Annotated in this window: 58 protein-coding genes (1 of these 58 cut by a window edge); 40 read left to right on the top strand and 18 right to left on the bottom strand. The window is 60.0% G+C overall.

Annotated features, from left to right (window positions below):
* The 6 genes from rplI to F568_RS0101335 form a co-directional block, all read left to right on the top strand.
* Positions 1 to 261 carry the 3' portion of a 50S ribosomal protein L9 gene (gene rplI, locus F568_RS0101360; RefSeq protein WP_019016907.1) on the top strand. The gene continues 186 nt to the left of window position 1, outside the view, so only the last 261 of its 447 coding nucleotides appear in the window; the start codon falls outside the window, past its left edge; its stop codon occupies positions 259 to 261.
* A 152-nt stretch (positions 262 to 413) separates the two neighbouring features.
* Positions 414 to 1910, top strand: a complete 1497-nt coding sequence (locus tag F568_RS0101355) for a carbohydrate porin (RefSeq protein ID WP_019016906.1) — start codon at positions 414 to 416, stop codon at positions 1908 to 1910.
* 95 nt (positions 1911 to 2005) lie between these two features.
* A complete protein-coding gene (dnaB, locus tag F568_RS0101350) occupies positions 2006 to 3394 on the top strand; it encodes a replicative DNA helicase (protein WP_019016905.1) in 1389 nt (462 codons plus the stop codon).
* A 72-nt stretch (positions 3395 to 3466) separates the two neighbouring features.
* Positions 3467 to 3763 (top strand): hypothetical protein, encoded by a 297-nt coding sequence (locus F568_RS0101345; RefSeq protein ID WP_019016904.1) that lies wholly within the window; start codon positions 3467 to 3469, stop codon positions 3761 to 3763.
* A 45-nt stretch (positions 3764 to 3808) separates the two neighbouring features.
* Positions 3809 to 5566, top strand: a complete 1758-nt coding sequence (locus F568_RS0101340; protein ID WP_019016903.1) for a bifunctional diguanylate cyclase/phosphodiesterase — start codon at positions 3809 to 3811, stop codon at positions 5564 to 5566.
* Between the two features lie 107 nt (positions 5567 to 5673).
* On the top strand, positions 5674 to 5976 hold the full coding sequence (locus tag F568_RS0101335; RefSeq protein WP_019016902.1) for a DUF6482 family protein: 303 nt from the start codon (positions 5674 to 5676) through the stop codon (positions 5974 to 5976).
* Between the two features lie 9 nt (positions 5977 to 5985).
* On the opposite strand, the gene F568_RS0101330 is transcribed toward F568_RS0101335, so the two are convergent.
* A complete protein-coding gene (locus F568_RS0101330) occupies positions 5986 to 6366 on the bottom strand; it encodes a thiol-disulfide oxidoreductase DCC family protein (protein WP_019016901.1) in 381 nt (126 codons plus the stop codon).
* Positions 6367 to 6533: 167 nt separating this feature from the next.
* Between F568_RS0101330 and hemH the strand changes: the two genes are divergently transcribed.
* Positions 6534 to 7523, top strand: coding sequence for a ferrochelatase (hemH, locus tag F568_RS0101325; protein ID WP_019016900.1), 990 nt, complete (start codon positions 6534 to 6536; stop codon positions 7521 to 7523).
* A gap of 16 nt (positions 7524 to 7539) precedes the next feature.
* On the opposite strand, the gene F568_RS21945 is transcribed toward hemH, so the two are convergent.
* The 7 genes from F568_RS21945 to F568_RS24785 all read right to left on the bottom strand — a co-directional run bounded on the left by F568_RS21945 (position 7540) and on the right by F568_RS24785 (position 13625).
* Positions 7540 to 7938 (bottom strand): Na+/H+ antiporter subunit G, encoded by a 399-nt coding sequence (locus F568_RS21945; RefSeq protein WP_019016899.1) that lies wholly within the window; start codon positions 7936 to 7938, stop codon positions 7540 to 7542.
* Positions 7939 to 7948: 10 nt separating this feature from the next.
* On the bottom strand, positions 7949 to 8218 hold the full coding sequence (locus F568_RS0101315; RefSeq protein ID WP_019016898.1) for a K+/H+ antiporter subunit F: 270 nt from the start codon (positions 8216 to 8218) through the stop codon (positions 7949 to 7951).
* A complete protein-coding gene (locus tag F568_RS0101310; protein ID WP_019016897.1) occupies positions 8212 to 8709 on the bottom strand; it encodes a Na+/H+ antiporter subunit E in 498 nt (165 codons plus the stop codon). Before F568_RS0101310 ends, F568_RS0101315 begins: the two co-directional genes overlap by 7 nt.
* Positions 8706 to 10226 carry a monovalent cation/H+ antiporter subunit D gene (locus tag F568_RS0101305; protein WP_019016896.1) on the bottom strand — a complete coding sequence of 507 codons (1521 nt, stop codon included), beginning with the start codon at positions 10224 to 10226 and terminating at the stop codon, positions 8706 to 8708. The genes F568_RS0101310 and F568_RS0101305 overlap by 4 nt, the downstream gene beginning before the upstream one ends.
* Positions 10223 to 10573: a Na+/H+ antiporter subunit C gene (locus F568_RS0101300; protein WP_019016895.1), complete on the bottom strand. Its 351-nt coding sequence runs from the start codon at positions 10571 to 10573 to the stop codon at positions 10223 to 10225. The genes F568_RS0101305 and F568_RS0101300 overlap by 4 nt, the downstream gene beginning before the upstream one ends.
* Positions 10573 to 13371, bottom strand: coding sequence for a monovalent cation/H+ antiporter subunit A (locus F568_RS0101295; RefSeq protein WP_019016894.1), 2799 nt, complete (start codon positions 13369 to 13371; stop codon positions 10573 to 10575). The genes F568_RS0101300 and F568_RS0101295 overlap by 1 nt, the downstream gene beginning before the upstream one ends.
* Before the next feature lie 95 nt (positions 13372 to 13466).
* Positions 13467 to 13625, bottom strand: a complete 159-nt coding sequence (locus F568_RS24785; protein WP_156817311.1) for a hypothetical protein — start codon at positions 13623 to 13625, stop codon at positions 13467 to 13469.
* Positions 13626 to 13881: 256 nt separating this feature from the next.
* On the opposite strand from F568_RS24785, the gene F568_RS0101290 reads away from it, so the two are divergent.
* The 3 genes from F568_RS0101290 (at position 13882) to F568_RS0101280 (ending at position 16831) form a co-directional block, all read left to right on the top strand.
* The gene (locus F568_RS0101290; RefSeq protein ID WP_019016893.1) at positions 13882 to 14346 is read left to right on the top strand and encodes a DUF3429 domain-containing protein; all 465 of its coding nucleotides are present in this window, start codon (positions 13882 to 13884) and stop codon (positions 14344 to 14346) included.
* 83 nt (positions 14347 to 14429) lie between these two features.
* Complete coding sequence (locus F568_RS0101285) at positions 14430 to 15722, top strand: lytic murein transglycosylase (protein ID WP_019016892.1); 1293 nt, start codon at positions 14430 to 14432, stop codon at positions 15720 to 15722.
* Between the two features lie 65 nt (positions 15723 to 15787).
* On the top strand, positions 15788 to 16831 hold the full coding sequence (locus tag F568_RS0101280) for a DUF748 domain-containing protein (RefSeq protein WP_019016891.1): 1044 nt from the start codon (positions 15788 to 15790) through the stop codon (positions 16829 to 16831).
* Positions 16832 to 16842: 11 nt separating this feature from the next.
* Here F568_RS0101280 and F568_RS0101275 read toward each other — a convergent pair whose 3' ends face one another.
* The gene (locus tag F568_RS0101275) at positions 16843 to 17556 is read right to left on the bottom strand and encodes a 16S rRNA (uracil(1498)-N(3))-methyltransferase (protein WP_019016890.1); all 714 of its coding nucleotides are present in this window, start codon (positions 17554 to 17556) and stop codon (positions 16843 to 16845) included.
* 117 nt (positions 17557 to 17673) lie between these two features.
* On the opposite strand from F568_RS0101275, the gene phaR reads away from it, so the two are divergent.
* The 7 genes from phaR (at position 17674) to F568_RS0101240 (ending at position 22795) form a co-directional block, all read left to right on the top strand.
* On the top strand, positions 17674 to 18129 hold the full coding sequence (gene phaR / locus F568_RS0101270) for a polyhydroxyalkanoate synthesis repressor PhaR (RefSeq protein ID WP_019016889.1): 456 nt from the start codon (positions 17674 to 17676) through the stop codon (positions 18127 to 18129).
* Positions 18130 to 18225: 96 nt separating this feature from the next.
* Positions 18226 to 19512: a phosphoribosylamine--glycine ligase gene (purD, locus tag F568_RS0101265; RefSeq protein ID WP_019016888.1), complete on the top strand. Its 1287-nt coding sequence runs from the start codon at positions 18226 to 18228 to the stop codon at positions 19510 to 19512.
* A gap of 36 nt (positions 19513 to 19548) precedes the next feature.
* Positions 19549 to 19998: an acyl-CoA thioesterase gene (locus F568_RS0101260; protein ID WP_019016887.1), complete on the top strand. Its 450-nt coding sequence runs from the start codon at positions 19549 to 19551 to the stop codon at positions 19996 to 19998.
* Positions 19998 to 20870 carry a phosphoribulokinase gene (locus tag F568_RS0101255; RefSeq protein WP_019016886.1) on the top strand — a complete coding sequence of 291 codons (873 nt, stop codon included), beginning with the start codon at positions 19998 to 20000 and terminating at the stop codon, positions 20868 to 20870. Before F568_RS0101260 ends, F568_RS0101255 begins: the two co-directional genes overlap by 1 nt.
* Positions 20871 to 21021: 151 nt before the next feature.
* On the top strand, positions 21022 to 21363 hold the full coding sequence (locus F568_RS0101250) for a histidine triad nucleotide-binding protein (RefSeq protein WP_019016885.1): 342 nt from the start codon (positions 21022 to 21024) through the stop codon (positions 21361 to 21363).
* Between the two features lie 173 nt (positions 21364 to 21536).
* Entirely contained in the window at positions 21537 to 22178 is a 642-nt protein-coding gene (gene coq7, locus F568_RS0101245) for a 2-polyprenyl-3-methyl-6-methoxy-1,4-benzoquinone monooxygenase (RefSeq protein ID WP_019016884.1), read from the top strand.
* Between the two features lie 11 nt (positions 22179 to 22189).
* A complete protein-coding gene (locus F568_RS0101240; RefSeq protein ID WP_019016883.1) occupies positions 22190 to 22795 on the top strand; it encodes a DNA-3-methyladenine glycosylase family protein in 606 nt (201 codons plus the stop codon).
* Between the two features lie 68 nt (positions 22796 to 22863).
* Here F568_RS0101240 and F568_RS0101235 read toward each other — a convergent pair whose 3' ends face one another.
* The 3 genes from F568_RS0101235 to F568_RS0101225 form a co-directional block, all read right to left on the bottom strand.
* Positions 22864 to 23283 (bottom strand): OsmC family protein, encoded by a 420-nt coding sequence (locus tag F568_RS0101235; protein WP_019016882.1) that lies wholly within the window; start codon positions 23281 to 23283, stop codon positions 22864 to 22866.
* A gap of 85 nt (positions 23284 to 23368) precedes the next feature.
* The gene (gene murU, locus F568_RS0101230; protein WP_019016881.1) at positions 23369 to 24037 is read right to left on the bottom strand and encodes an N-acetylmuramate alpha-1-phosphate uridylyltransferase MurU; all 669 of its coding nucleotides are present in this window, start codon (positions 24035 to 24037) and stop codon (positions 23369 to 23371) included.
* Positions 24034 to 25068 carry an aminoglycoside phosphotransferase family protein gene (locus F568_RS0101225; protein ID WP_019016880.1) on the bottom strand — a complete coding sequence of 345 codons (1035 nt, stop codon included), beginning with the start codon at positions 25066 to 25068 and terminating at the stop codon, positions 24034 to 24036. Before F568_RS0101225 ends, murU begins: the two co-directional genes overlap by 4 nt.
* Before the next feature lie 149 nt (positions 25069 to 25217).
* Between F568_RS0101225 and F568_RS0101220 the strand changes: the two genes are divergently transcribed.
* From F568_RS0101220 to F568_RS0101185, 8 genes are all read left to right on the top strand, one after another.
* Positions 25218 to 27638 carry an LPS-assembly protein LptD gene (locus tag F568_RS0101220; protein WP_019016879.1) on the top strand — a complete coding sequence of 807 codons (2421 nt, stop codon included), beginning with the start codon at positions 25218 to 25220 and terminating at the stop codon, positions 27636 to 27638.
* 16 nt (positions 27639 to 27654) lie between these two features.
* On the top strand, positions 27655 to 28638 hold the full coding sequence (locus tag F568_RS0101215; protein WP_019016878.1) for a peptidylprolyl isomerase: 984 nt from the start codon (positions 27655 to 27657) through the stop codon (positions 28636 to 28638).
* The gene (gene pdxA / locus F568_RS0101210) at positions 28635 to 29663 is read left to right on the top strand and encodes a 4-hydroxythreonine-4-phosphate dehydrogenase PdxA (protein WP_019016877.1); all 1029 of its coding nucleotides are present in this window, start codon (positions 28635 to 28637) and stop codon (positions 29661 to 29663) included. Before F568_RS0101215 ends, pdxA begins: the two co-directional genes overlap by 4 nt.
* Before the next feature lie 106 nt (positions 29664 to 29769).
* Entirely contained in the window at positions 29770 to 30573 is an 804-nt protein-coding gene (rsmA, locus tag F568_RS0101205) for a 16S rRNA (adenine(1518)-N(6)/adenine(1519)-N(6))-dimethyltransferase RsmA (RefSeq protein WP_019016876.1), read from the top strand.
* The gene (gene apaG, locus F568_RS0101200) at positions 30570 to 30953 is read left to right on the top strand and encodes a Co2+/Mg2+ efflux facilitator ApaG/CorD (protein WP_019016875.1); all 384 of its coding nucleotides are present in this window, start codon (positions 30570 to 30572) and stop codon (positions 30951 to 30953) included. The genes rsmA and apaG overlap by 4 nt, the downstream gene beginning before the upstream one ends.
* A 50-nt stretch (positions 30954 to 31003) precedes the next feature.
* On the top strand, positions 31004 to 31831 hold the full coding sequence (locus tag F568_RS0101195; protein ID WP_019016874.1) for a symmetrical bis(5'-nucleosyl)-tetraphosphatase: 828 nt from the start codon (positions 31004 to 31006) through the stop codon (positions 31829 to 31831).
* Between the two features lie 30 nt (positions 31832 to 31861).
* A complete protein-coding gene (glpE, locus tag F568_RS0101190) occupies positions 31862 to 32194 on the top strand; it encodes a thiosulfate sulfurtransferase GlpE (protein ID WP_019016873.1) in 333 nt (110 codons plus the stop codon).
* Positions 32191 to 33324, top strand: coding sequence for a tRNA nucleotidyltransferase/poly(A) polymerase-related protein (locus F568_RS0101185; RefSeq protein WP_019016872.1), 1134 nt, complete (start codon positions 32191 to 32193; stop codon positions 33322 to 33324). The genes glpE and F568_RS0101185 overlap by 4 nt, the downstream gene beginning before the upstream one ends.
* Before the next feature lie 14 nt (positions 33325 to 33338).
* Here F568_RS0101185 and folK read toward each other — a convergent pair whose 3' ends face one another.
* Both folK and folB read right to left on the bottom strand, forming a co-directional pair.
* Entirely contained in the window at positions 33339 to 33857 is a 519-nt protein-coding gene (folK, locus tag F568_RS0101180; protein ID WP_019016871.1) for a 2-amino-4-hydroxy-6-hydroxymethyldihydropteridine diphosphokinase, read from the bottom strand.
* Positions 33857 to 34210 carry a dihydroneopterin aldolase gene (gene folB, locus F568_RS0101175; RefSeq protein WP_019016870.1) on the bottom strand — a complete coding sequence of 118 codons (354 nt, stop codon included), beginning with the start codon at positions 34208 to 34210 and terminating at the stop codon, positions 33857 to 33859. The genes folK and folB overlap by 1 nt, the downstream gene beginning before the upstream one ends.
* Before the next feature lie 86 nt (positions 34211 to 34296).
* On the opposite strand from folB, the gene F568_RS0101170 reads away from it, so the two are divergent.
* Positions 34297 to 34920 carry a glycerol-3-phosphate acyltransferase gene (locus F568_RS0101170; protein WP_019016869.1) on the top strand — a complete coding sequence of 208 codons (624 nt, stop codon included), beginning with the start codon at positions 34297 to 34299 and terminating at the stop codon, positions 34918 to 34920.
* Here the strand turns inward: F568_RS0101170 and tsaD are convergent.
* The gene (gene tsaD / locus F568_RS0101165; protein WP_019016868.1) at positions 34901 to 35932 is read right to left on the bottom strand and encodes a tRNA (adenosine(37)-N6)-threonylcarbamoyltransferase complex transferase subunit TsaD; all 1032 of its coding nucleotides are present in this window, start codon (positions 35930 to 35932) and stop codon (positions 34901 to 34903) included. The two genes, F568_RS0101170 and tsaD, sit on opposite strands and share 20 nt — an antisense overlap.
* A 270-nt stretch (positions 35933 to 36202) precedes the next feature.
* Here tsaD and rpsU point away from each other — a divergent pair, with 270 nt between their 5' ends.
* The 3 genes from rpsU to rpoD all read left to right on the top strand — a co-directional run bounded on the left by rpsU (position 36203) and on the right by rpoD (position 40455).
* Complete coding sequence (gene rpsU / locus F568_RS0101160) at positions 36203 to 36418, top strand: 30S ribosomal protein S21 (protein WP_019016867.1); 216 nt, start codon at positions 36203 to 36205, stop codon at positions 36416 to 36418.
* A 127-nt stretch (positions 36419 to 36545) separates the two neighbouring features.
* The gene (gene dnaG / locus F568_RS0101155; RefSeq protein WP_019016866.1) at positions 36546 to 38378 is read left to right on the top strand and encodes a DNA primase; all 1833 of its coding nucleotides are present in this window, start codon (positions 36546 to 36548) and stop codon (positions 38376 to 38378) included.
* A gap of 208 nt (positions 38379 to 38586) precedes the next feature.
* Positions 38587 to 40455, top strand: a complete 1869-nt coding sequence (gene rpoD, locus F568_RS0101150; RefSeq protein WP_019016865.1) for an RNA polymerase sigma factor RpoD — start codon at positions 38587 to 38589, stop codon at positions 40453 to 40455.
* Positions 40456 to 40516: 61 nt separating this feature from the next.
* Here the strand turns inward: rpoD and F568_RS0101145 are convergent, their stop codons facing one another.
* The gene (locus tag F568_RS0101145) at positions 40517 to 41449 is read right to left on the bottom strand and encodes a LysR substrate-binding domain-containing protein (protein ID WP_019016864.1); all 933 of its coding nucleotides are present in this window, start codon (positions 41447 to 41449) and stop codon (positions 40517 to 40519) included.
* Positions 41450 to 41603: 154 nt separating this feature from the next.
* On the opposite strand from F568_RS0101145, the gene F568_RS0101140 reads away from it, so the two are divergent.
* Together F568_RS0101140 and F568_RS0101135 are read left to right on the top strand one after the other, a co-directional pair.
* Positions 41604 to 42983, top strand: a complete 1380-nt coding sequence (locus F568_RS0101140) for an L-serine ammonia-lyase (RefSeq protein ID WP_019016863.1) — start codon at positions 41604 to 41606, stop codon at positions 42981 to 42983.
* Positions 42984 to 43263: 280 nt separating this feature from the next.
* Positions 43264 to 44088 (top strand): Crp/Fnr family transcriptional regulator, encoded by an 825-nt coding sequence (locus F568_RS0101135; protein ID WP_019016862.1) that lies wholly within the window; start codon positions 43264 to 43266, stop codon positions 44086 to 44088.
* A gap of 5 nt (positions 44089 to 44093) precedes the next feature.
* Here F568_RS0101135 and F568_RS0101130 read toward each other — a convergent pair whose 3' ends face one another.
* Complete coding sequence (locus F568_RS0101130) at positions 44094 to 44966, bottom strand: LysR family transcriptional regulator (RefSeq protein WP_019016861.1); 873 nt, start codon at positions 44964 to 44966, stop codon at positions 44094 to 44096.
* Between the two features lie 139 nt (positions 44967 to 45105).
* Between F568_RS0101130 and F568_RS0101125 the strand changes: the two genes are divergently transcribed.
* From F568_RS0101125 to F568_RS0101110, 4 genes are all read left to right on the top strand, one after another.
* Positions 45106 to 46215, top strand: a complete 1110-nt coding sequence (locus tag F568_RS0101125) for an S-(hydroxymethyl)glutathione dehydrogenase/class III alcohol dehydrogenase (RefSeq protein WP_019016860.1) — start codon at positions 45106 to 45108, stop codon at positions 46213 to 46215.
* Between the two features lie 56 nt (positions 46216 to 46271).
* Positions 46272 to 47123 carry an S-formylglutathione hydrolase gene (gene fghA, locus F568_RS0101120; protein WP_019016859.1) on the top strand — a complete coding sequence of 284 codons (852 nt, stop codon included), beginning with the start codon at positions 46272 to 46274 and terminating at the stop codon, positions 47121 to 47123.
* A 111-nt stretch (positions 47124 to 47234) separates the two neighbouring features.
* A complete protein-coding gene (gene mtgA, locus F568_RS0101115) occupies positions 47235 to 47945 on the top strand; it encodes a monofunctional biosynthetic peptidoglycan transglycosylase (protein ID WP_019016858.1) in 711 nt (236 codons plus the stop codon).
* 117 nt (positions 47946 to 48062) lie between these two features.
* On the top strand, positions 48063 to 48995 hold the full coding sequence (locus tag F568_RS0101110; RefSeq protein ID WP_019016857.1) for a Gfo/Idh/MocA family protein: 933 nt from the start codon (positions 48063 to 48065) through the stop codon (positions 48993 to 48995).
* Here the strand turns inward: F568_RS0101110 and F568_RS0101105 are convergent.
* Complete coding sequence (locus F568_RS0101105) at positions 48992 to 49951, bottom strand: LysR family transcriptional regulator (protein WP_019016856.1); 960 nt, start codon at positions 49949 to 49951, stop codon at positions 48992 to 48994. The genes F568_RS0101110 and F568_RS0101105 overlap by 4 nt on opposite strands.
* Before the next feature lie 108 nt (positions 49952 to 50059).
* On the opposite strand from F568_RS0101105, the gene F568_RS0101100 reads away from it, so the two are divergent.
* The 5 genes from F568_RS0101100 to F568_RS21940 form a co-directional block, all read left to right on the top strand.
* Positions 50060 to 51313 (top strand): aldose epimerase family protein, encoded by a 1254-nt coding sequence (locus F568_RS0101100; RefSeq protein ID WP_229804231.1) that lies wholly within the window; start codon positions 50060 to 50062, stop codon positions 51311 to 51313.
* Between the two features lie 291 nt (positions 51314 to 51604).
* Positions 51605 to 52600, top strand: coding sequence for an arabinose ABC transporter substrate-binding protein (locus tag F568_RS0101095; protein ID WP_019016854.1), 996 nt, complete (start codon positions 51605 to 51607; stop codon positions 52598 to 52600).
* A 67-nt stretch (positions 52601 to 52667) separates the two neighbouring features.
* Positions 52668 to 54161, top strand: a complete 1494-nt coding sequence (gene araG / locus F568_RS0101090) for an L-arabinose ABC transporter ATP-binding protein AraG (protein WP_019016853.1) — start codon at positions 52668 to 52670, stop codon at positions 54159 to 54161.
* A 23-nt stretch (positions 54162 to 54184) separates the two neighbouring features.
* Positions 54185 to 55198: an L-arabinose ABC transporter permease AraH gene (gene araH / locus F568_RS0101085; protein WP_019016852.1), complete on the top strand. Its 1014-nt coding sequence runs from the start codon at positions 54185 to 54187 to the stop codon at positions 55196 to 55198.
* A gap of 11 nt (positions 55199 to 55209) precedes the next feature.
* On the top strand, positions 55210 to 55415 hold a 206-nt coding region (locus F568_RS21940), incomplete at its 3' end, for a dihydroxy-acid dehydratase domain-containing protein (protein ID WP_040475721.1).

Here is a 55415-nt window from a genome sequence, read left to right as displayed (position 1 = left end):
CGTGAAGCTGAAGCTCGCGCCGAAGAGCTCAACGACATCGAGCTATCGCTGGTGGCTAAAGCCGGTGACGAAGGTAAACTATTCGGCTCCATCGGTCCGCGCGATCTGGCCGACGCCCTTGCCCAGGCCGGTATCGACGTGGCCAAGAGCGAAGTGCGTATGCCGGAAGGCCCGATTCGCGCTACAGGCGAATACGACATCCAGCTGCACTTGCATGCGGAAGTCGATGCCACCATCCGTATCGTGGTCGTGGCCGAATAAGCTCAACGATCTCGTATACGAACGCGGCAGCCGAAAGGCTGCCGCGTTTTTTTATTGCCCAAAGATAGTCGGAAGGCGGTTCGTGCTGCCGGTCTGGCCTCAGTCGAGCTACGTTGTAGCAACGACAACGCGAACAAAGCCAGGAAAGTTTTATGCCCAACTATCTACTTAATGCAACCATTGCCGCAGTTTCTATGGGAACGATGAGCTTGTCCCAAGCTCAGGAGGCCAGTATCGAGGAACGCCTGGCGGCGCTGGAAGAGCGAGTTGCCGCTGCAGAAGCACGGGCCGAGCAGGCGGAGAGGCGCGCTGAAGAAGCTGAGCGGCAGGTGGCCGAGCTTCAGGGGAGTGAGGATAAAGACGAAGCCACGGTTGAGGAGCGGCTAGCCAAGGTCGAGCGCCAGGTGAGTGGGGAGGAAGGGTTCTCCTATGAAGCCTATGCTCGCTCGGGAGTGTTGGTGGATGGCGATGGCAATGGCACTCAAGGCGGCCCGTATGTGACGCCGGCAGGGTCGGTGGGTGGCGCGGTCGGTCGTCTGGGCAACGAAGACGACAACTACTTGGAAGCCATCCTCAACTACCGACAGAATTATGAAAATGGCGCCAAGGCGCTCTACCGCGTAATGATTGCCGATGGTGTCGAGACCAGCAATACCTGGACTGCCGAGGAGTCGGACCTCAATGTTCGGCAAGTGTACGCGGAGTTCAGTAACTTGCCCACGTTCACCGGGGCATTCGAAGGTACATCGATCTGGGCCGGCAAGCGGTTCGATCGGGAGAGCTTCGACATTCATTGGCTCGATAGCGATGTTGTCTTTCTCGCCGGGACCGGTGCGGGTGTTTATGATATCCAGCTTACCGACGCATGGTCATCCAACTTTTCCCTTTATGGTCGTGATTATGGTCATGTCGGCGCCGAGGGGCTCTCCGAAGAAGTGGAAAGTTATATATTCACGGCAAACAACTTTATCGATAACTGGCAGTGGATGGTTAGCGGGTTATCGGCAAACGACAATGAGGTGCGTACCTCGGGGGCTGCTGACAGCGGCTTACACACGATGCTGGCATATCATGGCAATACCTTTTTCGGCCTGCGCGAAGGCGAGTTCAAGGCTGCCGTGCTCCATGGGCAAGGTCTTGGCGCCGAAGTGAAGGAGTTAGGTGCCGATGGGGAACTGAACGAAAATGCCGAGGCGACACGCGTTGCTCTTTATGGCACGACCTACCTGGCACCCAGGTGGAGGTTCGCGCCCGCATTGCTCGCTGAAACCAGCCGGGACCGTTATGTCGAAAAAGACAGCTACGACTGGCTGACACTCAATGCGCGGATAGCCAACGAGCTGACCCAAAACTTCGAGATGCAGTACGAGATCAGCTGGCAGACCATGGACCTTGATCCTCAAGGCTACCTTGGACGCAATGCTGTGAGTGGAGATTACACAAAGCTGACCGTTGCACCCACTTTCAAGCCCATGGTGGATGGCTTTCTACAGCGGCCCGAGCTGCGCCTGTTTGCGACCTATGCTGATTGGGACGATGAGCTGAACAGTTATGTCGTTCCCGGTTCGGAGGAGGCGGATGGTTTTGGTGCGTCTGGCTACTCTGGTAGCGAGTGGAGTTTCGGAGTACAGATGGAAACGTGGTTCTGATGCGGTTGGTCATAGGGCGAGGCAGCACTATGAGGTAGAATGGCACCGCTATCTACCGATAGCCCTGCGTGACATCCAACCCTGCGGAATACTCCATGAGTGAAACTCTCGAACTCGACCAGGAAACTGCGGCGCTGAAGGTGCCGCCTCACTCCTTGGAGGCCGAGCAGTCAGTACTTGGCGGGCTGATGCTCGACAACGAGGCTTGGGATACGGTATCCGAGCGGTTGGTGGCGGATGATTTTTACCGCTACGAGCACCGTCTCGTATTCAATGCAATGATTCAGCTCGCCGAGGCGGCGCATCCGTTGGACGTGGTTACGCTATCGGAAGCGCTGGAGTCGCGTGATCAGCTAGAGACAGTGGGTGGGCTAGCCTACCTGGCGGAACTGGCGCGCAACACGCCATCGGCCGGGAACATTCGTGCCTATGCCGACATCGTTCGTGAACGTGCCACGCTGCGTAAGCTCATCCAGGCTGCCAACCAGATCGCCGAGAGTGCCTTCAGCCCCCAGGGGCGGCCAGCCGATGAGCTGGTCAACGAGGCCGAGCGGCTGGTCTTCCAGATCAGCGAATCCCGGCCCAAGTCAGGCGGCCCTATCGGTATGAGCCAGCTGCTCTCCAGGGCCGTTGATCGTATCGACGAATTGTTCAACATGCAGGGCCAGATGACCGGTCTGTCGTCGGGGTTTCGCGATCTCGATGATATGACCTCGGGCCTGCAACCATCCGACCTGGTGATCATTGCCGGTCGTCCCTCCATGGGGAAGACCACTTTCGCCATGAACCTGGTCGAGCATGCGGTAATTTCCAGTGACAAGCCGGTCGTGGTGTTCTCCATGGAGATGCCGGCCGAAGCCCTGATGCTGCGTATGCTGTCGTCATTGGGACGTATCGACCAGACGCGGGTACGTACCGGGCAACTCGAAGACGAGGATTGGCCACGCCTGACCTCGGCGGTCAATCTGCTCAAGGACAAGCAGCTTTTCATCGACGATACGGCAGCCCTGTCGCCCAACGAGATGCGCTCGCGCATCCGCCGCATCGTCCGCGAGCATGACAATATCGGCCTGATCATGATCGACTATCTGCAGTTGATGCAGATTCCCGGGTTCTCCGAGAACCGGACCGGCGAGATCTCGGAGATCTCACGTTCGTTGAAAGGGTTGGCCAAGGAATTCGGCTGCCCGGTGATTGCTTTGTCGCAGCTCAACCGCTCGCTGGAGCAGCGCCCCAACAAGCGACCGGTCATGTCAGATCTGCGCGAGTCCGGCGCTATCGAACAGGATGCCGACCTGATTGCCTTTGTCTACCGTGATGAGGTCTATAATCCGGACAATCCCGACAACAAGGGGCTGGCCGAGCTGATCATCGGCAAACAGCGTAACGGGCCGATCGGCACCGTGCATATGGCCTTCATCGGCAAGTACACGCGTTTCGAGGATCTCGCGCCGGATAGCTATGGCCAGCACTTTGGGGAGTGATTCACTTGAGACTGTCGCGGGGCGCCGTATAATGCCGCCCCTCCGACAGGCATGATTACGAGAGGAGGCAGCATGGCGGGCGGTTTTCGTGGTAAGCGCAAGCGTATCCCCAAGCTCGAGGCGCGCGGCACGCTGGAAAGCATGGATCGTGAGGGGCCGTTCAAGGAGTGGCTGGGCATGCCGGACCTGTATCGCTACAGTCTGGTGGTCGATGGTGAAACCTACAGTTATCAGACCGAGGATGCCGAGCTGCCGGTGGCGGTCGGTGATCGCGTGGTGTTTCGCTACAAGGAGACCAAGGCCGGTAAGTGGGTGGATCGCAATTCTCTGGGCGTGGCCATCGATCCCTCCAATTACCAGGATGACTAAGCGGTTGTCATCAGGCTGACATCATGACGGGGCATAACATGTGGCATGACGACCCTAACCAGCCACATCCCCTCTCTCTCCCTCGCCGAGGTGATCGACACCGAGTCCCTCGAGGTGCACTTTCAGCCCATCGTCTCACCGCGTGCCGGGCGGGTCATCGCTTACGAGGCCTTGGCGCGGGGACCGGCAGGAACACCTTATGTCCAGCCGCTCACGATGTTCGACGAGGCACGGGCCTCAGGTAGACTGGCCTCGCTCGAGCAGTCATGTCGTCGAAGGGCGATTACCGGTTGGGCTGCCCAGGGCCTGGAAGATCGGTTGTTTCTCAATGTCTCGCCTGAAGTCCTGCTGGACCCGGCACACCGCAGCGGCATGACCCGAGAGCTTCTCGAACGCAGCGGGCTGGCCCCCCATCGCCTGGTGATCGAGCTGACCGAGCAGTCACCAGGTATCGATCCCGAGCTTATGGCCGAGGCCGTGCGCCACTACCAGTCGATGGGATTCGCCATCGCGCTCGACGATCTCGGGGATGGCTATGCCAGCCTGCGGTTGTGGTCTCACCTTTCCCCGGAATTCGTCAAGCTCGACCGCCACTTCGTACACGGCATCGATAACGACCGCACCAAGCGGCGTTTCGTACGCTCGTTCATCGAGATTTCTCATGGACTGGGCAGTCAGATCATTGCCGAGGGAGTCGAACGTGTCGAGGAGCTGGATGTGCTGCTCGAGTTGGGGGTCGACTTCTGTCAAGGCTGGCTGTTCGGCCATCCTACCCCTCGTCCCGGGCAGGAGCGCGCCGCTCTCGATGATTGGCTCGCCGAACTGCAACGGCGGAACCGCCGCCAATTGGCGGACAGTGCGCTGCATAAGTTGATACAGCCGCAGCCGTCATTGGCACCTGACACGACCGTAGCCGAGGCGGCTGAGCGCTTCGGCGAGCTACCCCAGGCCAATGCGATGGCTGTGGTCGATCACCAATGCCGGGTCATCGGGACATTATCGCGTCGACAGCTGATGGGACTGGTGGGAAAGCGCTATGGTTTCGATCTGCATGGCAAGCAACCGGTCAGCCGGGCGATGAATCCTGCCGCACTCACCGTCGAGGTGGACGAGCCTCTGGAGCAGGTATCGCGCAAGGTGACGGCGCGTGAGCACGAGGTCAGTGATGAGGATTTCTCAATCACAAAAAATGGCATTTATCAGGGCATGGGTCAGGTCATACGTCTGCTACAGTTGATTACAGAGCGTCAAGTGCAGCTGGCACGGCAGGCCAACCCGTTGACGCAGCTGCCCGGTAACCTGCCGATCCGAGCGGCTCTGGAGCGCAACTGCCAGACGTCATTGCCGTTCGTGGCTTGTCTGTTTGATTTAGATAACTTCAAGCCCTTCAACGATCGGTTTGGCTATGCCCTCGGCGATAGCTTGTTGCTGGCGCTGGCCGAGACATTGCAAGCCGACTGTGAGCAGGGCGACTTTCTTGGTCATCTTGGCGGAGACGATTTTGTTCTGCTGTTAGCAAGGGTAACGGATGTTCAGCGGCGGTTGGCGCGGTTGCAGTCCAGGTTTGTCGAAGCCTGTCGGAAGAAGCTGCCACGCCAGGCCATTGACGCGGGTGGCTTTCATGCCATGGACCGATTCGGCACGCGGCGCTTTTTTCCGCTGGTCAGGGCCTCTGTCGTGGCTCTGACGGTCACCGAGCCGCTGCCCATCGAGGCGATTAGCGATATTTGGGGGCAATGGAAGTCTGTAGCCAAGCGCAGTGCGAACGGGCGAACCGTGGTGGTAGGTCGCCGAACTCAATAGGCCGAAAACGGTCATAGGGGCGACGTCGAATGGACATGACGTCGTCATCGGGCAAGGGCCAGGCTAGGCCCAGCCAATCATTCCAATAGTTTTCCCAGGAGGGGAGTATGATTTTCAAAGAGCTCAAAGATTTCGCAGAGCACCATGACAATTATGAAATCCGTATCATCAGCCATGCTGGTAGCAACTTTTATCAAATCGAGCTGGAAGACGTGGAAGGCGGACGCCACCTGCTGATGAGGCAGGGCAAGCCGGTACTGTTCCGTTCTCTGGATGACGCTTACCTGGAACTCAAGCGAGCCGGCATACACCGTGCGTACCTTGTACAGTTCGTGGCCCACGATGAGATGATTGGTCATGAGGCCAACTATCACGAGCCGCTGACATCACGCATGCCACTGGTCTTCTAGGCGGTGATTCTATTCCCGGCCAACCCATCGACCGATGCGATTGCGCCGTTTCGCCACAGCCAGATACAGCCTGTCGAGCATCATATCGAGCCCTGGCAGGCTGGATAGCCTCACCCATCCCCGATAGCCCAGCACGGCATACAGCGCACGCGTCGAATCCATGCCGGCGTACCAGCGTCCTTCGCTGTCGAGGGCAAACAGGCGTCCCATCAGTTCATCGCAGGTTCGGTCCCATTGAGTAGGGTCGAACCCGCGGGCGCGAATGTCGATGAAGCGCACGCGATCATGTCCTCTTCGACGCTTCACCCAAGCGACCTGTCGCCGGCAGAGCGGGCAGCCGCCATCGTAGAAAAGCGTGATGGGAGCACGGGCGTCGAGTGGAGAATTCATTAGCGCTCCGGTATGCCATAGAAATCAGCTGGAACTGTGCATGAATGGAATGAGCATGGTTTTTCCAAAATTTGTACAAATCTGGTTGATAGCATAACTTCATTCCCGCTGTGCAAGTCGTGCTTGGTAAACTGGCTGCTCATGAAAGCGTAGCAAGGAGATGAGTGATGACGACTGCCCGATTCGGTGTGTTGTTGGCCAACCTTGGCACCCCGGATGCACCGACACCTGAGGCAGTGCGCCGTTACCTTGCCGAATTCCTATGGGACGAACGGGTTGTCGATGCGCCTCGCCCGTTGTGGTGGTTTATCCTGAATGGTTTCATTCTGCGTACACGCCCCGCTCGCGTGGCGAAGGGCTATGAATCCATATGGATGAAGGAAGGCTCTCCGCTGCTGGTCTTCGGACGGCTCCAGCAGCAGGCACTCAAGGCCAACTTGGCTGAGCGCCTAGGCGAAGATATTCCCGTCGAATTGGCCATGACCTATGGCGAGCCGAGCATGGAGACCGCCGGCAAGGCGCTGCGCGATGCCGGAGTCGATCGCATTCTGGTTCTGCCGCTGTATCCCCAGTTCTCCAAATCCACCACTGCGGCTGTGTTTGACCGTTTGGCAAAGGCGCTCAAACCGTGTCCACACTTACCTGAGTTGCGCCTGGTTCGCGATTATCACGACCATCCGGGCTATATCGAGGCGCTGGCCAATAGTGTACGCGATCACTGGGCTCGCCATGGTGGCCAGCGTGGCCGCTTATTGATGTCGTATCATGGCATTCCCCAGCGCTACGCAGATGAAGGGGATCCTTATCCCCGGCATTGCGAGACCACTAGCCGACGGGTTGCTGAAGCGCTGGGGCTGGGCGATGACGAGTGGCTCATGAGCTATCAGTCTCGGTTCGGGCGTGAGGAGTGGCTGAAGCCCTACACTGACGAGACCCTAAAGTCCTGGGGGGGCGAAGGGGTGGAGCATGTCGACATCATTAGCCCCGCGTTCGCTGCCGACTGCCTCGAGACGCTTGAAGAGCTGGAAGTGGAAAACCGCGATAACTTCATAAACGCTGGCGGTAAGGTTTATCGTTACATCCCTGCCCTTAACGATCGAGACGACCACATCGCGTTGCTTACCACGCTGGTTGAGACACATACTCAGGGCTGGTGAGGATCACTCCCGCCCCTCAGGGGGCGGGAGTAGTGGAAGGCCTATCTGCTGCATCAGGGTCTTCCTGCTCTTCATCGAGTTCTTCGGGGCGGCCCTTGGTGCGCTCGTAATGAGGCAGTTTCTGGTGAAGCGCGCACTTGGCCAGCATGTGGGCTGACACCGGCGCGGTAACGAACAAGAAGATGGTGATCAGCAGCTCCTGCAAACTGATCGTATGGTTGGTCAGGCTGAAATAAATCATCGACCCAATCAGGGTGCACCCGACACCAAGGGTTGAAGTCTTCGACGGGCCATGCAAGCGCATGTAGAAATCCTGCAGGCGTGCCAGACCAAGCGAGCCGATGAATGCAAACACCCCGCCAGCCACCAGAAAGAAGGCAATGATGCCCTCCATCACGGTATAGAAGCCGATCATATCCCCTCCTTTATTCGATGATATCGCCACGCAGCAAGTATTTGCATACCGCCACTGTGCTGATGAAGCCGAGCATGGCGATCAGCAGGGCAGCTTCAAAATAAGTTTTCGAATTCAGCCAGATGCAGAACAGGATGATCAGGCCAATGGAGTTCACATACATCGTATCCAGCGCCAGGATGCGATCCGGTAGGCTGGGGCCGATAGTGAGACGATAAACGTTCAATAGGATCGCCACCACGAACAGGGCCAGGCTGATCCAGAGTGCCGTGTCTAGCATTCGAAGATCTCCTTGAGCGGACGCTCGTAACGTTCGTGGATCTCTTTGATGACTGTGTCCGGGTCGTCTGCATCGAGGGTGTGAATGAGAAGGCTCTTGCCGTCCAGGCGCAGATGGGCCGATACCGTGCCTGGGGTCAGCGTGATAGTGCTGGCCAGGACCGTGATCGTGAAGTAATCCTCGAGTTCCAGCGGATAGACTACGAACATCGGGTTCGCGCGCTTGCGGGGATCAATGATGATCCTTGATACCTGCAGGTTGGCAATGACGATGTCGCCTAGCACGCGTAGATAGTAACGCACCAGCAGGAAGGGCCGCTTGAGATAGGCCTGGGGCTCCCAGAAAGGATGAATGACAATTGGGATCACAATAGCCAGGAACCCACCCAGCAGCCACTGGCCGAAAGCGACGCTCTGCTGCAGTAATAGCCAGACGGCGAGCAGTAGTACCGATAGCAGCGGAATGGGAAGCCAGGAACGAGCGCGGATCATGCATCACCTCCTGCAGTATCGGCGGGTAGGATGGCGCGGATGTAGCGTTGCTGGTCGCTGAGTTGGGTGGCTGTGGCCTCGGTGAATTCCGTCACCGGGCCGGCCAGGAGCGAGATCAGTGGCGATGCGCCGATCAAGAAAACCAGGGCAATGCCACGCATGGCGCCCATCGTCTCATGAGTCTCTTCCTTGTGGTTGGCTCGCCAGAACACCGTTGAGCCGGCCCGGCTGAGGGCGATGACCGAAACCAGGCCATTGGCCAGCAGGATGGACCACAGCCATGCCTTGTCTGAGGGAAGGCTGGCTGCTTGCATTACCAGGGTCTTGCCAATGGCGCCGGACAGCGGAGGCATGCCGACCACCGCCATGGCGCCGACGAAGAACAGAATGCCGAGCGGCGCGGTCTGGGTCACTGACCGGGAGCGGACGATCCGTGCCCCGGCCTTGCCGCGCTGGCGTGCAATGGCATCGGCGAGCAGGAACAGGCCGCCGGTTACCAAGGTGGTGTGGATCATGTAGTAGAGCAGGGCGCTGGTTGCCTGTTGGCTGTTCATGCCGATTCCGGCCAGCAACGTGCCTATTGATACCAGGATCAAATAGGCCACCTGGGTGCGTAGATCTCGTGCTGCGATGACCCCCACCGAGCCCAGCGCCAGAGTGGCCAGGCCCAACCACCAGGCCCAGGGCTGGGCAATGTCTGCCAAAACTCCCGCCTGGGCTCCGAAAATCAACGTATAGATACGTAGGATGCCGTAGATACCCACCTTGCTCATGATCACGAACAGGGCGGCGACCGGCGCCGGGGCGGCGGCATAGGCGCGTGGTAGCCAGAAATACAGCGGCATCATCGCGGCCTTGAGCCCGAACACCACCAGCAGCAGCATGGCGCCGACCTTGGCGAGACCGGCCTGTGAGGCATCGAGTTCGGGGATGCGAGTAGCCATGTCCGTCATGTTCAACGTGCCGGTCACGCCATACAGGACACCAACGGCAATCAGGAACAGGGCCGAGCCCGCCAAGTTCAGGGCGACATAGTGAAAGCTCGAATGGATGCGGGACTTGCCACCGCCGTGTATCAGCAGGGCGTAGGAGGCGATCAGCAACACCTCGAAGAAAACGAACAGGTTGAACAAATCACCGGTCAGGAAGGCGCCGTTAACCCCCATCAACTGCAACTGAAACAAGCCATGAAAGTTCGAGCCTTGCTCGTCGTCACCGGCACACGCATAGATGACGCTGCCCAGCGCCAGGATGGCGGTAAGCAATACCATCATTGCCGACAGGCGATCGAGAACCAGAATGATGCCGAACGGGGGTTGCCAGTCACCCAGTGCATAGTAGCGTACGACGTCATCGCCGCTCTGGATGACCTGCAGGGCGCCGGCGACCACCAGCAGTGAGGTCGAGGCCAGAGCGAGGATTCTTCGTGATCGCGTGGCACCGTTGCGGCTCAGGAGCATGAACAGACCGGTGAACAGCGGGAGAACAATGGGCAGGATGATCAAGTGCTGCATCATGATTTGTCCTCGCGCGGTTCGTCGCCTCGGGTGACGTTGACGACATCATTGCCCAGCTCGCCGCGAACGCGGATAGCCAGGATCACCGAGAAGGCCGTCATGGCGAAGCCGATGACGATAGCGGTCAGTACCAGGGCCTGGGGAAGAGGGTCGGCATAATGGTCGGTGTGTTCCTTGATGACTGCCGCGCCGTCGGTGGTCAAGCCGCCGGTGGAGAACAGGAACAGGTTGACCGCATAGGACAATAAGGTCAGTCCGACGACGACCGGAAAGGTGCGTCCACGTAACGTCAGGTAGAGGCCGCTGGCGGCGAGGGCGCCGGTCATCGTGGCGTAGAGCGCTTCCATCAAGACTGCTCCTTCTGCTTGGACGGTCGATGGGGCGTGGTGAGCTTGCCCAGGTTGGCCAGGATCATCAGGGTCGCACCGATGACGGTGAAGTAGACCCCAAGATCGAAGAGCATAGCGGTGGCCAGTTCCACGTCACCGATCAGCGGGATATAGAAATGCCCGAAGGCCGAGGTGAGGAACGGGTAGCCGAAGAACCAACTGCCCAAGCCGGTCAGCGCGGCAATGCCGACGCCCGCCACAGCGATTGGCTGAAACTGGAATGCAAGGCGCTGCTGCGCCCAGTCGACACCCCGGGCAATGTACATCAGGATCAGGGCCACCGAAGTCACCAGGCCGGCGATGAAACCGCCGCCTGGCGCGTTGTGGCCGCGCAGGAATATGAATATCGAGACCAGCAGGGCCAGGGGTAGCAAGGTCTGGGATACGATGGCAAGGATCATTGGATGGCTGTCGGGTGACCATGGGCGACCTTCGAAATCGCTCGACGGCATGAACAGGCGCAGCCGGTTGAGCAATTTGAAAATACCGATACCGGCGATACCCAGCACAGTGATTTCACCCAGCGTATCGAAACCACGGAAATCAACCAGGATCACGTTGACTACGTTGTGACCGCCTCCGCCCGGAACGCTGTGTTCCAGGAAGAACTGGGAAATCGAGTCGATCGGCTGGGTCAGGATGGCATAGTTGAGGCTGGCGACGATTCCCCCGAAGGCTGCAGAGAGCAACACGTCACGTACGACCCGAAGCCCGGAAGATTCCTTGGGGGTTCGCTGGGGCAGGAAAAAGAGTGCTAGCATCAGCAGGATCATGGTCACCACTTCCACGGCTAGCTGTGTCAGTGCTAGGTCGGGAGCAGAGAAGCGGGCGAAGACCAGCGAGACCATCAGGCCCACCACCGATAGCATCAATAACGAGATCAGGCGGCGGCGATGCAGGGACGCCGTGGCCAGGCCGGCAAGGATGGTAATGGCCGCCCCGGCAATGAGCAGAGCGTCCAGCGGCTGCTGCGGGAGGTTGCCTTGTAGACTGGGCGTCATTACCAGGCTACCCCCGGCCAGACATAGCACGGCGATGACCAGCCACAGCATGTAGCGTTGTAATGAGCCATTCTCCAGAGTATCCAGGCTCCACTGGGCGGCACGTACAATGCCTTGCACGGTGACCTCGTAGATGCTCAGTGTATTGAGCGAGGTGAACTGGCGCTGGAAGTCGAACAGGGGCTTGCGGAGCAGGTACAGTACGACACCGCCGCCCAGTGCTATGGCGCTCATCAACAGGGGCAGGTTGAATCCGTGCCAGATGGCCAGATGAAATTCGGGAACCGGCTCGGCCAGTGCGGCGTCGGCGGCAGCATGTAGCAGCGATGTAACAGTGATGGCAGGCAACAGGCCGATGACCACACACAAGGTGATCATCAATAGGACAGGGGCTCGCATCAGTAGCGGCGGTTCGTGCGGTGTCACTTCCAGCGTGCCGGGCGAGCCTTCGAAGAAGATGTTGCGCACGAAACGCAGTGCATAGGCGGCAGAGATCAGGCTGCCCAGGGTCGCCAGTACCGGCACCAACCAGAACAGGCCGCCTAGCAGGCCGGTCTCGAGTGTCTCGGTCAGCATCATTTCCTTCGACAGGTAGCCGTTCATCAACGGCACGCCAGCCATCGAGGCGCCACCTAGGGTGGCCAGGACCGTGGTCATCGGCATGTAGCGCCGTAACCCCTTGAGCTTGCGGATGTCCCGCGTACCGCACTCATGGTCGACGATGCCCGCGACCATGAACAGCGAAGCCTTGAACAGGGCATGATTGATGATGTGAAACAGGCCGGCCACCGTAGCCATGCGACTATCGAGGCCGAATAGCATGGTAATCATGCCAAGGTGGCTGATTGTGGAATAGGCGAGAATGGCCTTGATGTCGTACTTGATCAGGGCGAAATAGGCCCCGTAGATCATCGTAACCAGCCCGGTCAGGCCAACCAGATAGAGCCAGATCTCGGAGCCAGCCAAGGCAGGGTGGAGACGGGCCAGCAGAAATACGCCTGCCTTGACCATGGTGGCGGAATGCAAAAACGCTGAGACTGGTGTCGGCGCGGCCATGGCTTGCGGGAGCCAGAACTGGAAGGGGAACTGTGCCGACTTGGTGAAGGCGCCGAGCAGAATCAACAATACCACAGGCACATAACGCTCATCCTGTTGGATAAGGTCACGGCTATCGAGCACCGTCTGCATGTCATAGGAGCCCACCATCTGGCCCAGCAACAGCAGGCCGGCGAGCAGGGCCAGGCCGCCCATGGCGGTAACGGTCAGCGAGACTCGCGCGCCGCGGCGAGCATCGGATTGGGTATGCCAGAAGCCGATCAGCAGGAACGAGGACAGGCTGGTCAACTCCCAGAAGATCCACAGCAACAGGAGGTTGTCCGCCATCACGATGCCCAGCATGGCGGTCAGGAACAGCATCAAATACGCGTAGAAACGCGGCATGCTGTCCTCGGCGGCAAGATAGAAACGGGTATAGAGGATAATCAGCAGGCCGATGCCCAGGATGAGCAGGGCGAACATCAGCGATAGCCCATCGAGACGCAGCGCGAAGTCGAGTCCCAGGGCGGGTATCCAGGGTATGGAGTAGTGTTGTACGTTGCCGCTCAGTACATCACCGATATTCGTGGCTACCAGTGCCAGGGCAACGGCCGGCAGGATAGCCGTGATCAGAGCGCACAGGTTGCGCCGGTCGTTGGAGCCAAGCAGGGGCACCAGGCTGCCAAGCAAAGGTAGCAGCACGATAAAAAGCAGGGACATGAGCGTCTCACTCTTGTCGTGGGCGTTCCAGCAGTCGCGACGCGCGTGGCGTCGTACGGCAATCGATCACAGTTCAGCCGCTAGTACGGCTTTGATCAAGCTCGGTGGCGGGGCGGATCCGTGAGGAAGGGGCGCCTGACGGCACGAGGTGCCAGCATCCAGGCCGGCGTACGGTCGATGGGTGATGTCGCGAGAGTTTCGGCACCGATATGGCGGCGCGCGCGGAACCGACCGCGCGGGGGATGTCCCGTCATGGTGTCTTCCTCCTGTCATGGCTTCACGGCATGCCCTGTTACAGGGCTAACTGACTGATTATTTTATGGAAAAAGGCCGAAATTAGTCTTGCCGTTTCGAAGTCAGCATCCGACTCTATCACGCCCCCTGCCCCCTCGCTAGCAGAACGCAACGAGAAATAGATCGATTACGGCTGGTATCACTGTCGCTAAGCAGCTACGTTATGTAACGTCTTTTCATTATTTCGTAAGAGCCGGTTGCAAGGATGCACCCCTCATGACTGCCGAAGAAATGCAGCGCGTTCGGCTGCCCCTGTGGTTGGGGCTGGCCGGATTGAGTCCGTACATCGTTTGTGTTGTCAGTGCCTACCTGCTGCCAATGCGCTGGCAGGCCTTGGCCGTCGAGGTGTTTGTCACCTTTGGTGCCATCGTGTTGTCGTTCCTGGGTGGCGTCCATTGGGGCGTGGCGATCAGCCTGGATCGCTGTGGTACGCGCGACTTCAATGCCAGGCTGATGATGAGCGTCGTGCCCGGCCTGCTCGCGTGGCCGGCGCTCATGCTCGACTATACTGAGGCGGCGGCGATACTCATGATCGGTTTCTGGCTGGTACGCCTCTACGAATGTCAGCAGGATAGTGCCGAGCGATTGCCGGGCTGGTACCAGGGATTGCGCAAATTGCTCAATACCGTTGTCATCCTCTGTCACTTGGCCATCATGGCACGCCTGACCTTGCTGGGCTGATGAAGGGACGAGGAAAGGACTAGGCGAAAGTGCCTGCTTGGTCCAAGATGGCGCGGTTTCAGCACTTGTGAGTTGTCATCGTTATGCGTCGTCACGCCTGTCTCGTTTCTTCCCTGCTTGCTGCCACCCTGTTGGCGAGCGGCTGTCAGTCTACGGCTATTGCCACTGACGGTACGCCCACCAGTTCGACTTCCGTGACTGCCGATACCTCGGCGGGTCGTGCCTCGCAGGCAACGCTGCCGGCCTCGGTACGTCAGGACTTTTCCGCCTGGGTGCGCGATTTTCGTCAGGCAGCCCGACAACAAGGAATCGAAGACGCCACACTAGCGGCCGCCTTCGACCCGGTACGCTATCAGCCAAGGATTATCGAGCTCGATCGCTCACAGCCCGAATTTACCCGGCAGATCTGGGATTATCTCGATAGTGCCGTTTCCGCTAGCCGTGTATCGCAAGGGCAGGCTCGCCTCGACGAGCACCGCCGGGTCATCGAGGCGGTCAGCGAACGTTATGGCGTGCCGTCCGAAGTGCTGGTGGCGATATGGGGAATCGAAAGCAACTATGGAGGCAACTTCGGTAGCTTCTCGACCATCGACGCGCTAGCGACGCTGGGCTATGACGGGCGCCGTCCCGAGTTCGCCCGCAGCGAACTGATGTCGGCACTGCGCATTCTGCAGCGCGGCGATATTGACCGTGATCGCATGCGCGGCTCCTGGGCTGGGGCCATGGGACATACGCAATTCCTGCCGTCGAGCTTCGAGGCCTATGCGCGCGATGGCGATGGCGACGGACGTCGCGATATCTGGGGCAGCATTCCCGATGTCATGGCCTCGACCGCCAACTATCTCTCCCAGGTTGGCTGGAAACCCCAAGAGACTTGGGGCGTTGAAGTTCAATTGCCCGACGGGTTCGATTATTCCCAGACCGAACTGGACACACGCCGTCTCAGCCAGGAATGGGCAGCGCAAGGTGTTCAGCCGGTACGTGGCGGTGCGTTGCCGAATATGGCTTCGGCGTCCGTGATCGCTCCGGCCGGGGCGCAGGGGCCAGCGTTTCTCGTCGGTGACAACTTCCGCACGATCATGCGCTACAACGCTTCGACCAGCTATGCCTTGGCGGTTGCGTTACTCTCCGATCGCCTGGCAGGAAAGCCTGGGCTGGTAGCGAGCTGGCCGCGTCACGAGCCGGCGCTATCGCGCGACCAGATCAAACAGCTGCAGCAGGCATTGAATGCTCATGGCTTCGAAGTCGGCACGCCGGATGGGTTGATCGGCCCGAATACCCGCCGAGGCCTGCGAGCCTATCAGCGTTCGCTGGGCGTAACGCCCGATGGGTTCGCTACGCTTTCATTGCTGCAGCGCCTGAACGGCGAAATATAGAACGTTTACCCTCAACGAAACCCACTACGCTAGAAGGGTGAGGACGACGCTGCGAGCATAAGGATATGAAGAGGCGCCATGCGTGGTGGGTGGGGCTGACAGTGATTGTCGTCGCGCTGATGGCCTTGCGTCTGGCGCTGCCCGATCTGGCCAAGAATTATATCAACGACCGCTTGGCCGCTATGGGTGATTATCGCGGACACGTTGAAGATGTCGATATCCATCTGTGGCGTGGGGCCTATGCCATCAATGGCCTGGATATCGTCAAGGCCGGCGGCAATGTGCCGGTACCATTCGTGCGTGTCGATGCGATCGATTTTTCGGTGAGCTGGCGCGCCTTGTGGCGGGGCGCCATCGTCGCCGAAGCGGCATTCTTCGGCCCCGAGCTCAATTTTGTCGATGCTACGCAGGCGAGTCAGAGCCAGTCCGGGGAAGGTGCTGATTGGCGATCGGCCATGCAGGACATGGTGCCGATTGATATCAACCATATCGAAATCATCGATGGGCGTATTCATTTCCGTAACTTCAGCTCCCGCCCTCCCGTTGACCTGGAGCTCTCCGAGCTCAACGGCATAGTAACCAACATCAGCAATGCCGATCGTAGCGAAGGCAATCGGATAGCCACTATCAGTGCGCAGGGGTTATTGCTTAACCAGGCATCCACCGAGCTTTATGCCAGTCTCGACCCGCTGGGCGATATGCGTAACTTTGACCTCCAGCTGCGTGTGACCGGCCTCGACCTGACACGTCTCAATACCTTGACCGAAGCATACGGTCGGTTCGATTTCCAGTCAGGGGCGGGCGACTTCGTCATGGAGCTCGAGGCCAACGAGGGCCAGTTGCAGGGCTACGCCAAGCCATTGCTCGATAATGTCGAGATTCTCGATCTCGAGGAAGACGCGGAAAAAGGGCCGCTGAGTGCCGCCTGGGAAGCGCTGGTGGCTGGGGCCGGGTGGCTGTTTCGCAACCACCCCGAAGACCGCCTGGCGACCCAGGTCGAGATTCGCGGCAATCTGGTTCAGCAGGACATCAGCGTCTGGCAGGCGTTCGTGGCGACGCTGCGCAACGCCTTCGTCGAAGCCTATCAGGCCAACTTCGAGCGTGAGTGACCGTCTACTTCTCAGAACAGGCGCGCCAACAGGGCTGTTACAGCCGTTTCGACGCGCAGTATCCGCTCGCCAAGGTGGATGCCTTCACAGCCCGCTTCGAGCAAGCGCTCCACTTCGTAGGGAATAAAGCCGCCTTCCGGGCCGACCAGCAGTAAGCTCGGCGTGTCGATGCCGCGCGGGCAGGGCGTTGTCATGCCCGGGTGCGCCAGCAAGCCGCGTCGTCCCTCCAGCAGGCCGGGCAGGGTGTCCTCGACGAACGGGCGGAAGCGGGTCGCCAGGGTTACCTCGGGAAGTCGGGTGTCACGCGCCTGTTCGAGACCCAAGATAAGGTGTTCGCGTATGCGCTCTGGCGCCAGCTCAGGCGATTGCCAGTAGCTTTTCTCCACGCGGCGCGTATGCAGGAGCGTGATATGCTTAACCCCCAGTGCAGTGACATGCTCCAAGGTGCGCGCCAGCATGCGCGGGCGAGGCAGGGCCAGGACCAGGTGCACTGGCAGTGGAGCCGGCGGTACCTGATCGAGGTGCTCGATGGCGAAGCAGGCCTCGTCCTGAGATAGATGCAGCAGACGCCCTCGGCCCAGGCTGCCATTCTCGACACCCAGGGTCAGTTCGTCACCCGGCTTGGCCTGGTGCACGTCGTGCATGTGGCGAAGCCGGCGTGGGTCGTGCACTCGGGCATGTCCGTCGGTCGCGATATCGGTAGGGTCGAGCAGAATCAGATTCATGGTGTCTCCATCGTGCAGGCGTGCATTCTACCCGAGGAGCGTCACAGAGTATTTGCAAGCCGGTTAGTGCAATGCACAATGCAGACAAGCCGAATATAATCAAAGAGGAGCTGCGCCGTGCGCGTGATTCGCAAGTATGCCAACCGCCGACTCTACGATACGCAGCAGAGTCGCTATGTCACCCTCGAGGACTTACGTCACCTTATTCTCGATGAGGAGACGTTCCGGGTCGAGGATGCCAAAACCGGCGAGGATCTGACGCGCACCATCCTGTTGTCGATCATCATTGAGCAGGAGCAGGCCGACGGCGATGCCGAGGTCTTTTCCAACGATCTGCTCCAACAGTTGATTCGCGTCTATGCCATGTCGCAACCGTTGCCGCTGGCGCGCTATCTGGAGCAGGGTACGCGATTGATGCTGGAGCAGCAGAAGCATCTGCAGGACCAGTGGCAGCAGGCCATGCGCCACACGCCCATGGAGCTGATGCGAGAGATGGCCGAGGAGAACATGCGTTTCTGGCAGCAGGCCATGACGCGCTCGCCGTTTGACAAGGACGACGAGGGCTCCCGCTAGGTCCGGTGAGCGGGTCGGCTTTCGTGAAGGCGGGGCGGGCCGCTTTCTGACATAATGCCGCTCCCTGGAATTCCACTACCGAGCAAGGTTATGTAGATGAAGGTTCTCATCATCGGCGGCGGTGGCCGCGAGCATGCATTGGCCTGGAAGGCGGCACAGTCGCCTTATGTCGAGTCGGTCTTCGTGGCGCCCGGCAACGCCGGTACCGCCCGTGAGTCCAAGCTGACCAACGTGAACATTGCTGCCGACGATCTGGCTGGCCTGGAAGCCTTTGCCCGTGACCACGCAGTCGAGCTGACCATTGTCGGCCCTGAAGCGCCGTTGGTAGCCGGTGTGGTCGATCGCTTCCGTGCCGCGGGGTTGAAGATCTTCGGACCGACCCAGGCTGCCGCTCAGCTGGAGGGATCCAAGTCCTTCACCAAGGATTTTCTGGCGCGCCACGCCATTCCCACTGCCGAATACGCCACCTTTACCGACGTCGATGCGGCTCTGGCCTATCTCGCCGAAAAGGGCGCTCCGATCGTCATCAAAGCCGATGGGTTGGCAGCGGGCAAGGGGGTGGTCGTCGCCATGACTCAGGCCGAGGCCGAGGCTGCCGTGCGTGATATGCTCGAAGCCAATGCCTTCGGCGATGCCGGTGCGCGTGTGGTCATCGAGGAGTTTCTCGAGGGTGAGGAGGCCAGCTTCATCGTCATGGTCGACGGTGAGCATATCCTGCCGATGGCCACCAGTCAGGACCATAAGCGTGTCGGTGAAGGTGATACCGGCCCCAACACAGGGGGCATGGGCGCCTATTCGCCAGCGCCGGTGGTCACCGATGCGGTTTACCAACGCGTTCTCGACGAGGTCATTCAGCCCACCGTGCGCGGCATGGCCGACGAAGGCCATGCTTACACTGGTTTTCTGTATGCAGGGCTGATGATCGGCACCGACGGTGCTCCCAAGGTGATCGAGTACAATTGCCGCTTTGGCGATCCCGAGACCCAGCCGATTCTGCTGCGTCTGAAATCCGATCTAGTCAAGCTGTGCCTGGCCGGCGCCGAAGGGCGCCTGGATCAAGAAAACTGCGAGTGGGATCCTCGCGCTGCCGTGGGAGTAGTCATGGCCGCCGGTGGCTATCCCGGTAGCTACCGCAAGGGCGATGCCATTGAGGGACTGGACGCTGCCGAAGCGGCAGGCTGCAAGGTCTTCCACGCCGGCACTGCGGAAGACGACGAAGGTCGGGTCGTCACCAGCGGTGGGCGCGTGCTATGTGTAACTGCCTTGGGCGAGCGAGTGTCTAGCGCTCGCAATCGGGCCTACGACGGTGTGGAGGCGATTCGTTGGGAGGATGCCCTCTACCGGCGTGACATCGCCTACCGCGCCATTGCCCGTGAAGGCTGAACGCCGGTATCGACCGCTTGCGCAGGGACTCATGACATGGAACGTGTTCGCCTGGAATTCCCCTCGACGGACCTCGTGCATCGGTATCAACTGCCGGTGCGCATCGGCGACATGAACTACGGTCGTCATCTTGCGCATGACGCCGTTATCACCTTGCTCCATGAGGCCCGTGCGCATATGTTCGAGGCGCTCGGGTTTCACGAGTGGGACGTACTTGGACACCCCAGCGTGGTGGCTGATCTTGCCATCCAATACCGCGCTGAGGCGCGCTGGCCGGATGCCCTGGCCGTGGACTCGGCGATCCCGGTGGCAAGCGGGCGGGGTTTCAGCGTTTACCAGCGGTTATGGCGCCTCGCCGACGAGCGTACCGTGGCTCTGGCACGTGTCGGCGTGGTCCTGCTCGACCCGGCCGGCGGCGAGCCGGTCGAATTGCCCCCAGCCTTCGCCGAGGCGCTGGCCAAGGCCAAGCAGCGGGGAGACGTTTGATGTCGCGGGAATATCCCATTATCGCCGTAACAGGCTCATCGGGAGCCGGCACCACGACCGTGAGGCGCACCTTCGAGCGCATGTTTTCCCGTGAAGACGTGCATGCCGCCTTTGTCGACGGCGATGCCTTCCACCGTTACACCAAGGAAGAGCTGACCCGGATCTTTCGCGAGGAGCCCGAGCGCACCGACGAGCTGTCACACTTCGCCGTCGAAGCCAACCTGCTGGATCGGCTCGAGGCGCTGTTTCAGGAGTACGGTGAGCATGGCAGTGGCACCTTCCGGCATTACATCCATGCCGAGGACAAACGCATGATCGAGGCCGGCTACAAGGTCGGCACATTCACCGAGTGGCAAGCGTTGCCCTGCGGCACGGATCTGCTTTTCTATGAGGGGCTGCATGGTGGCCTGGTGACCGGTGAGTACGATATCGCCCGGTATGTCGACCTGCTTATTGGTGTCGCGCCGACCATGAACCTGGAGTGGATCCAGAAGATCGACCGCGACACCAAGCTGCGCGGTTACTCCCAGGAAGCGGTGATCGATACCATCCTGGGCCGCATGCACGACTATGTGCGTTACATCCAGCCGCAATTTTCACGCACACATATCAACTTCCAGCGCGTTCCGACAGTGGACACCTCCAACCCCTTCGAGGTGCAGGATATTCCCACCGATGCCGAATCCTTCGTGGTGATACGCTTTCGCGATCCATCCACGGTGGACTTCCCTTACCTGCTGGCGATGATCCAGGACTCCTTCATGAGCCGGCCGCACACGCTGGTGGTCCCCGGTGCGCGTATGTCGCTGGCGATGGAACTGATACTCGGGCCAGTGGTGAAGCATTTACTGGGCCAGCGGCGATTCCGCTGAGAGCGAAAGGCTTGCGGAGCCGAATCGTTGGTGTTGCGCGCTCATCGAAGGCTCGGCCAAGCGATTGTTAGCCCCCGCCTTCTGCGTTCCGTAGGCTTTGTTTTATGCTGTCCAGCAAGGGATGCCAATCAATAGCGAGGAGACGTGAGCCATGGATTGTCTGTTCTGCAAGATGGTCGATCGCGAGATCGAACCGGATATCGTTTATGAAGACGAGCAAGTGCTGGCCTTCAACGACATCGACCCCAAGGCACCCACTCATATCCTGATCGTGCCCAAGAAACACATTGCTACGCTCAATGACATCGAGGAGGTGGACCTGGCGCTGATTGGGCGGTTGCAGTTCACTGCAGCCAAGTTGGCCAAGCAACTGGGGTTCGCCGACAACGGCTATCGTGTGGTGATGAACTGCAATGAAGATGGCGGCCAATCGGTCTATCATATACACATGCATCTGATGGGCGGTCGGCACTTTACCTGGCCGGCGGGGTAGCCGCAGCAGCGATCCGCAAGACGGATCCACCATGACGAGTGCAGCGACGTATCCGATGCATACAGGGCCACACCTTTCGGGTGTGGCTCTTCTGGTGTGCTGTCTGGTGGCTCACCTTGATCAGGCCGACTCTAAACGCATAACAGGTTCCTTTCGTTCTTAAGGGGGGTGGCATGCTTCGCAAGCTGACGCGTACCGACAATTTTATTCATCAGTTCGATACCGTGCTGCGGACACTGGTACCCCATGCGGCCCAGCCTTCACGTCCCTCGCCGGCCATCAAGGCACTCGATGGCGACATGGACGATGCCGAGCGTCGCCATGCCGAGGGCCTCATGCGCATCAACCATACTGGCGAGGTATGCGCCCAGGCGCTTTATCAGGGCCAAGGGCTGACCGCCAAGCTGCTCGACACACGTGAGCAAATGGAGCATGCGGCCCAGGAGGAGATCGATCACCTGGCCTGGTGTGATGAGCGGCTCGAGGAACTCGGGGGGCGGGCCAGCTATCTCAATCCGCTGTTCTATGTGGCCTCCTTCGGCCTGGGAGCAACTGCCGGTGCGGTGGGTGATCGGGTCAGCCTGGGCTTCGTCGCTGCCACCGAGGAGCAGGTTGGCCGTCATCTCGATGCACATCTCAAGGCGCTGCCGGCCGGCGATCGCCGCTCGCGGGCCGTACTCGAGCAGATGCGTGCAGACGAGGCGCATCACGAACGTTGGGCGCTCGAAGCCGGGGGCTCGCGTTTCCCGGCCCCGGTGAAACTTGGCATGAGGCTTATGTCGAAAGTGATGACCACGAGCGTCTACCGCGTATAAGCCGCCTCGTCATGTCGCAGGCTATCCACGAGCGCTTCGTCTCAATCGCTGAAGGGCTGAGCACAGAGCTTGCCGAGGCCATGATTCGGGGCGGTCCGGTCGAGTTCAATGTCGACGATTCGCAACCTCTCGCCGAGCGGCTATGTCGTTCCGTAGCCGGCCAGCAGCTATCGGTAAAGGCGGCGCAGGCAATCTGGCACCGCGTCCTCGCAGCTGCCGGCGAGACCCCGCTGGCTGACTTTTTTGTCGAGGCCAATGGTGAGGCGTTGCGCGCCTGTGGCCTATCAATGGCCAAGACGCGGGCCATCTGTGCCATCGCCGAGCAGGCGCGACTTGGCGAGCTCGAGGCCGAGGTGCTGCGTCCACTCGATCATGCTGAACGTTCCCGGCGGCTCACGGCGCTGTGGGGCGTGGGCCAGTGGACCGCGGACATGATTTCCATCTTCTATTACGGCAATGAGGATGTCTGGCCGGACGGAGACGTTGCTGCACGCAAGACTCTTACCCGGCTGACCAGCCCGCGACGCAAGACGATACGCACTGCCGCACGATTCGCACCTCATCGTTCGTGGCTGGCGCTTTACCTGTGGCGTCATGTCGACGCCCCGCCGCTGTAACCGCTGATGTCCGATACGAAAAGCCCGCAATCAAAGCGGGCTTTTTTCATCATGGCTTGATGGCGTGTTTACCCCTCGACGATCTCGTAAGAGTGAGTGATTTCGACCCCACCTTGGGCGAGCATAATCGATGCGCTGCAATATTTCTCGGCGGAGAGTTCCACGGCCCGTTTGACCTGATTTTCCTTGAGGCTTTTGCCGGTCACCGTGAAGTGCACATGGATCTTGGTGAAAACGCTTGGCACGCTGTCGGCACGTTCGGCCTCGATGCTTGCCACACAATCACTGACCGGCGCGCGAGACTTGTCGAGAATCTCCAACACATCGAAGGAAGTGCACGCACCCATGCCCATTAACAGCATTTCCATGGGACGCGGGCCGGTATTGCGGCCGCCGTGGTCGGGTGGGCCATCGATGACGACACTGTGACCACTGCCGGATTCCGCCACGAACTGGCGGCCGTCGGTCCACTTGACGCTGGCTTTCATCGATTCGTTTTCCTTCTGGTTGGTATCGTGATGACGCAGGGTAGCATCTTGGTTATATCGCAGGGGCGAATGGCGCCCCGTCCGGTCAGTGACGCTGATGCAGCCAGGTATCTAGCGCTTGCAAGCGCTCAGGAGTGCCAACATCGACCCAAGGGCCACGATGATGGCAGCCGGTAACGCGACCGGCCTGCATGGCACTACGCAGTAATGGGGCCAGCTTGAAAACTCCTTCAGGTTGGTCGGCTACCAGGGCTGGGTCGATCAGGCTGATGCCGCTGAAGGTCAGGCGCGTCTCGCCATTGGCGTGCACTCGCCCGGCCGCGTCGAGATGGAAGTCTCCATCTGTGTGGTGATCGGGATTATCGACCAGCACCAGGCGAGCCAGATCGCCATCGAGCGGCGCCAGCCAGGCTGGGGAAATTTCGCACCATACATCGCCGTTGACCAACAGGAACGGTGACTCGCCCAGCAGTGGCAATGCTTGGCGAATACCGCCGCCGGTTTCCAGCGGGGTGGACTCGTGACTCCAACGGATGTTAATGCCGTGGGCAGACCCGTCGCCCAACGCAGCAACGATCTGCTCTGCACGGTAGCTGATGTTGATCACGACATCATCGATGCCCAGCGCCTTCAGGTGGTCGAGATGATGCACGATCAACGGCTTGCCGCCGACCGCGAGCAGAGGCTTGGGGCAGTGATCGGTGAGCGGGCGCATGCGTGTACCCAGCCCGGCGGCCAGAATCATCGCCTTCATGCTTCGCCTTCCCGGCTGGTGTGCTGGGCCAGTGCGCTGGTCAAGGCGGGCGTAAAGCTATTATCGAGCCAAGCGGTCAGCTCGGCATAGTCGGGCCAGGGTGCCAGGCTGTCGCGTAGATGCTCGAGAAACTGGGGCAGGCGCGCCAAATAGCCCTGCTTGGCGTCACGGAAGGTCAGGCGGCAGAAGATGCCAAGCACCTTGAGTGATCGCTGTGCTGCCATGGCGTCGGCCATGTGCAGGAAGGTATCGCTATCGACATGATGGGTTAGTCGGCCATCGGCAATGGCGCGCTGCCGGAAAGCCTCAACCCAGGCGATGAAACGCGGGCGAGGGAAACGGCAGTAGCGCCCCCGCAACAGCGAGATCATGTCGTAGGTGAGCGGGCCACAGACGGCATCCTGAAAGTCGATCAGCCATAACTGCTCGTCATGTACCATCAGATTCATGGCGTCGTAATCGCGATGGACGGCAACGCGGGGCTGGGTCAGCGCCGTCTCGATCAGACGCTGTCGGTGAGCCTCCCAATTGGCCGGCGGGTCGATGGACAGGAAGCGTGTCAGACTCCATTCGGGAAACAGGTCAAGTTCGCGTCCCAGCAAGGCTTCGTCGTAAGCAGGCAGCGTGTCGCAAGGCGCCCGGTTCTGCAGGGTGTCGATCAATGCCAGGGCACGTTCGTAGCCGTTCAGGGTGGCATCGCTATCTTCTTCGCCTAGCATTAGGTGCAAAGGCGTATCGCCGAGGTCCTCGAGTTCGATAAAACCTGCATCGAGGTTTTGCGCATGCAATGCGGGAACGGGCAGGCCGGTACTGCGCCAGGCGCTGGCGATGGTAATGAAAGGCTGGCTGTCTTCGCGCGCTGGCGGGGCATCCATCAGAATGCGGGTGGTGTCGTCCGGCAGCCACAGGCGGAAGTAGCGCCGGAAACTGGCATCGCCGGCGGCCAGTTCGAGCCTGAACTGATGTACGGGCAAGGCATGATGTGCGGCAACCCAGTTGCGCAGGGCGTCGAGGCGAGAGGCGTCCGACATGCGGGCTCCTTGGTTGACGAGGTCGATTCGCCGCCGCATGCTGAGGCGTTCCCAACGCAACCCCTCGACTCACTACGCGATCGAAGGGAGGACGTGCGGCACGGGGACTGTATAATACCGATTCCAATCGTCAAGGACACCGAGGATTCATGGGCAAGCGATTGTTGTGGACTGCCCTTGCCGGCCTGGCCGCGCACCATGCCCAGGCGGCGCCACCGCCTTCGCTGCCGGCGGAACGTCTCGACTGGCAGCCCTGGGGGGCGGATGCCCCATCCAATGCGCTCTGCCGGGGGCGCTACGTCATGCCTCCCTACGCGCTTGCCCCCGGCGAGACGCCTGAGCAGATCCTGTCGTCATCGGATAGCGCCGAGTATGGCGAAGCAGGGGAAACACTACTGCGCGGTGAAGTCGTGTTGCGGCGCGACACCAGCCAGCTCCAGGCTCCGCTGGTGCGTGTCAATGCGGCGAGGGATACCGCGTTCGCGGAAGGGCCCCTGACACTGCGCGACCGTAGCCTGCTGGTACGCGGCGAGTCGGGACAATTGGCCCTCGATAGCGATGCCGCTCAGGTGGATACTGCACATTACGTCGTGCATGAACAGCGCCTGCGCGGCGATGCCCAACGCCTGGCTCGGCTCGAAGATGGCCGTTATCGCCTTCGCGAAGCCAGCTACACCACTTGCGAGCCTGGCAATAACCTCTGGCGTCTGGTCAGCAACGATGTGGTGCTGGACCGAGAGGAGGGCTTCGGTACCGCCACTCATGCGCGGTTGGAGGTGGGCCACGTGCCGGTGTTCTACTGGCCCTGGGTGCGCTTTCCCATCGACGACCGTCGCCAGTCCGGTTTCTTGTGGCCGACCATTGGCATTTCGGGTGACTCCTTCGATTACGCCCAACCCTATTACCTGAATCTTGGGCCCAACTACGATGCCACCATCACGCCGCGCTGGGTCAGCAACCACGGCCTGCTGATGGGGGGAGAATTCCGCTACCTTTTCCCGACGGACGAAGGACAGATCGAAGGTGCCTATCTGTCTAGCGATAAGGCGGGCGAAAGCGACAACCCCAACGATCCAGAAGACGCCTTTGAGGGTGAGGATCGCTGGTACGTCGATTACCTGCATCGCGGCCGCTTTTCGCCCCGCCTGCGCTACAACCTGCGCTACGGCGCAGCCAGCGACGGGCGCTACTTCGACGACTTCGGCCGTGACTTCGGTGAAGCAGAAACCGAATATCTATCTCGACTGGCCCAGCTCAGCTACAGCGGCACGACCTGGTATCTCGAAGCCAGGACACAAGGGTATCAACGCCTTGAGTACCCTTTGGATGAAAATGACAAGCCGTTCTACCGCTTACCCAGCCTGACTGCCAATGCCAGTTGGGAGCAGGACAACGGGTTTTACCAGCAGTGGCGCTCCAATGCGACCTACTTCTGGCGCGATGTGGACGAGACCGCTGTGCCGCTGCGCGAATCGGCCACTGGGTCGCGTGTCCATCTGGCACCGGCCGTGGGCTGGCGGGGCGATGAATCCTGGGGTTTCCTCGAGCCGCGCTTTGCGCTGCTGTACACCGCCTATGACCTGGATTACGGCGAGCGCGAGACCGACTTCGATACCGGCCTGACGCGTACCGTGCCGGTCAGCTCGCTCGATAGTGGCCTGGTCTTCGAGCGTGACGTCGACCTGTTCGACTCGGCGTGGCGCCAGACGCTGGAACCCCGACTCTACTATGCCTATGTTCCGGAGCGCGATCAGAGCGAGTTTCCTGATTTCGATACCAGTGAGCGAGCATTTTCCTGGGGTCAGTTGTGGACGCCCTATCGCTTCTCGGGTGCCGACCGGGTCGGAGACGTCAACAAGCTCTCGTATGGCGTGTCGACCCGCTTCATCGAGGATGACAGCGGACGTGAGCGCGTCTCGCTGGGCGTGGGCCAGAGCGCCTACCTCGACGATCGCGAAATCGGCATGGAGGGCGACCTGGACCTGCCCGACCGGGAGAGTAACTACCAGGCCTGGTACGATGCCACCCGAGACCGCTCGCCGGTGGTGACGCAGCTCGATTGGCAGGTGACCGACCGCTGGAGCACCCGCTATGAGTGGTTCTACGATGCGCATCGCGAGTTGACTGAGCGCACGGCGACCTATCTGCGCTACCGGCACCCCGAAGGACACGTACTGAACCTGGGATACCGCTGGCAGCTGCAGGGATTCGATCCCTCCGGTGATGCGGAGGATCGGCTGGGCTACAACCGTGAGGATTACGACGTGTCGTTCGCCTACCGGGCCAGTGCCAACCTGGACTTGATCGGGCGCTTCACTTATGACAACACCAACGATCGGGCTCTGGAGCAGTTGGCCGGCGTACAGTGGAACGATTGCTGTTACGGCGTGCAGGTAGCGTGGCGCGAGTGGATTGAGGATAACGATACGGCCAATACTACTGAAGATGATTATACCGACCGTGGGATATTCCTGCGCTTCGTGTTCAAGGGGTTGGGAGGCGTCGGTCAGGGAACCGAAAGCTTCTTCGAAGAGTCCATTCCGGGTTATCGGCCAACCCAATTCCAATAGTGAGAGAGGTTTGTTAATGCGCAGACGTTGGTTTGCTTCGTGGAGCCTGGTCCTGATGTTGGCCCTTTCCCTGGCTGGAATATCCACTTCGGCATTGGCGGAGGAGCCGCTGGATCGCATCGTGGCGGTGGTCAACGACGATGCCATCATGGCCAGCGAGCTCGAGGACCGCATTATTCAGGCGCGGACACAGCTAGCGAGTCGCAACATCGCCATGCCCGACGACGCGGTTCTGCGGCGCCAGGTGCTGGAGCGCATGGTCGTCGAGCAGATCCAGTTGCAGATGGCCGAACAGGCCAATCTGACGGTGGATGACACCGAGCTGAACCGGGCTGTACGCACCATTGCCGAGAACAATGGCATGAGCGTCGATCAGTTCGCCGATGCGCTGGAGGCCGATGGCCTGTCGCTGGCAGTAGTCCGCGAGCAGATCCGTCGTGAAATGTTGATGCGCGAGCTGCAACAGCGGCGTGTAGCTAGTCGGGTCAATGTCTCCGATCGCGAGGTGGAACGTTATCTCGATCAGCAGGGAGCCAATGCGAATGCCCGCTATCGGTTGGGGCACATCCTGGTGGCCGTGCCTCAGTCGCCGTCTCCCGACCAGGTCGAGGCAGCACGCCAGGAGGCGCAGGCATTGTACGAGCGCCTGCAGGACGGCGCCGACTTTGCCGATGTGGCGGCGGCGGAATCCGATGGTGCCAACGCACTGGAAGGTGGTGATCTGGGGTGGCGTCGGGCCGGTGAGCTACCCTCGATTTTCACTGATGTAATCGGTGGGTTGAGTGTTGGCCAGGTCAGTGAGCCGATCCGTAGCCCAAGCGGCTACCATTTGGTCAAGTTACTGGATCGTGAGGGCAGCAATCAGCAGGGCGCGACCCAGCGCGATCAGGTACGCCAGTTGATCTTCCAGCGTAAGGTCAACGACGAGCTCGAGTCCTGGATCCAGCAGATCCGCGCCGATGCCTATGTCGACGAGCGACTGGAGCAGAGCGGCTCATGACGCTCCCTGTCCTGGCGCTTACCACGGGAGAGCCGGCAGGCATCGGGCCCGACCTGACACTGATGTTGGCAGCATCCCGAATGCCGCTGCCTGGACGTGTAGTGGCCGTGGGCGATCCCGACATGCTGGCCGAGCGGGCCAGTCAGCTGCGCCTGGCGGTCGATATCAAGGTGCTCAACCCAGGGCAGGTCGTTCCCGATCCATGTGCCGGCGTGCTACCGGTATGGCCGGTAGCCCTCCAGGCTCAAGCCTTGCCGGGCGAGCTGAATCCGGCCAATGCCAGTTATGTGCTGGCCACACTCGACCGAGCTATCGAGGCCTGTCGTCGAGGTGAGGCCGGGGCGATGGTCACGGCGCCGTTGCACAAGGGCGTGATTATCGACGGCGGGCATGCCGGTTTCACCGGGCATACCGAGTATTTGCGCGATGCGTGTGGCGTTGAAGAGGTCGTGATGATGCTGGCGACGCGTCTCGATACGCCGACCGGCGTTCACGACCTGCGTGTAGCCCTGGCTACCACGCACTTGCCGCTGCGTGAGGTGGCCGATGCCATTACCGGCCAGGGGCTTGCTCGGGTGCTGCGCATCCTGGCCATGGATCTTGAGCGTTACTTCGGTATAGCCGCGCCCCGCATTGCGGTGTGTGGTCTCAATCCGCATGCCGGGGAGGGCGGGCATTTGGGGCTCGAAGAGCTCGAGGTGATCGCACCGACATTGGAGCGGTTGCGCGATGAGGGAATGCAACTCGACGGGCCGCTACCCGCCGACACGCTGTTTACGCCGCGACATCTCGAAGGCGTGGACGCCGTCTTGGCGATGTATCATGACCAAGGATTACCGGTCCTCAAGTACGCCGGCTTCGGACGTGCCGCCAATATCACCCTAGGGTTGCCCATCGTACGGACGTCGGTGGATCACGGAACGGCACTCGATCTGGCCGGTACCGCGACGGCCGATACCGGTAGTCTCCGCGTCGCGCTGGAAGTCGCCGCGGAGATGGCGGCTGGGCAGGAAATGGCGCGCTGAGCGTTCGCATCCGCCATAACCATTCGTGACTAATTTCAGCTGATGTCTCGCTAATGGCGGGGCATCGGCTCGGCGATACCTCGCACAATCAAGGATTCTTCTTAGCATGTCTTCTCGCCCTCCGGTTCATCGGGCCCGTAAACGTTTCGGGCAGAACTTCCTGCGCGATCCGGGCATCATCTCGCGTATCGTGCGGGCTATCGCGCCGCGCTCCGGACAGCGCCTAGTCGAGATCGGCCCTGGGCAGGGCGCACTGACCGAGCCGCTGCTCGAGGCGGCCGGGGCGCTGGACGTGATCGAGCTTGATCGCGACCTGATCCCAGGCCTGCGCGTCCAGTTCTTCAATTATCCTGAGTTCACCGTGCATGAAGGCGATGCGCTGAAGTTCGATTTTTCCGAACTCAAGGGCGACGGGCCGGCACTGCGCGTGGTGGGCAACCTGCCCTATAACATTTCCACCCCGCTGATCTTCCACCTGCTGGCTCAGCGAGGGGCGGTTGCCGACATGCACTTCATGCTGCAGAAGGAAGTCGTTGAGCGACTCGCCGCAGAGCCGGGCGGCGCTGACTGGGGGCGGCTGTCGATCATGGCGCAATACCATTGTCAGGTTGACTCTCTATTCATCGTGCCGCCTGAAGCGTTTATCCCGCGTCCCAAGGTAGATTCCGCCATTGTCCGACTGGTCCCCCATGAGACACTGCCGGCCCAGGCGGCGGACGAGGCGCTGTTCGCCGACATCGTGCGAGAGGCTTTCGCGCAACGACGCAAGACCCTGCGCAACAACCTCAAGGGCAGGGTCTCGGCGGAAACGCTGGAGGCCTTGGGCATCGATCCGGCCCGGCGGCCCCAGACGTTGACGGTGGCTGAGATGGTGTCGATTGCCAACCATCTGGCAGGAGCGACGCAATGACCGAACTCATCGAAGCCGTTCATGTCGATGTCCAGCCGGCCTACCGGGCCGACGAGTCGTCGCCGGGCGAGCAGCGCTTCGTTTTCAGCTACACGATTACCATCCACAACCAATCGGCACAGACGGTGCAGTTGTTGGCACGCCACTGGAAAATCACCCAGGGTAACGGCAAGGTGCAGGAAGTGCGTGGCAAAGGCGTCGTCGGCGAGCAACCGGTCATCGCGCCGGGGCAGACTTTTCGTTATACCAGTCGCGCCGTGCTGGAATGTCCGGTTGGTGTCATGGAAGGTGCCTACACTTGCATCGAGACCGCAGCGCAGCGACCGTTCGATGTTGCCATTGCGCCGTTTCGCCTGGCGGGGCCCAACCAGGTGCATTGAGTCGAGCCCGGTATCAAGGAAACCGCCATCGCAGCCGAACAAGGAAGCCTATGCCAACCTACGCTATTGGAGATCTCCAGGGCTGTCACGCCGAGTTCGTGGCCCTGCTCGATACACTGAGTTTCGATCCCCGTCGTGACCGCCTATGGCTGGCGGGCGATCTCGTCAACCGTGGGCCGGGGTCGCTGGCTTGTCTGCGAGAAGCCTATACCTTGGGCGATGCCGTCAGCATAGTGCTCGGCAATCACGATCTGCATTTGCTGGCCGTAGCGCGCGGCTCTGTTGCCGCCAAGCGCTCCGACACCCTGGGGAGCATTCTGGATGCCGAGGATCGTGACAGGCTGCTGGAGTGGCTTCAGGCGCAGCCTTTGTGGGTCGATGACGGCAGTGCAAGCGACCAGCGTACTCTGATGGTGCATGCTGGGCTGCTGCCGATCTGGTCGCTGTCCGAAGCATGCGAACGCGCCCAAGAAGTCGAGACCGTGCTGCGCAGCGAGCGGGCAGGTGCGTTTCTGGATGTCATGCATGGCAACACACCGGCACGCTGGCAGGACGATCTCGAGGGTGATGACCGCCTGCGTGCCATCGTCAATGCCTTTACCCGGATGCGTTTCGTTACCGCCGATGGCACCCTGGACTTCAAGGCCAAGGAGGGGCTCGACTCGGCGCCCGAGGGTTTCGCGCCGTGGTTCACCTATTCTCGTGAGGACGACCCGCGTATCGTGTTCGGTCACTGGGCGGCGCTGCAGGGCCAGACGCCGGGTGCCCGAGTGCGTGTCGAGGCGCTCGACACCGGCTGTGTTTGGGGGGGCTCCCTGACTGCGCTCGAGCTAGAAAGCGGTCGTAAGGTCAGTGTGCCCTGCCGCAAGCCGGCATGAATGCCTTCCATCCTTTTCAACGGAGACATCATGACCCAAGCGTTCGAACATCTCGATCCCGTGACGCTGAAAGCCTGGCTGGATGAGGCGAAGCCGTTGACGCTGGTGGATATTCGCGATCCGTTGAGTTATGCCCGCGGACATATTCCCGGCAGTCGTCACCTGGACAACGCTACCGTGGGTGACCTGATCGACGAGGCACCGCGAGACCAGGCGATGGTCGTGGTGTGTTATCACGGCCACTCCAGTCAGCAGGCAGCCTCCTGGCTGGCTGGGCAAGGCTTTTCCCACGTTTATAGCCTGGATGGCGGATTCACCGACTGGGAGCATCGTCATCCGCAGCGTGTGATGCGCCAGTCATGAACGATCCCTACCTCGCCGGCCTGCAGGTCTATCGAGTCGGGGGCGCCGTACGCGATGCCCGGCTTGGCTGGCCAGTGGTCGACCAGGATTGGGTGGTGGTCGGTACTACGCCGGAGGAGATGCGGCGTCGCGGCTTCCGGCCAGTGGGGCGTGATTTCCCCGTCTTTCTGCACCCCGAGACGCACGAGGAGTACGCGCTGGCGCGTACCGAGCGCAAGCAGGGGCATGGCTACACCGGCTTCGTGGTACATGCCAGTCCGGAAGTGACGCTTGAAGAGGATTTGGCGCGCCGCGACCTGACCATCAATGCCATGGCCGAAACCCCCGAAGGGACACTGGTCGACCCTTTCCACGGCCAGCGTGATCTCGAGGCGCGCCGGTTGTGTCACGTCTCTCCGGCCTTCGTCGAGGATCCGCTGCGTGTGCTGCGTACGGCGCGCTTCCTGGCGCGTTATCAGGGCTTGGGTTTCTACATCGCCGACGACACGTTGGCGTTGATGAAGCGACTGGCCGACAGTGGTGAAATAGCGCATCTCGTCGCAGAGCGGGTCTGGCAGGAAACCGAGAAGGCACTGGGCGAGCCTTGCCCCCAGGGGTACTTCCAAAGCTTGCAGGCGTGCCACGCGTTGGGAGAACTGATGCCTGAGCTGGCTGCTGATAACGTTGCGCTGAGTCAGGCGCTGGCACGGCTCGACCAGCTGCCCGAAGCTGGCGAGGAAGTACCCCGCTGGCGCTGGGCGCGGCTGTGCGAGCATCTCGATGAAACGGCACGAGAAACGCTGCAAGATCGCTTGCGCACCCCCAACGCTTGGCGTGACTTGGCTCGGCAGGCGGCCCTGACACGTGAACTGTGCCGTGAGGCCGAGCGGCAGGTACCAAGCGGCGAACGACTGCTGCGCTGGCTTAATGCCATAGACGCTTGGCGACGTGAAGAGCGCGTCGAGCCGCTACTGAGGTTGGTGAAGCTTTTCGATGCGCCATTGGCTGAGTCTCTTCGTCTGGCCTGGCAACAAGCGAAGCAGGTATCGCCGCGCCAGTTGCTCGAAGAGGGTTATCAAGGTGCCGCATTAGGGCGGGAACTGGCCCAGCGTCGCCAGCAGGCGCTCGAAGACAGCCTGGCAGGCACCTGACGAACTTGCCTGAATCAGGTTGCGTGGGAAATGTGTCGGCCCTGCCAGACGAACTCTACTGGCCATAGGCGCTGGGAGCCGACTTCAAAATTGGCCCACAGATCGGCGTAGCGCTCGCCACTGACCGGATGGCGGTGGTTCGGCAACAGTTCAGCCAGTGGCTGCAGTACGAAGGCATGCTTGACGATCTCGTCACGCGGCAGTTCGACTCCGTCGATGTCGCCACGCAACGCATTGACGGTGAGTAGATCGACATCCAAGGTGCGCGGGCTGAACTTTGGGCTGTCCTTGCGCCGGCCGTTGGCTAACTCCAGGCGTTTGCACCATGCCTGCAGTTCGCCAACGCTGGCACCGCTCTCGAAGGCTGCCACCAGATTGTAGAAGTTGCATCCATCGTTGAAGCCGACCGGCTCGCTCTCGAAGACTCGGGATAATTGCAGCTTGCCAAACTCGGCATGCAGGGCATCGAGGCAGGTCTGCACGTGGTGTTCACGCTCGATATTGCTGCCGATACTGACCACCACCAGCGCCATCAGCGCTCACCTCGCTCGATGCTGACACCTACTGCTCTGGCATTGGCTACGGCGCCTGGCTTGCGCAGCGTCAAGCGCAACCAGGTGATGCCGAATTCCTCGCGCAGCACTGCTGCGAGCCGTTCAGCAAAGGTTTCCACCAGCTCTAAGCGGCTGGTCTCGGCGAACACGCCGATCCGCTCGCTGATTGCGGCATAATTCAGCGTTTGGGCTAGGTCGTCATCTGCCGCGGCAGGCCGGATGTCGGTGGCCAATTCCAAGTCCAGTTCGAGACGCTGCCGGATGGTGCGTTCCCAATCGTAGACACCAATGACAGTCTCCACGCTTAATCCTTCGATCAGCACGCGATCCACACGCTACCCTCGATCATGGTTAAAACTTCGATTGTAATGCACCAAGCTGGCAGAATCATGGAACCGCTTCTTGCCCGGACACTGCCATGTCGTCTGCCATCCTTGTCACGCATACCGTTCTACTGGCGCTACTGGCGTATCTATGCGGCTCTTGCCTGGGTGCAGTATGGCTGTGCCGTCTGAATAGCCTGCCCGATCCGCGCCTGCGTGGCTCATTCAACCCCGGCTTTTCCAACATGCTGCGCCTGTATGGCAAACGCCTGGCCCTGGCAACGCTGGCCTTCGATGCCGGCAAGGCGGTGCCGGCGCTCTGGCTGGCCAAGGGCGGCGGGCTGCCGGCCTGGGCACAAGGTGTGGTCGGGCTTGGGGTGTTGCTCGGCCACAGTTATCCGCTATGGCATCGCTGGCGCGGCGGCAAGGCAGTGGCCAGTGCGTTCGGTGTCCTGCTCATGCTGACACCCAAGGTAGCGCTGTTATGTGCGGCTTGCTGGGCGTTACTGGCCTGGCGCATACGTACTGCGGCCATCGCCTCGTTGGCCAGTGCGCTGCTGGCTCCATTGGCCAGCGTGTGGCTGGCCAGGGAGTATGTATGGGTGGTAATCGTCTTTGCCTTGCTGGTCGTGCTGCGCCATGTCTGGAGTATTCAGCGGATGGGCCGAGGCGAAGAACTTTCTTTGGACGATGGCAAACTCAGGCGGCGGGAGGAATGAGCCGCTCCAGCGGCCAGCGTGGCACCGCCTGCATGGCCTCGGTATCGCACTCGCCAGCGAGCAGGCGCTGGGCGCCCACGTAGGCGATCATTGCCCCATTATCGGTACAGAAACGGCCGCGGGGATAATATGCCCTGGCACCGCGCTTGGCCGTTTCGATGCCCAGCCTTTCACGCAGGCGCGTGTTGGCGCTAACCCCGCCTGCTACCACCAGGCGCTTGAGTCCGGTCTGGTCGAGCGCGCGACGGCATTTGATGACCAGCGTATCGACAACGGCCTCCTCGAAGGCGCGGGCAATGTCGGCACGCCCCTGCGCATCGAGCTGGTCGGCTTCGCGCAGCGCATTGAGCGTGGTCAATGTATGGGTTTTCAAGCCGGAGAAGCTGAAGTCCAGTCCAGGGCGATCAGTCATCGGCCGCGGGAAGCGAAAGCGTTGGGGATCGCCGTGCTCGGCCAGGCGTGCCACTTCGGGACCGCCGGGATAGGCCAGGTCGAGCATCTTGGCGGTCTTGTCGAAAGCTTCGCCAGCCGCGTCATCCACCGATTCTCCGAGCAGTCGATAGCGCCCCAGGCCGTGAACCTCGACCAGTTGCGTGTGGCCGCCCGAGACAAGCAGGGCGACGAAGGGGAAATCGGGCGGTGTTTCCTCGAGCATGGGGGCAAGCAGGTGGCCCTCCATGTGATGCACGCCGAGCACGGGAATACCGAGGGCGCGTGCCATTCCGTGTGCCGTCGAGGCCCCGACCATCAAGGCGCCTACCAGACCGGGACCGGCCGTGTAGGCAATGCCGTCCAGGTCGTGGCGCGACAAGCCTGCATTATCCAGAACTTCCTGAATTAGCGGCAACAGCTTGCGGGTATGGTCGCGTGAAGCCAGCTCGGGCACCACGCCACCGAACTCGGCGTGCAGGGCGATCTGACTGTAGAGTGCATCGGACAGCAGCCCGCGTTCGGTGTCGTAGATGGCGACGCCGGTCTCGTCGCAGGAGGTTTCGATCCCCAGTACGCGCATGGTGTTGGCTCGTAGATCTTGGCAAAGGCCGCTATTTTACGCCGATTACCGGCAGGACGGCAGAGGTTGAACAAGGAATTTGCAAAGGGCTGTAACGGCGACTAGAATACTTGACTCTGCAAGACTGGGTCGTGCACCCGGATTCCCGTCAGATCGTCTTCGAATGTTCACTTTGTCCGTTGTCCACTGTGTGGGCAGGCCAAGGTGTGATCCACGGGCCAAGGTGTACGTACAAACCGAACTCATGATTCCAAGGTAGGTGAGTGCTTAATGCCTTCTGTCAAAGTACGTGATAACGAGCCGTTCGACGTCGCTCTGCGTCGCTTCAAGCGTTCCTGCGAGAAAGCTGGCGTCCTCTCCGAGGTTCGCCGTCGCGAGAACTACGAGAAGCCGACTGCCGTGCGCAAGCGCAAGGCTGCGGCGGCCGTCAAGCGTCACGCCAAGAAGCTGCAGCGTGAGCAAAAGCGTTTCGAACGGCTATATTGATCCGTACTTGAGGTAGGATTCCTACCTCAGAGGGACGCCAAGCGGCCGCCTTACGGTGGCCGCTTGTTTTTGGCCCGCTGCTGTACCGGTGCCGTTTTTTCTCGCTCACGACGCGTCAGAGCCCCGCATGGCTGGTCAGATTCCTCAGCGCTTCATTGATGACTTGCTTGCCCGCGTCGACGTGGTCGAGGTGGTAGGCGAACGTGTTCAGTTAAAGAAGGCCGGAAAAAATTACTCCGGACTGTGTCCGTTTCACCAGGAAAAATCACCCTCGTTCACTGTCAGTCAGGACAAGCAGTTTTACCACTGCTTTGGCTGTGGCGCCCACGGCAACGCCCTGCGGTTCTTGATGGAGTACGACAACCTGCGCTTTCCTGAAGCGGTCGAGCAGTTGGCGTTGCGCCAAGGTCTGGAGGTGCCGCGTGAAGGTGCCGATGATCCGCGGGCTCAGGCACGCGAGAAGAGGCATCAGCAGGGCGTAAATCTACTTGAACTGGCGGCGTCGTTCTTTCGTGAACGTCTGTTGATGAGCGAGGGGAGTAAGGCGCGCGATTACCTGTCGCGGCGTGGCTTGTCGCAGGAGATCGTGAGGGACTTCGGCATCGGCTATGCCCCCGATGACTGGGAGGCGCTCAAACGCCATCTTGCCGGTCATGGCATTTCTGATGCTGTCCAGGCCGAGTATGGTCTTCTCGTGCAGCGCGAAGACAGCGGTCGCAGCTATGACCGGTTTCGCAATCGGGTGATCTTTCCGATTCGCGATTGGAAAGGGCGAACCATTGCTTTCGGTGGTCGTGTACTGGGTGATGCCAAACCCAAGTATCTCAACTCACCCGAGACGCCGGTCTTCCATAAGGGGCGCGAGCTGTACGGTCTGTACGAGGCGCGTCAGGCCAACCGGCAACTGGAAAGGCTGCTCATCGTCGAAGGATACATGGACGTAGTGGCGTTGGCGCAGTTCGGCATTCGTAATGCCGTGGCCACGCTCGGTACCTCGACAAGTGAGGACCATCTCAACAGGTTGTTTCGCCTGGTGGGGGAGGTGGTGTTCTGCTTCGATGGGGACAATGCCGGTCGTCAGGCGGCGAGGCGTGCACTGGAAACCGTGCTGCCATTGATGATTGATGGACGTCAGGCACGTTTTCTGTTCCTGCCCGAAGGTGAGGATCCGGATAGTCTGGTCCGGCGCGAGGGGCCGGAGGCATTCGGCGATCGCATCGTCTGTGCCAGTCCGCTGTCGGAGTTCCTGTTCGAGCAGGCGGCGGAGGGGCGTGATCTGCAGCGTGTCGAGGAGCGTGAACGTTTCGCTACGGCGGTTCTCAAGGCGCTGGATCGTCTGCCGGAAGGTGTGCTCAAGTCGTTGTTGCTGAGTGAATTATCGGCGCGCACTGGTGTCGAACAGGGACGCTTCAAGGCGATGCTCAAGACACCGGAGCCGGCAGAATTTGCGATGTCGGTCGACATGCCGTCGATTGAGCCAGGTTATATCGACGAGCCGGTGCCGGTGCAGCCTCGGCGTCAGGGTAACGCCCTCAGCCTGATGGCACGTACGCTACAATTGCTGGTGCATGAGCCGGGCCTGGTGGAACGTCTGCCTGAAGAACTCGATTGGTGTGCCGATAATGAGAGTGACGGACGACTGTGTCGCGAAGTCATCCGCTTGCTGCGTGCAGGTCGTTACCGAAACATGCAGGTACTGCTGGCGCATTTTCAGGGGACCGAGGAAGGGCAGCGTCTGAACGAGCTGGCCCGGCGTGAATTGCTGATTCCACGCGCGGCGCGTGCCACTGAGCTCGATGGGCTGGTAGGCCACTTTCGCCAGCGTTTGGCACAGCACACCCCGCAAAGCGAATTCGATGCCTTGCTGGCCAGGGAAAAAGCCGGCGAGAAACTCTCCAGGGAAGAGAAGCAGCGTCTTATGGAGCTGTTGGTGACGCTCAAGGCCCCCGGTACGCGCTAAGTGGCGTAGGGGTTGAATTGTCGCCTACCATCTCCATCTAAGGGATGTCGGCAAACGAGCGTAACCGAACAAACTAACATACCTGAATGGCAGCGCAAATAGAGTGCTGGCGGACTATATGCCTAAGCCGCTATAATTGCAGGCTTACGAATTTTTTCATCGCCTTGCGTTCAGGTATTTCATTCTTCTTCGTCGAGATAGGGTTTCTATGGCTGGAAATGCTCAGCAGCAGTCACGCCTGAAGGAGTTGATCGCACGCGGCAAGGAGCAGGGCTACCTGACCTATGCCGAGGTCAACGACCACCTTCCAGAGGATATCGCCGACCCGGACCAAGTGGAAGATATCATCGGCATGATCAACGACATGGGTATCAGCGTCGTTGAAGAGGCCCCCGATGAAGATACCCTGATGATGTCCGATCACTCCACTGACGAGTCTGCCGCCGAGGAAGCGGTAGCGGCGTTGGCAGCTGTGGAGAGTGATGTCGGCCGGACCACCGACCCGGTGCGCATGTATATGCGCGAGATGGGAACCGTCGAGCTATTGACCCGGGAAGGCGAGATTGCGATCGCCAAGCGCATCGAGGAAGGTACGCGCGAGGTGATGTCGGCGCTGGCATATCTGCCTGGTGCCGTGGAATCCATTCTGGAAGCCTACGATGCTACCCAGGATGAAGAGATGCCGGGGCGTTTGTCCGATCTGTTCTCCGGTTTCATCGATCCTGACGAGGGGATTCCGGGCGTGGCTGAGGCCGAGCCCGTCGAAGAGCCGATCAGCGATGATCTCGATGACGCCGAAGTGGATGGCAGTAGCGACGACGATTCCGACGACAGCGACGAAGACGATACCAACGCCAATGAAGGTGGCCCGGATCCCGAGGAGGCGCGAGCGCGCTTCGAGCAGATCCGTGAGCAGAACGAGACGGTCAAGGCGGCCATCGCCAAGCACGGGTTGGGTTCGCCTGAGGCTATAGCTGAGCAGGCGCGCCTGGCTGAGCTGTTCTCGCCGATCAAACTGGTGCCCAAGCACTTCGAACGCTTGGTGGGGCAGGTACGGATCAGCGTCGAGCAAGTTCGGGACCAGGAAAAATCGATCCTGCAGGTGTTCGTCAAGCGCGGCAAGGTGCCCCGCAAAACCTTCATCAGCACGTTTCCGGGCAACGAGTCCAACCAGGGTTGGCTGGATGAGTTTCTCGCCAGTAACCCAAAGTTCGCCGACAAGCTCGAACCGTTTCGTGGCGATATTCAGCGTGCCCAGCGTAAGATTGCCTTCGAGGAGCAACTGGTTCAGTTACCGGTATCCGAGATCAAGGAAGTCAATCGTCGCCTGTCGATCGGCGAAGCCAAGGCGCGGCGTGCCAAGAAGGAAATGGTCGAGGCCAACCTGCGTCTGGTCATCTCGATTGCCAAGAAGTACACCAACCGTGGCTTGCAGTTCCTTGACCTGATTCAGGAAGGCAACATCGGTCTGATGAAGGCTGTCGACAAGTTCGAGTATCGTCGCGGCTACAAGTTCTCGACCTATGCCACATGGTGGATTCGTCAGGCAATCACGCGCTCTATCGCCGACCAGGCGCGCACCATCCGTATCCCTGTGCACATGATCGAGACCATCAACAAGCTCAATCGTGTATCACGCCAGATGCTTCAGGAGATGGGGCGTGAGCCGACACCCGAAGAGCTGGGTGAGCGTCTCGAGATGCCCGAGGACAAGGTTCGCAAGGTGCTCAAGATCGCCAAGGAGCCGATCTCCATGGAGACGCCCATTGGTGATGACGATGACTCGCACCTGGGTGACTTCATCGAGGATAGCTCGATGATCCTGCCGATCGATTCTGCCACCGGCGAAGGGTTGATCGAAGCGACCCGCAACGTATTGGGCGGCCTGACTGCACGCGAAGCCAAGGTGCTGCGCATGCGCTTTGGTATCGACATGAACACCGACCATACCCTTGAGGAAGTCGGCAAGCAGTTCGATGTCACCCGTGAACGTATCCGCCAGATCGAGGCGAAGGCGCTACGCAAGCTGCGTCACCCGTCGCGCTCCGAGCCGCTACGCTCATTCCTCGACGAGTAGTCTCTTCCCTTCGTGGAATGGCACGCCCGCAAGCCTTGGCTTGCGGGCGTTTTTTTGCTACCTAGGGCGGGCTGGATGGGCCGCTGCGTATTGCTTCCTCAAGGATCCAGTCGTGTACAGCCTGTACACGTCGGTCATCCAGAGCGCCCTGCCGGTAGACGATGCCGTATCGCATTCCCGTGGGAACGCGCTGAGGGAAGGGGGCGATCAGTCTTCCCGTTCTTAGCTCGTCGGTAATCAGGGTGCGCCGTGCAATGGCGACCCCCATGCCGTCAATGGCGGCTTCCATGGTCAGTTGGTTGCGGTTGAAGGTATAGCCCCGCCGCACGTTGACGTTAGGAGCCTCGATAGCGTGCAGGAAATGCTCCCATTCGGCGTAGTCTTGGCTGCCGCGCCAGGCCGTCACGTCATGCAGCAGGGGATAGTAGGCCAGGTCCTCAGGCCGATGCAGGGGCGGTCGGCCTCGTAGTAAAGCTGGCGCGCATACCGGAAAGATGACCTCATCCATCAACGATGTGATCTGCAAGCCTGGATAGTGGCCGTCGTTCAAGTCAATGGCCAGGTCGAAATCGCCATCGCGGAGAGAAAGGTTGCTGTCCTCGGCGGCGATATGCAATTCGATATCGGGAAAGCGTGCCTGCAGCCTCGGTAAACGCGGCATGAGCCACTTGGTCAGGAATGATGGTACCGAGCGCAGCCGCAATATCCCGCTCATGACCCCCGACTTCAAACGTCTGACCTCGAGACCGACTGATTGGTAAGCCTCATCGACCACGCTGGCGAGCCGGCGTCCTTCGTCGGTCAATTCCAGTTGACGAGGCAAGCGGCGGAACAGGCGAAAGCCCAGGCGCTCTTCGAGCTGCTTGACCTGCTGACTCACGGCGCCGGTAGTGACGTGCAGTTCTTCCGCGGCGCGAGTGAACGATAAGTGGCGGGCACTGACGGCGAATACCTTCAGCCAGGCATGGGTCTGTGCGTTGAGGTGGCGGCTCATGGTTTAGCTATTCTAAATCCAAGGCAAAATATTTTGGGTTGTAGCCAATATGGCTGGCCGCCATCCTAGCAGTCAATCGCGTCGTAAAGCGAAATGCTTTAGTCATTCTGATTCGTTAGCGCATTCGTGCCGCTGGCACGTCGAGGAAAATAACATGGCCATCAGTGTATTCGACCTGTTCAAGATAGGCATCGGGCCCTCCAGTTCGCATACGGTTGGCCCCATGCATGCAGCCAGTGAATTCGTCGGGGCTCTGCGTGAGCGCGATCTGCTGGAGCGTGTTGCCCGTATCGAGGTGCGCCTGTACGGCTCACTGTCGGCGACTGGGGCGGGACACGGCACTGATCGTGCCATCATCATGGGGCTGATGGGGGAGCGCCCCGAGCGGATCGATCCGGCGATCGTCGGTCCCTGCCTCGAAGAATTGTTCGAGTCGCAGACACTGCTGCTCGACAGCCGCTGGGCGATTCCCTTCGTCTGGGGACGTGACATGCAATGGCACGAGGAGTGCCTGCCGCATCACCCCAATGCCATGACCCTGATCGCTCATGGGCATGGGAGCGAACTCTATCGCAACACGTTCTATTCGGTGGGTGGTGGCTTTGTCATCGATGAGCAGCAGGCTCAGGCTGGCGATCTCGATACCGATATCACAGCGCTGCCCTACGATTTCAACACAGCGGCGGAGCTCCTGGCCTTGTGTCGCATGCATAGCATGCGCATCAGTGAGTTGATGATGGCCAACGAAAAGGCATGGCGTGACGAAGCCGATATCCGCGCCGGTCTCTGGCGCATCTGGGGTGCCATGCGCGAGTGCGTGGACAACGGCGTCTCGCATGAAGGTGTGCTGCCAGGGGGGCTTAACGTCAGGCGTCGTGCCCGCAAGCTGCATCAGCGCCTGCTGGCGACCGAGGATGATACCAGTCTGATCGCTTCAACCTTCTCGGCGATGGATTGGGTCAACGTCTTTGCCTTGGCAGTCAACGAGGAAAACGCCGCTGGTGGGCGCATGGTCACTGCACCCACCAATGGCGCAGCGGGGATCGTGCCTGCGGTGCTGCATTACTACATGAAGTTTCAGCCGGACGCCAGCGAGCGGGATGTCGTGGATTTTCTGCTGACCGCAGGAGCGGTGGGCATCCTATGCAAGAAGAATGCATCGATCTCTGGTGCGGAAGTCGGCTGCCAGGGCGAGGTTGGTTCCGCTTGTGCCATGGCTGCCGCCGGATTGGCCGAGGTTATGGGGGCGTCGCCGGCCCAGGTGGAGAATGCCGCTGAAATCGGTCTGGAACATAACCTGGGTTTGACCTGTGATCCGGTGGGTGGCCTGGTCCAGGTGCCCTGTATCGAACGTAATGCCATCGCAGCGGTGAAAGCAATCAATGCCGCACAAATGGCCCTGCGGGGCGATGGTGATCACTTCATCTCGCTAGACAAGGTGATTCGAACCATGCGTGATACCGGGCGTGACATGCAAGACAAATACAAGGAGACCTCGAGGGGCGGGCTTGCGGTAAATGCCATCGAATGCTAACCAGAATTTAACGTATCCAGATGGTTGGGCCGGGGCTGAATAGTCCATCTGTGCTGGTGTGGCATGAGCGGTCGGCCAAAAAAGAGATAAGGTTTTCGGCATGTCAGGCCAGTCATGAGGCTTTGATTTAAGTCATTGCTGGCGCTGAATTTGTAGCTCCTGCGTATCTGGCTAACTTAGGTTATTAAACCAAATATATAGATGATACAGAATGTGTCCGAGCTGCCTCGCACGCGCGTACGCGTATGCGAGGCATCAACTGACCGGAGATCATCTGAACGTGAACCTTCAAGACAGTGCTATCGTCCAACAGTTTTTGCAGCATTGTTCTTTGTCTGAGGAAGAGAAGGTTCTCCTGCTCGAACTGGAGCAGAATCCTATCAAGGCAAGTGCCGGAGATATCATCTGGCAGGAAAACAGCAAGGTGGATCAATTCTGCACCATCAGCCAGGGGTGGGCCTACTCATTCCGCAATCTGGGTGATGGCAGCCGGCAGATACTCAAGGTCTATCTGCCCGGCGATATCATCGGCATGCGTGATTTTGCATTCTCGAATCGTCTGGCTGGCGTGGCCATGATAGAAGATGGCGTCGTTAGCCCTTTCTCCCATGAACATTTACTAAGAATCTTTCGCAGTTCCACCGCATTGACGGCGGGGCTTTTCGCGATTGTCTGCCGTCAGCAGGCGATGCTGACCGAAAGGCTGATCAACCTGGCCAGACGGACGGCTCAGCAGCGATTGGCGCATTTCCTGTATGAAATGTATTTACGCCTGGAGCGTATCGGCGCCGTAAACAACGGCCGCTTCCGCCTTCCCTTGTCACAAGAGCAACTAGGGGATGTGTTGGGGCTGAGTGCCGTACACGTGAGTCGCACGTTCACGGCCTTTCGAGAAGAAGGGCTGGTACTGCGTGATAGGCATCGTGTCGCGCTTCTTGACCCGGAGGCGCTGGCCCAGCTGTCGGAATTCGATGGAACCTACCTGAACGATGCGGTGCCCGCCTTGTTCTTCGACCGGGAATGGCAGTCACACATGCTAGCCGGGACGCCTATCAAGAATGAGGAGATGGTGCCGGTAAAATCCCCTTCGGCCCAAGCGGATTAATTTCCCTATCGGGTAAAATGCGCGCACAAATAATCGATGAACTGGCGGATCTTGGGCGACAGGTGGCGATGACGCGGGTAGACCGCCCAGACCGCCGTTCCGATGAACTGAACATTATCGAGGACCGACACGAGACGGCCGCTGGCGAGATATTCCTCGACATAATAGTCGGGGAGTTGCGCCAGGCCGAGGCCCTTCAGGGCGGCGTCCAGCAGAGCCGGCCCCGAGTTGGCCTGCCAGCGCCCGTTGATCCGCACCTCGCGACGCTGTCCATTGACCTCGAATAGCCAGTAATCCCGCGAACCCACCAGACACTGATGGCCGGACAGCTCTGCCAGGCTGTGTGGGTGTGGCGCCTGAGCGAAGTAATCCGGTGAGCCGACCACATACTCGCGGCGCTCGCACAGCCGTCGGGCAATCAGGCTGGAATCCTTGAGTACGCCCATGCGAATCGCTACGTCGAAGCCCTCGTCGATCAGGTCCACCTGTCGGTTGGTGAAATGCATGCGTACTTCCAACTGGGGGTGCAGGTGCTGGAAATCGTTGACCAGCGGGGCAATGTAGCGCTCTCCGAAGGTGGTCGCCGAGGTCAGCTTGAGAACGCCCTGGGGACGCGATTGCAGATCGTTGATGGCGGACTCCGCCTCGCGAAACCCCTCGAACAGATGACGGCAGTAATCATAATAAATTGTTCCAGCATCGGTCAGGTGCAGCTGCCGGGTGGTGCGATAGAGCAACTGCGTGCCGAGCTGGTTTTCCAGCTGGGCGACCAGGCGGCTGATATGTGAGGCCGACACTTTGAGATGTCGGGCCGCGGCCGAAAAACTGCCGAGCCGGACCACCTCACTGAACGCTTCAATACGATCCCAGCGCTGCATTGTTGCTCCTTGGCAATAATCTTGTGACGCCAGTGCCATTTATCGCGGCACCATGTCTCGCCTAGACTGGAGACATTGCCTGACGTCCCGCGGGTCCGCGTGGACGCCATTATCATGTCATTGATTAGGAGAGCGCTTGATGAAGTCACGTGCCGCCATCGCCCTGGAAGCCGGTAAACCGCTGGAACTCGCCGAGATTGATGTCGAAGGTCCAAAGTCAGGCGAGGTCCTGGTACGTATGGCCGCGACCAGCGTCTGCCATACCGATGCGTTTACTCTGTCCGGCGCGGACCCTGAGGGACTTTTCCCCTCGGTGCTGGGCCATGAGGGCGCTGGCGTGGTTCAAGAGGTCGGCGAAGGTGTAACCAGCCTCAAGCCAGGCGACCACGTCATTCCGCTGTACACCGCCGAATGTGGCAAGTGCAAGTTCTGCCTGTCAGGCAAGACCAACCTGTGCAGCTCGGTGCGCGCCACCCAGGGCAAGGGCTTGATGCCCGACGGCACCTCGCGCTTCTCGCTTGATGGCAAGATGCTGCACCACTACATGGGGACCTCGACCTTCTCCGAGTACACGGTGCTGCCGGAAGTGTCGCTGGCCAAGGTCTCTCCTGAGGCGCCGCTGGACAAGATCTGCCTGCTTGGCTGCGGTGTGACCACGGGTATCGGCGCGGTACTCAATACTGCCAAGGTCGAGCCCGGCTCGACTGTCGCCGTGTTCGGTCTCGGCGCCATTGGCTTGGCGGTCATCCAGGGCGCGCAGATGGCCAAAGCCTCGCGCATTATTGCCATCGACGTCAATCCCGACAAGTTCGAGCTGGCGCGCCAGTTCGGTGCTACCGACTTCGTCAATCCCAAAGACTATTCCGACCCGATCCAGCAGGTTATCGTCGACCTGACCGATGGCGGGGTCGATTATTCCTTCGAGTGTATCGGTAACGTCAATGTCATGCGTTCGGCCCTTGAATGCTGCCACAAGGGCTGGGGTGAATCGATCATCATCGGTGTGGCCGGCGCAGGCGAAGAAATTGCCACACGTCCGTTCCAGCTGGTTACCGGACGCGTCTGGAAGGGCTCTGCGTTCGGGGGAGTCAAGGGGCGCAGCGAGCTGCCCGGCTACGTTGACGATTACATGAACGGCAAGATCAAGATCGATGAGTTCATTACCCACGACATGCCCTTCGACAAGATCAACGACGCATTCGACCTGCTGCACCAGGGCAAGAGTATCCGTACCGTGCTTCACTACTGAACAGGGAAGGGCGTCGCGTGTGCGGCGCCCGGCACGTCGTTAGACAAGGAGGACGCATGACCATGACCGAGACGTTGGAGCTGGTTTCTGCCAACAAGTGTTTTGGCGGCTGGCTCAAGCGCTACAAGCACCATGCCAGGGCCCTCGATTGCGAGATGACCTTTTCGATCTACCTGCCGCCTCAAGCGGAGGAAGGGAAGGTGCCCCTGTTATGGTGGCTATCGGGGCTGACCTGTACCGACGAGAACTTCATGCAGAAGGCTGGCGCTCAGCGCGTTGCCGCCGAGCTGGGCATCGCCATTGTCTGCCCCGATACCAGTCCGCGCGGCCTGGATCTGCCCGGCGAACATGATAGCTACGACTTCGGCTCGGGCGCGGGATTCTATCTCAATGCCAAGCTTGAGCCGTGGGCACGTCACTACCGCATGTACGATTACGTCAACGACGAGTTGCCATCAGTGGTGCGCCAGCATTTTCCGGTCAATGGGCGCGAGTCGATCAGCGGCCATTCAATGGGCGGCCATGGCGCGCTGGTGATGGCACTGCGCCAGCCGGGACGCTTCGCCTCGGTGTCGGCGTTCGCGCCGATCGTCAATCCCATGGACGCGCCCTGGGGCAACAAGGCGTTCAAGAACTATCTGGGCGAGGAGCGTGGTGACTGGCGTCCCTATGATGCCTGTGAGCTGGTGGCCAAGGGCGCTTCGCGCCAGCCACTGTTCATCGATCAGGGCGAGGCTGACCAATTCCTTGAAGAACAGCTCAAGCCCGAGCGCCTGGAAACGGTATGCAAGACTCACGACCACCCGCTTACCCTGCGTCTTCAGCCGGGCTACGATCACAGCTACTATTTCATCGCCACCTTCATCGAGGATCACCTGCGTTACCACGCTGAATATCTGCAAAAGTGAAACGTCTTGAATGCCGACTGGCGTTTTGATGCCGGCCATGGGTAGTCCCGCCGAAACCCGTGGCCGGCATTGTTATACTGGGCGCGTCCGTTACCGATAAGAGTTCATGACATGACGCAGGGCTGGCCGCGCCGGGTACTACGCTATTTCCTTATCGCCATTGCCGGCTTCGTTACTGTCTCGGTGCTGCTGGTGTTGCTGTTGCGTGTGGTGCCGGTGTTCGGCTCGATGGTCATGGTCGAGCGCAAGGTACAATCTTGGGTATCGGCGGAGTCGTTGAACATCCGGCATGACTGGACGCCTTGGGAGCGTCTATCGGACCAGGCCAAGCTGGCAGTAATCGCGGCCGAGGATCAGAAGTTTCCGCAGCACTACGGCTTCGATTTCGACCAAATGCGCAAGGCGCTGATGGCATGGCGCTCGGGCGACAATCTCCGGGGTGCCAGTACCATCTCCCAGCAAACAGCCAAGAACCTGTTCCTGTGGACCGGGCGCAACTGGTTGCGCAAGGCACTGGAAGCCTGGTTCACGGTACTCATTGAGCTGCTCTGGCCCAAGGAGCGTATCCTTGAGGTCTATCTCAACATTGCCGAGTGGGATAACGGCGTGTTCGGTCTTGAGGCGGCTGCCCAACACTATTTCGGTGTTTCGGCATCCGAACTCAACACTACCCAGGCCAGCCGACTGGCGGCCATCCTGCCCAACCCTCGAGAGTGGAGCGCCTCACGACCTTCGTCGTACGTTCTGCAACGCAGTCAGTGGATCCAACGTCAGATGCGACAGCTTGGTGGGGTGCGCTATCTCGAGCGTCTTGAGCCATGACGGGGCTGCAACGATAGCGATCCGGCCATGAAGACATGGCCGAACGGTTATTGGCCCTGACGGCGCGGGGCCGCTATGGTGTCGGGACGTTTTTTCAGCGACATAAGGCAACAGGACATGCCCCCCATCAAGATCGGTATCGTCGGCCTGGGCAAGATTGCCCGTGACCAGCATCTGCCCGCCCTGGCGGCCAATCCCGACTTCGAGTTAGTTGCGGTGGCCAGCCGCAATGCTTCCCTTGAGGATGCCGCCAATTTTGCGACGCTCGAGGAAATGTTGGCCGGCGTGCCTGAGCTCGACGCCGTCTCTCTGTGCACGCCGCCCACGGTGCGCTATGGCCAGGCCCGTCAAGCGTTGCAGGCCGGCAAGCACGTGATGCTGGAGAAGCCCCCGGGCGCTACGCTCAGCGAGGTCGAGGACTTGACGAGACTGGCCGAGGCCTCGCCGGGCAGCCTGTTCGCCACTTGGCATTCACGCCATGCACCAACGGTAGCACCCGCTCGGAAGTGGTTGGCCTCGCGCCAGATAAGCAAGGTACACATCGAGTGGAAAGAGGACGTGCGCGTCTGGCACCCGGGGCAGCGTTGGATCTGGGAGCCGGGCGGCATGGGCGTGTTCGACCCGGCCATCAATGCCCTGTCGATCGTCACCGCGATCCTGCCGCGCAGTTTCTTCCTGCGTGAAGGCACGCTAAAGGTGCCCGAGAATTGCCAAGCGCCCATTGCTGCCAAGCTCCGCTTCAGCGACAGTGAAGAAACACCGATCACGGCGGACCTCGACTTCCTGCAGACTGGTCCGCAGACCTGGGATATCCACATCGAGACCGATGCCGGCAACCTGACCCTGCGTAAGGGGGGGAGCCAGATGTTCATTGATGACCGGTTGGAGCACGAGGCGCCTGAACAGGAATATCCTGGCCTTTATGCGCGCTTCGCCGAGCTTGTTGCCCGTTGTGAGAGTGAGGTCGACGTAGCGCCACTACGTCATGTCGCCGATGCCTTCCTGCTGGGGCGGCGCGAGACGGTGGCGCCGTTCCACGACGAGAGCTAGGTAGCCACGACCATCTGGCGCTGGTGGGCGATGATTTCGCGGAGAGTGCTCATCAGCGCACCGGCGCCAGGGGACAAGCGCTGCTTGCGTAGGCTGACCAGGCCATAAGGCTGGACACTTAGCGTTTCGGTGAAAGGCAGGATGCGAAACCGCTGTGGCGCGCATAACAGGTCGGCCACCTCGCGCGTTGTCACCGTCAAGGCATCGGACTTGGCGACCAAGGCCAGTGATACCAGTACATCGGGCGTGTCCACGATCCGGTCGGGCGCTTCAATACCATGATGCATCAACAGGTGCTCGACCCGCTGGCGCATCAGGGCGCCTGGTGGCTGCAGTGACCATGGGTAAGGCACCATGTCCGCGAGCGTGGGCTGCGCCTTGCCTGCCAGGGGATGCCCTTCCCGACACACGAAACAGATCTCTTCTTCGCCGATTTCCTCAAAAACGAAGTGCTCCGTGGAAAACCCTTCCGGAATGCGGGTGATGGCGAAGTCGAATTCCCCTTGCATCAGGCGTGGTATCAGCGATTTGCTGACGTCCACGTCGACTCGCACCTTAAGCCCCGGCAGATCGCGATGCACACGCTCAATAGCGCTGGTCAGCAGCGTTACTGCCGGCGCCATTACCGTGCCCACCGAGACCACGCCGGCATTGCCTTCGCGCAAAGCATTGAGTTCGTCCCCCGTGTGATGCAATTCGGAGAGGATGCTACGGGCATGGCGCACCATGATCTCGCCATACCAGTTGGGTATGACCCCGCGTGAATGGCGGTCGAACAGGGCCACACCCAACTGGTTTTCGAGATCGCCAAGCAACTTGGAGGCCGCCGGCTGGCTCATCGCCAGGCTGGCTGCAGCCCGGTGCAGATTGCGATGCTCGTCCAGGGCAAGAAATAACTGTAAATGGCGTAACTTTAGTCTTACGCGAAGAAACCAGTCGGGAGGCAGTGCCCCCATCGTGTGCTTTCTGTTCATTGATCGATAGCCAATGTGATATCTGTTTTTATAAAGAGTGTGATTAGTGAGGCCTTCCCCGGCCGTCTACCGTAAAAAACGGAGTGTGCCTTGACTCCCAAAGCGGCAATAACTACACAATTTCCGAACGGCAGACAGGAGCCTTATATTATGTCTCGACTCTCTACCTTCCCATGGCTAGCACTGACGGCTGGCGTGGCTACCCTGCTGAACGTAGCTCAAGCCAGCGATAATAACAGTGAAACATCAGGCGTCGAAAAGTCGACATTCGGCAAGCTTCCCGATGGACGAATCGTCGAAGTTTATCGCCTTACCAATGCTAATGGAATCACGATGCGTGTCATCAATTACGGTGGCATCATCGTCTCTCTTAAGACCCCCGATGCTCAAGGGAATTTTGAAGATATTGTGTTGGGCTTCAATTCTCTGGAAGGCTACCTGTCCGATACCTATCGCCAGGCCAATCCCTATTTTGGTGCAATCATTGGTCGTTATGGCAATCGCATCGCCGGGGGAAAGTTCACCTTGAACGGTACGGACTATCAGCTGGCAACCAATGATGGTAACAACCATCTTCATGGCGGCGATAAGGGCTTTGATCAAGTGCTATGGAACGCGAAGCCTTTCGAAGATGAGAATGGTGTTGGTGTCATCCTTTCATACATTAGCCCCGACGGAGAAGAAGGTTATCCGGGCGAGCTCGAAACCGAGGTTACCTACACACTGACCGATGCCGATGAGTTGGACATCACTTACCGCGCCACCGCGACGAAACCTACTCCGGTCAATTTGACCCAGCACAGCTACTTCAACCTCGATGGCGAAGGGAGTGGCAGCGTTCTTGACCATTATTTAATGCTCAATGCCGAAGCGTTCACGCCGGTGAATGATAACTTGATTCCTACCGGTGAGATTCGTCCCGTCGATGGGACGCCCTTTGACTTTACCGAGCCGACGCCGATCGGCGAGCGTATCGAGCAAGACAATCAACAGCTGACCTTCGGCAAGGGTTACGACCATAATTTCGTGCTCAAACGAGAGTCACCACAGAGCGATGAGCTGGTACTGGCTGCCCGAGTCTGGGAGCCGGACAGTGGCCGTGTTCTCGAGGTGGAAACTACCGAGCCGGGAATTCAGTTCTACTCTGGCAACTTTCTTGATGGCCAATTAACCGGTAAGCAGGGCGAGACTTATGGACATCGTTCAGGGTTCGCTTTGGAAACGCAGCATTTCCCTAACTCCCCCAACCAGGAGAAATTTCCTCCAACGATATTGCGTCCCGGGGAGACTTATCGCTCTCATACGATCTATCGCTTTTCTGCCCAGCCTTCCCTAGGAGAATAGCGACTAATACATCTTCACTACGAGAGCCGGTGTGCTTATTGCCACCGGTTTTTTATGACTCGCCAAAAGGCTAAGAAGACTTTAGTCGCAAGTCAGCTCCTCATTTAAAACTCACTCTGCCCATGGCAAAAGGGCTCCTATCGCCGTGATACCGGTATGTATATGACGGTTTCCGGAAAGGGGTATTGGTGGGTTATTTGCGCGTTATCTATTGTCAGCAACGTAACAATGACATGCTCATGTCGAGTCCGGAAAACAAGAATGCCCCCTGGGGGTAAGGAGTCTTGCCTGATGTCATTCAATAACTCCCTTTCTCGCCTGGTACTGAGTGTTGGTCTAGCACTCGGTACGTTCAGTGCTGCACAGGCCGCTGAAGACGACGTCAAGATGGGGTTTATCGTCAAGAAGCCCGAGCAGGCCTGGTTCATCAATGAACAGGATGCCGCCACCCAGCTGGGCGAAGAGATGGGCTTTGATGTGGTCAGGTTGGCCGGTGAAGATGGCCAGCAGGTGCTCAGCGCCATCGATAACCTGAATTCCCAGGGCGCTCAGGGGTTCGTGATCTGCCCGCCTGACGTGCGCCTGGGACCGGCGATCATGAACCGCGCCAAGCAGTACGGCATGAAGGTCGTGACGGTCGACGACCGCTTTGTCGGGCCCGATGGCCAGCCCATGGAAGACGTGCCGCATCTGGGTATGTCGGGCTACAAGATCGGCCAGCAGGTCGGCAATGCCATCGCCGAGGAGATGAAAGCGCGCGGCTGGGATTCCGAGAATGTCGCTGCGCTGCGCATTACCAACTATGAGCTCCCTACCGCCAAGGAACGCACCGACGGTGCCACCGATGCGCTACTCAAGGCCGGCTTCAAGCAGGCAAATATCTTCGATGCGCCGCAACAGAATACCGATACCAGCAGCGCTTTCGCAGCGGCATCGCCGGTTCTTTCCAAGAACGGCGATTATGAGCATTGGGTGATCTATGCGCTCAACGAGGAAAGCGTACTGGGTGGCGTACGTGCCAGCGAGCAGTATGGCCTGAGCCCCGACCAAGTCATTGGCGTGGGTATCAATGGGTCCGGGGCGGCATTCGCCGAGTTCTCCCGCGAGAAGCCAACCGGCTTCCATGGCACCGTGGCAGTGAGCTCCACCATGCACGGACAGCAGACTGCAGAGAATCTCTACCAGTGGATCACCGAGGGCGAGAAGCCACCGGCCAATACCGAAACCACCGGAACCCTGATGACCCGAGACAACTGGGAGCAGGTACGCCAGGACCTGAACCTGTAAGCATCCGCCCGTCCATGGCGCGATAGGCCTTGGGCGGGATCTGTCTCACTCCAGTGGAGTCCATCCCATGAGCGAACCCTATCTTCGGATCGACGGAGTTACCGTCGAGTTCCCCGGCGTGCGCGCACTCGACGGCGTCAGTTTCGGTGCCAAGTCGGGCGAGGTGCACGCACTGATGGGCGAGAATGGCGCCGGCAAGTCGACTTTGCTCAAAGTGCTAAGTGGCGTCAACAAGGTGACCGCCGGGGCGCTGTGGATCGATGGTGAGCGTCATGTGTTCGCCAACGCGCGTGAGGCCCTGGCACAGGGTATCGCCATCATCTACCAGGAACTGACGCTATCCCCCAACCTGTCGGTGGCGGAGAACCTTCTGCTTGGCCAATTGCCCGAGCGTCGAGGCTTCATTGACCGGCGTCAGTTACGTGAGCGGGCTGTCAAGGTACTGCACGATTTGGGGGAAGAGGGCATTCATCCCTCGACCAAGGTTCGCGATCTTTCGATCGGCCAGCAGCAAATGATCGAGATCGGCCGAGCCCTGTTGCGTGATGCCCGGATCATCGCCTTCGATGAGCCTACCAGCAGCCTCTCGGTGCAGGAGATACGGCACCTAAAGCGGATCGTGGCGCGCCTGCGCGACGAAGGACGGGTGGTGTTGTACGTCACCCACCGCATGGAAGAAGTTTTCGAAATGTGCGACGCCGTCACCGTTTTCCGTGACGGTCAACACATTCGTACTCACGAGTCCTTGGCGGGGCTCGACCATGACACGCTGGTTAGCGAGATGGTCGGGCGCGAGATCGAGGATGTCTATGGCTACCGGTCGCGGCAGGTAGGCGAGCCGCTGATGCGTGTCGAGGGGCTGCTTGGACACGGCGTACGCAAACCGATCAGCTTCGAGGTACGGCGCGGCGAGGTGCTAGGCCTGTTCGGGTTGGTCGGCGCCGGGCGCAGCGAACTGATGCGCCTGGTGTGTGGCGTCGAGAAAGCCAGCGAGGGGGTGGTGCGTTTCGCCGGCGAGGAACGACGCTTCGACAGCCCCCACGAGGCCATTCGTGCCGGCATCGCCATGTGTCCTGAGGACCGCAAGTCGCAGGGCATCTTTCCGGTGGCTAGTGTAGCCGACAACCTCAACATCAGCTGCCGGCGTTTCTTCAGACGCTGGGGCGTTTTCCGCAATCCTGCGCGTGAAGCCGCCAACGCCACCGATTACATCCAGCGCCTGAGCATCAAGACGCCTGGCCCGCGCACACGCATCAGTACGCTGTCGGGCGGCAATCAGCAGAAGGTCATCCTGGCGCGCTGGCTCTCCGAAGAAATCGAACTGTTCGTGATGGACGAGCCAACCCGCGGTATCGATGTCGGTGCCCGCCGCGATATCTACTCCTTGCTCTACGACCTGGCCGAGCAGGGCAAGAGCGTCGTAGTAATTTCCAGCGACCTCGCCGAGGTCAGCTCGATCTGTGACCGAGTCGGCGTAATGCGCGATGGCGAACTGATCGACATCCTGCCTCGCGATGAGGCCACTCCTGAACGACTCCTGGGCCTGGCGCTGCCGGCCTGATCCGATTCGAAGAGGACAAGAACATGTCTACCGAAAAATTGGCCAAGGCCGGCACTGCGCCGAGCGGTGGCGCATCTGGTCACGCAGGAATGCCCAAGGCGCTGCGCACGCTGCTCGACACCTCTGGCTTGATTGCCATCTTTATCTTGCTGTTCATCGGCCTTTCGGTACTGGTGCCCGACTTTCTGACCGGACGCAACATCGTCGGTCTGCTGCTATCGGTGACACTGATCGGCACTATCGCCACGACCATGATGATGGTGCTGGCGCTGGGCGAAGTCGATCTTTCTGTGGCCTCGATCGTCGCTTTTGCCGGCGTGGTAGCCGCGGTCATCACATCGACTTCGGGCAGTGTAGTCATCGGAGTGCTCGGCGGTGTAGCCGCCGGCGGCGCGGTCGGCGCCTTCAACGGCTTCGTGGTGGCACGCTTCGGCATCAATTCGCTGATCGCCACGCTGGCAGCCATGGAGTTTGTGCGTGGCCTGGCCTACATCACCTCCGGAGGTGACGCGGTGATGATCACCGTGCCGGGGTTCTTCGAGTTGGGCAGTGCCTCCTTCCTGGGCCTGACCCTGCCGGTGTGGACGATGATCATATGCTTCGTGATTTTCGGCGTACTGCTCAATATGACTGCTTTCGGGCGCAACGTGCTCGCCACCGGTGGCAACGCCGAGGCGGCGAGCCTGGCCGGGGTCAATGTACGTCGACTCAAGATTACCGTGTTCGCATTGCAGGGCGTAGTTGCCGGTATCGCTGGGGTATTGCTGACCTCACGCATGGGCTTGGGTGATCCCAACACTTCGCTGGGGCTGGAGCTCGCAGTGATCTCGGCCTGTGTGCTGGGCGGCGTATCGCTGTCAGGTGGCGTGGCGTCTATTACCGGCGTGCTGGTTGGCGTACTGATCATGGGCTGCGTGCAGAACGCCATGGGCCTGCTCAACGTGCCGACTTTCTATCAGTACCTGGTGCGTGGGGCGATCCTGCTGCTGGCCGTGATGTTTGACCGCTGGAAACAGACCCGTCGAGCCAAGGCGTAAGGAGCTGATTCATGTCCAATGTGAAACGCCCGCTTCGCAGTGCCGCCTGGTTCGGCAGCGCCGACAAGAACGGCTTCATGTACCGCAGCTGGATGAAGAACCAGGGCATCCCCGACCACGAATTCCAGGGCAAGCCGATCATCGGCATCTGCAACACCTGGTCGGAGCTCACGCCGTGCAACGCCCACTTCCGCAAGATCGCCGAGCACGTCAAGAA

The organism is Modicisalibacter luteus DSM 23508 (assembly GCF_000378505.1).
GTDB lineage: Bacteria > Pseudomonadota > Gammaproteobacteria > Pseudomonadales > Halomonadaceae > Modicisalibacter > Modicisalibacter luteus.
The sequence above is the reverse complement of the archived record's forward strand: the minus strand, read 5'-3'. Positions and strand labels throughout refer to the sequence as shown.

Excerpts from the sequence above, each read along its gene's own strand:
- mtgA (WP_019016858.1), top strand. The coding sequence starts at position 47,235 with ATGACGCAGGGCTGGCCGCGCCGGGTACTACGCTATTTCCTTATCGCC.
- purD (WP_019016888.1), top strand. The coding sequence starts at position 18,226 with ATGAAGGTTCTCATCATCGGCGGCGGTGGCCGCGAGCATGCATTGGCC.
- F568_RS0101215 (WP_019016878.1), top strand. The coding sequence starts at position 27,655 with ATGCGCAGACGTTGGTTTGCTTCGTGGAGCCTGGTCCTGATGTTGGCC.
- F568_RS0101260 (WP_019016887.1), top strand. The coding sequence starts at position 19,549 with ATGGAACGTGTTCGCCTGGAATTCCCCTCGACGGACCTCGTGCATCGG.
- rpsU (WP_019016867.1), top strand. The coding sequence starts at position 36,203 with ATGCCTTCTGTCAAAGTACGTGATAACGAGCCGTTCGACGTCGCTCTG.
- F568_RS0101225 (WP_019016880.1), bottom strand. The coding sequence starts at position 25,068 with ATGTCGGACGCCTCTCGCCTCGACGCCCTGCGCAACTGGGTTGCCGCA.
- glpE (WP_019016873.1), top strand. The coding sequence starts at position 31,862 with ATGACCCAAGCGTTCGAACATCTCGATCCCGTGACGCTGAAAGCCTGG.
- F568_RS0101105 (WP_019016856.1), bottom strand. The coding sequence starts at position 49,951 with ATGGGGGCACTGCCTCCCGACTGGTTTCTTCGCGTAAGACTAAAGTTA.
- F568_RS0101295 (WP_019016894.1), bottom strand. The coding sequence starts at position 13,371 with ATGTCCCTGCTTTTTATCGTGCTGCTACCTTTGCTTGGCAGCCTGGTG.
- rpoD (WP_019016865.1), top strand. The coding sequence starts at position 38,587 with ATGGCTGGAAATGCTCAGCAGCAGTCACGCCTGAAGGAGTTGATCGCA.
- F568_RS0101305 (WP_019016896.1), bottom strand. The coding sequence starts at position 10,226 with ATGATGCAGCACTTGATCATCCTGCCCATTGTTCTCCCGCTGTTCACC.
- F568_RS24785 (WP_156817311.1), bottom strand. The coding sequence starts at position 13,625 with ATGACGGGACATCCCCCGCGCGGTCGGTTCCGCGCGCGCCGCCATATC.
- folK (WP_019016871.1), bottom strand. The coding sequence starts at position 33,857 with ATGGCGCTGGTGGTGGTCAGTATCGGCAGCAATATCGAGCGTGAACAC.
- F568_RS0101250 (WP_019016885.1), top strand. The coding sequence starts at position 21,022 with ATGGATTGTCTGTTCTGCAAGATGGTCGATCGCGAGATCGAACCGGAT.
- apaG (WP_019016875.1), top strand. The coding sequence starts at position 30,570 with ATGACCGAACTCATCGAAGCCGTTCATGTCGATGTCCAGCCGGCCTAC.
- F568_RS0101240 (WP_019016883.1), top strand. The coding sequence starts at position 22,190 with ATGTCGCAGGCTATCCACGAGCGCTTCGTCTCAATCGCTGAAGGGCTG.
- dnaG (WP_019016866.1), top strand. The coding sequence starts at position 36,546 with ATGGCTGGTCAGATTCCTCAGCGCTTCATTGATGACTTGCTTGCCCGC.
- F568_RS0101235 (WP_019016882.1), bottom strand. The coding sequence starts at position 23,283 with ATGAAAGCCAGCGTCAAGTGGACCGACGGCCGCCAGTTCGTGGCGGAA.
- F568_RS0101275 (WP_019016890.1), bottom strand. The coding sequence starts at position 17,556 with ATGAATCTGATTCTGCTCGACCCTACCGATATCGCGACCGACGGACAT.
- F568_RS0101145 (WP_019016864.1), bottom strand. The coding sequence starts at position 41,449 with ATGAGCCGCCACCTCAACGCACAGACCCATGCCTGGCTGAAGGTATTC.
- araH (WP_019016852.1), top strand. The coding sequence starts at position 54,185 with ATGTCTACCGAAAAATTGGCCAAGGCCGGCACTGCGCCGAGCGGTGGC.
- F568_RS0101255 (WP_019016886.1), top strand. The coding sequence starts at position 19,998 with ATGTCGCGGGAATATCCCATTATCGCCGTAACAGGCTCATCGGGAGCC.
- F568_RS0101125 (WP_019016860.1), top strand. The coding sequence starts at position 45,106 with ATGAAGTCACGTGCCGCCATCGCCCTGGAAGCCGGTAAACCGCTGGAA.
- F568_RS0101310 (WP_019016897.1), bottom strand. The coding sequence starts at position 8,709 with ATGATCCGCGCTCGTTCCTGGCTTCCCATTCCGCTGCTATCGGTACTA.
- dnaB (WP_019016905.1), top strand. The coding sequence starts at position 2,006 with ATGAGTGAAACTCTCGAACTCGACCAGGAAACTGCGGCGCTGAAGGTG.
- F568_RS0101130 (WP_019016861.1), bottom strand. The coding sequence starts at position 44,966 with ATGCAGCGCTGGGATCGTATTGAAGCGTTCAGTGAGGTGGTCCGGCTC.
- rsmA (WP_019016876.1), top strand. The coding sequence starts at position 29,770 with ATGTCTTCTCGCCCTCCGGTTCATCGGGCCCGTAAACGTTTCGGGCAG.
- F568_RS21945 (WP_019016899.1), bottom strand. The coding sequence starts at position 7,938 with ATGATCGGCTTCTATACCGTGATGGAGGGCATCATTGCCTTCTTTCTG.
- F568_RS0101220 (WP_019016879.1), top strand. The coding sequence starts at position 25,218 with ATGGGCAAGCGATTGTTGTGGACTGCCCTTGCCGGCCTGGCCGCGCAC.
- F568_RS0101355 (WP_019016906.1), top strand. The coding sequence starts at position 414 with ATGCCCAACTATCTACTTAATGCAACCATTGCCGCAGTTTCTATGGGA.
- F568_RS0101170 (WP_019016869.1), top strand. The coding sequence starts at position 34,297 with ATGTCGTCTGCCATCCTTGTCACGCATACCGTTCTACTGGCGCTACTG.
- F568_RS0101330 (WP_019016901.1), bottom strand. The coding sequence starts at position 6,366 with ATGAATTCTCCACTCGACGCCCGTGCTCCCATCACGCTTTTCTACGAT.
- F568_RS0101335 (WP_019016902.1), top strand. The coding sequence starts at position 5,674 with ATGATTTTCAAAGAGCTCAAAGATTTCGCAGAGCACCATGACAATTAT.
- coq7 (WP_019016884.1), top strand. The coding sequence starts at position 21,537 with ATGCTTCGCAAGCTGACGCGTACCGACAATTTTATTCATCAGTTCGAT.
- tsaD (WP_019016868.1), bottom strand. The coding sequence starts at position 35,932 with ATGCGCGTACTGGGGATCGAAACCTCCTGCGACGAGACCGGCGTCGCC.
- F568_RS0101110 (WP_019016857.1), top strand. The coding sequence starts at position 48,063 with ATGCCCCCCATCAAGATCGGTATCGTCGGCCTGGGCAAGATTGCCCGT.
- araG (WP_019016853.1), top strand. The coding sequence starts at position 52,668 with ATGAGCGAACCCTATCTTCGGATCGACGGAGTTACCGTCGAGTTCCCC.
- pdxA (WP_019016877.1), top strand. The coding sequence starts at position 28,635 with ATGACGCTCCCTGTCCTGGCGCTTACCACGGGAGAGCCGGCAGGCATC.
- F568_RS0101345 (WP_019016904.1), top strand. The coding sequence starts at position 3,467 with ATGGCGGGCGGTTTTCGTGGTAAGCGCAAGCGTATCCCCAAGCTCGAG.
- hemH (WP_019016900.1), top strand. The coding sequence starts at position 6,534 with ATGACGACTGCCCGATTCGGTGTGTTGTTGGCCAACCTTGGCACCCCG.
- F568_RS0101290 (WP_019016893.1), top strand. The coding sequence starts at position 13,882 with ATGACTGCCGAAGAAATGCAGCGCGTTCGGCTGCCCCTGTGGTTGGGG.
- murU (WP_019016881.1), bottom strand. The coding sequence starts at position 24,037 with ATGAAGGCGATGATTCTGGCCGCCGGGCTGGGTACACGCATGCGCCCG.
- F568_RS0101300 (WP_019016895.1), bottom strand. The coding sequence starts at position 10,573 with ATGGAAGCGCTCTACGCCACGATGACCGGCGCCCTCGCCGCCAGCGGC.
- fghA (WP_019016859.1), top strand. The coding sequence starts at position 46,272 with ATGACCATGACCGAGACGTTGGAGCTGGTTTCTGCCAACAAGTGTTTT.
- F568_RS0101140 (WP_019016863.1), top strand. The coding sequence starts at position 41,604 with ATGGCCATCAGTGTATTCGACCTGTTCAAGATAGGCATCGGGCCCTCC.
- F568_RS0101285 (WP_019016892.1), top strand. The coding sequence starts at position 14,430 with ATGCGTCGTCACGCCTGTCTCGTTTCTTCCCTGCTTGCTGCCACCCTG.
- F568_RS0101280 (WP_019016891.1), top strand. The coding sequence starts at position 15,788 with ATGAAGAGGCGCCATGCGTGGTGGGTGGGGCTGACAGTGATTGTCGTC.
- F568_RS0101315 (WP_019016898.1), bottom strand. The coding sequence starts at position 8,218 with ATGCTAGACACGGCACTCTGGATCAGCCTGGCCCTGTTCGTGGTGGCG.
- F568_RS0101195 (WP_019016874.1), top strand. The coding sequence starts at position 31,004 with ATGCCAACCTACGCTATTGGAGATCTCCAGGGCTGTCACGCCGAGTTC.
- F568_RS0101095 (WP_019016854.1), top strand. The coding sequence starts at position 51,605 with ATGTCATTCAATAACTCCCTTTCTCGCCTGGTACTGAGTGTTGGTCTA.
- F568_RS0101340 (WP_019016903.1), top strand. The coding sequence starts at position 3,809 with ATGACGACCCTAACCAGCCACATCCCCTCTCTCTCCCTCGCCGAGGTG.
- F568_RS0101185 (WP_019016872.1), top strand. The coding sequence starts at position 32,191 with ATGAACGATCCCTACCTCGCCGGCCTGCAGGTCTATCGAGTCGGGGGC.